Source organism: Chloroflexota bacterium (assembly GCA_013152435.1).
Classification (GTDB): domain Bacteria; phylum Chloroflexota; class Anaerolineae; order DUEN01; family DUEN01; genus DUEN01.
In genome coordinates this window covers 1-57,671 of the sequence record JAADGJ010000064.1, presented here as the reverse complement: position 1 = coordinate 57,671, position 57,671 = coordinate 1, and the positions used below count along the sequence as shown (strand labels likewise).

General features: G+C 64.7%; 44 protein-coding genes (1 of these 44 running past the window's edge). 30 read left to right on the top strand and 14 right to left on the bottom strand.

Translation table 11 applies throughout. The features are described 5' to 3' along the window. Window positions 1-369, bottom strand: the 5' portion of a protein-coding gene (locus GXP39_09450; protein ID NOZ28262.1) for a DJ-1/PfpI family protein. It extends 138 nt beyond the left edge of the window; only the first 369 of its 507 coding nucleotides appear in the window; the start codon lies at window positions 367-369; the stop codon falls past the left edge of the window. 413 nt (window positions 370-782) lie between these two features. Continuing rightward, window positions 783-2,234 carry a 4Fe-4S dicluster domain-containing protein gene (locus GXP39_09445; protein NOZ28261.1) on the bottom strand — a complete coding sequence of 484 codons (1,452 nt, stop codon included), beginning with the start codon at window positions 2,232-2,234 and terminating at the stop codon, window positions 783-785. A gap of 144 nt (window positions 2,235-2,378) precedes the next feature. Between GXP39_09445 and GXP39_09440 the strand changes: the two genes are divergently transcribed. From GXP39_09440 to GXP39_09425, 4 genes are all read left to right on the top strand, one after another. Continuing rightward, the gene (locus GXP39_09440; protein ID NOZ28260.1) at window positions 2,379-3,161 is read left to right on the top strand and encodes a trehalose utilization protein ThuA; all 783 of its coding nucleotides are present in this window, start codon (window positions 2,379-2,381) and stop codon (window positions 3,159-3,161) included. Between the two features lie 411 nt (window positions 3,162-3,572). Then, on the top strand, window positions 3,573-5,651 hold the full coding sequence (locus GXP39_09435) for a putative cobaltochelatase (protein NOZ28259.1): 2,079 nt from the start codon (window positions 3,573-3,575) through the stop codon (window positions 5,649-5,651). A 15-nt stretch (window positions 5,652-5,666) separates the two neighbouring features. Next, window positions 5,667-6,587, top strand: coding sequence for a DMT family transporter (locus GXP39_09430; protein ID NOZ28258.1), 921 nt, complete (start codon window positions 5,667-5,669; stop codon window positions 6,585-6,587). 29 nt (window positions 6,588-6,616) lie between these two features. Next, complete coding sequence (locus GXP39_09425; protein NOZ28257.1) at window positions 6,617-7,858, top strand: hypothetical protein; 1,242 nt, start codon at window positions 6,617-6,619, stop codon at window positions 7,856-7,858. Window positions 7,859-7,958: 100 nt separating this feature from the next. Here the strand turns inward: GXP39_09425 and GXP39_09420 are convergent, their stop codons facing one another. From GXP39_09420 to GXP39_09385, 8 genes are all read right to left on the bottom strand, one after another. Further along, the gene (locus tag GXP39_09420) at window positions 7,959-8,561 is read right to left on the bottom strand and encodes a hypothetical protein (protein NOZ28256.1); all 603 of its coding nucleotides are present in this window, start codon (window positions 8,559-8,561) and stop codon (window positions 7,959-7,961) included. Between the two features lie 23 nt (window positions 8,562-8,584). Continuing rightward, entirely contained in the window at window positions 8,585-9,046 is a 462-nt protein-coding gene (locus GXP39_09415; protein ID NOZ28255.1) for a D-tyrosyl-tRNA(Tyr) deacylase, read from the bottom strand. A 6-nt stretch (window positions 9,047-9,052) separates the two neighbouring features. Beyond that, window positions 9,053-9,910, bottom strand: a complete 858-nt coding sequence (locus GXP39_09410) for a hypothetical protein (GenBank protein NOZ28254.1) — start codon at window positions 9,908-9,910, stop codon at window positions 9,053-9,055. Between the two features lie 7 nt (window positions 9,911-9,917). Beyond that, on the bottom strand, window positions 9,918-10,700 hold the full coding sequence (locus GXP39_09405; protein NOZ28253.1) for a hypothetical protein: 783 nt from the start codon (window positions 10,698-10,700) through the stop codon (window positions 9,918-9,920). A gap of 9 nt (window positions 10,701-10,709) precedes the next feature. Beyond that, on the bottom strand, window positions 10,710-11,318 hold the full coding sequence (locus GXP39_09400) for a Crp/Fnr family transcriptional regulator (GenBank protein ID NOZ28252.1): 609 nt from the start codon (window positions 11,316-11,318) through the stop codon (window positions 10,710-10,712). A 279-nt stretch (window positions 11,319-11,597) separates the two neighbouring features. Then, window positions 11,598-14,732: a hypothetical protein gene (locus tag GXP39_09395; protein NOZ28251.1), complete on the bottom strand. Its 3,135-nt coding sequence runs from the start codon at window positions 14,730-14,732 to the stop codon at window positions 11,598-11,600. Window positions 14,733-14,749: 17 nt separating this feature from the next. Beyond that, complete coding sequence (locus tag GXP39_09390) at window positions 14,750-17,335, bottom strand: hypothetical protein (protein NOZ28250.1); 2,586 nt, start codon at window positions 17,333-17,335, stop codon at window positions 14,750-14,752. A gap of 27 nt (window positions 17,336-17,362) precedes the next feature. Continuing rightward, window positions 17,363-20,635 carry a VWA domain-containing protein gene (locus tag GXP39_09385; protein NOZ28249.1) on the bottom strand — a complete coding sequence of 1,091 codons (3,273 nt, stop codon included), beginning with the start codon at window positions 20,633-20,635 and terminating at the stop codon, window positions 17,363-17,365. Window positions 20,636-21,074: 439 nt separating this feature from the next. Between GXP39_09385 and GXP39_09380 the strand changes: the two genes are divergently transcribed. Next, window positions 21,075-21,839 carry a hypothetical protein gene (locus tag GXP39_09380; protein NOZ28248.1) on the top strand — a complete coding sequence of 255 codons (765 nt, stop codon included), beginning with the start codon at window positions 21,075-21,077 and terminating at the stop codon, window positions 21,837-21,839. Between the two features lie 117 nt (window positions 21,840-21,956). Continuing rightward, window positions 21,957-22,721 (top strand): MBL fold metallo-hydrolase, encoded by a 765-nt coding sequence (locus tag GXP39_09375; GenBank protein ID NOZ28247.1) that lies wholly within the window; start codon window positions 21,957-21,959, stop codon window positions 22,719-22,721. Window positions 22,722-22,737: 16 nt separating this feature from the next. On the opposite strand, the gene sppA is transcribed toward GXP39_09375, so the two are convergent. Continuing rightward, window positions 22,738-23,700, bottom strand: coding sequence for a signal peptide peptidase SppA (sppA, locus tag GXP39_09370; protein NOZ28246.1), 963 nt, complete (start codon window positions 23,698-23,700; stop codon window positions 22,738-22,740). A 108-nt stretch (window positions 23,701-23,808) separates the two neighbouring features. Further along, a complete protein-coding gene (locus tag GXP39_09365; protein ID NOZ28245.1) occupies window positions 23,809-25,035 on the bottom strand; it encodes a tyrosine--tRNA ligase in 1,227 nt (408 codons plus the stop codon). Window positions 25,036-25,557: 522 nt separating this feature from the next. On the opposite strand from GXP39_09365, the gene GXP39_09360 reads away from it, so the two are divergent. The 15 genes from GXP39_09360 to GXP39_09290 all read left to right on the top strand — a co-directional run bounded on the left by GXP39_09360 (window position 25,558) and on the right by GXP39_09290 (window position 46,098). Then, the gene (locus GXP39_09360) at window positions 25,558-27,024 is read left to right on the top strand and encodes an MFS transporter (protein ID NOZ28244.1); all 1,467 of its coding nucleotides are present in this window, start codon (window positions 25,558-25,560) and stop codon (window positions 27,022-27,024) included. An 85-nt stretch (window positions 27,025-27,109) separates the two neighbouring features. Next, window positions 27,110-28,357, top strand: a complete 1,248-nt coding sequence (locus tag GXP39_09355) for a hypothetical protein (GenBank protein ID NOZ28243.1) — start codon at window positions 27,110-27,112, stop codon at window positions 28,355-28,357. Window positions 28,358-28,397: 40 nt separating this feature from the next. Further along, window positions 28,398-30,131: a DNRLRE domain-containing protein gene (locus GXP39_09350; protein ID NOZ28242.1), complete on the top strand. Its 1,734-nt coding sequence runs from the start codon at window positions 28,398-28,400 to the stop codon at window positions 30,129-30,131. A 423-nt stretch (window positions 30,132-30,554) separates the two neighbouring features. Then, on the top strand, window positions 30,555-32,795 hold the full coding sequence (locus GXP39_09345) for a 6-phosphofructokinase (protein ID NOZ28241.1): 2,241 nt from the start codon (window positions 30,555-30,557) through the stop codon (window positions 32,793-32,795). Window positions 32,796-32,864: 69 nt separating this feature from the next. Next, entirely contained in the window at window positions 32,865-34,130 is a 1,266-nt protein-coding gene (locus tag GXP39_09340) for a hypothetical protein (protein ID NOZ28240.1), read from the top strand. 835 nt (window positions 34,131-34,965) lie between these two features. Beyond that, window positions 34,966-36,930, top strand: a complete 1,965-nt coding sequence (locus GXP39_09335; GenBank protein NOZ28239.1) for an ABC transporter substrate-binding protein — start codon at window positions 34,966-34,968, stop codon at window positions 36,928-36,930. A gap of 155 nt (window positions 36,931-37,085) precedes the next feature. Next, window positions 37,086-38,084 (top strand): ABC transporter permease, encoded by a 999-nt coding sequence (locus tag GXP39_09330; protein ID NOZ28238.1) that lies wholly within the window; start codon window positions 37,086-37,088, stop codon window positions 38,082-38,084. A gap of 16 nt (window positions 38,085-38,100) precedes the next feature. Next, complete coding sequence (locus tag GXP39_09325) at window positions 38,101-39,264, top strand: ABC transporter permease (GenBank protein NOZ28237.1); 1,164 nt, start codon at window positions 38,101-38,103, stop codon at window positions 39,262-39,264. Between the two features lie 5 nt (window positions 39,265-39,269). Continuing rightward, window positions 39,270-40,295 carry an ABC transporter ATP-binding protein gene (locus GXP39_09320; protein ID NOZ28236.1) on the top strand — a complete coding sequence of 342 codons (1,026 nt, stop codon included), beginning with the start codon at window positions 39,270-39,272 and terminating at the stop codon, window positions 40,293-40,295. Between the two features lie 8 nt (window positions 40,296-40,303). Beyond that, the gene (locus GXP39_09315) at window positions 40,304-41,332 is read left to right on the top strand and encodes a dipeptide ABC transporter ATP-binding protein (protein ID NOZ28235.1); all 1,029 of its coding nucleotides are present in this window, start codon (window positions 40,304-40,306) and stop codon (window positions 41,330-41,332) included. 1 nt (window position 41,333) lies between these two features. After that, window positions 41,334-41,678, top strand: a complete 345-nt coding sequence (locus tag GXP39_09310; protein ID NOZ28234.1) for a hypothetical protein — start codon at window positions 41,334-41,336, stop codon at window positions 41,676-41,678. A gap of 88 nt (window positions 41,679-41,766) precedes the next feature. Continuing rightward, window positions 41,767-43,440, top strand: a complete 1,674-nt coding sequence (locus GXP39_09305) for a hypothetical protein (GenBank protein NOZ28233.1) — start codon at window positions 41,767-41,769, stop codon at window positions 43,438-43,440. Between the two features lie 142 nt (window positions 43,441-43,582). After that, window positions 43,583-43,858, top strand: coding sequence for a ferredoxin family protein (locus tag GXP39_09300; protein NOZ28232.1), 276 nt, complete (start codon window positions 43,583-43,585; stop codon window positions 43,856-43,858). A gap of 759 nt (window positions 43,859-44,617) precedes the next feature. Beyond that, the gene (locus GXP39_09295) at window positions 44,618-44,998 is read left to right on the top strand and encodes a DNA-3-methyladenine glycosylase I (GenBank protein ID NOZ28231.1); all 381 of its coding nucleotides are present in this window, start codon (window positions 44,618-44,620) and stop codon (window positions 44,996-44,998) included. Window positions 44,999-45,012: 14 nt separating this feature from the next. Next, window positions 45,013-46,098 carry a glycerol-3-phosphate dehydrogenase gene (locus GXP39_09290; GenBank protein ID NOZ28230.1) on the top strand — a complete coding sequence of 362 codons (1,086 nt, stop codon included), beginning with the start codon at window positions 45,013-45,015 and terminating at the stop codon, window positions 46,096-46,098. Between the two features lie 16 nt (window positions 46,099-46,114). On the opposite strand, the gene GXP39_09285 is transcribed toward GXP39_09290, so the two are convergent. After that, window positions 46,115-47,443 carry an anaerobic sulfatase-maturation protein gene (locus GXP39_09285; GenBank protein ID NOZ28229.1) on the bottom strand — a complete coding sequence of 443 codons (1,329 nt, stop codon included), beginning with the start codon at window positions 47,441-47,443 and terminating at the stop codon, window positions 46,115-46,117. 550 nt (window positions 47,444-47,993) lie between these two features. Here GXP39_09285 and GXP39_09280 point away from each other — a divergent pair. The 9 genes from GXP39_09280 (at window position 47,994) to GXP39_09240 (ending at window position 56,937) form a co-directional block, all read left to right on the top strand. Further along, complete coding sequence (locus tag GXP39_09280; protein NOZ28228.1) at window positions 47,994-48,875, top strand: tetratricopeptide repeat protein; 882 nt, start codon at window positions 47,994-47,996, stop codon at window positions 48,873-48,875. A 34-nt stretch (window positions 48,876-48,909) separates the two neighbouring features. Further along, window positions 48,910-49,806: a dihydrodipicolinate synthase family protein gene (locus GXP39_09275; protein ID NOZ28227.1), complete on the top strand. Its 897-nt coding sequence runs from the start codon at window positions 48,910-48,912 to the stop codon at window positions 49,804-49,806. A 14-nt stretch (window positions 49,807-49,820) separates the two neighbouring features. Then, entirely contained in the window at window positions 49,821-50,345 is a 525-nt protein-coding gene (locus GXP39_09270; GenBank protein ID NOZ28226.1) for a phosphoribosyltransferase, read from the top strand. A 126-nt stretch (window positions 50,346-50,471) separates the two neighbouring features. Further along, window positions 50,472-51,605, top strand: a complete 1,134-nt coding sequence (locus tag GXP39_09265) for a response regulator (GenBank protein NOZ28225.1) — start codon at window positions 50,472-50,474, stop codon at window positions 51,603-51,605. 94 nt (window positions 51,606-51,699) lie between these two features. Beyond that, complete coding sequence (locus tag GXP39_09260) at window positions 51,700-52,548, top strand: hypothetical protein (GenBank protein ID NOZ28224.1); 849 nt, start codon at window positions 51,700-51,702, stop codon at window positions 52,546-52,548. Window positions 52,549-52,612: 64 nt separating this feature from the next. Further along, window positions 52,613-53,290 carry a hypothetical protein gene (locus GXP39_09255; protein ID NOZ28223.1) on the top strand — a complete coding sequence of 226 codons (678 nt, stop codon included), beginning with the start codon at window positions 52,613-52,615 and terminating at the stop codon, window positions 53,288-53,290. 567 nt (window positions 53,291-53,857) lie between these two features. Continuing rightward, on the top strand, window positions 53,858-54,991 hold the full coding sequence (locus GXP39_09250) for an ABC transporter substrate-binding protein (protein ID NOZ28222.1): 1,134 nt from the start codon (window positions 53,858-53,860) through the stop codon (window positions 54,989-54,991). 114 nt (window positions 54,992-55,105) lie between these two features. After that, window positions 55,106-55,900, top strand: a complete 795-nt coding sequence (locus tag GXP39_09245; GenBank protein ID NOZ28221.1) for an ABC transporter ATP-binding protein — start codon at window positions 55,106-55,108, stop codon at window positions 55,898-55,900. Between the two features lie 5 nt (window positions 55,901-55,905). Next, window positions 55,906-56,937, top strand: coding sequence for an ABC transporter permease (locus GXP39_09240; GenBank protein ID NOZ28220.1), 1,032 nt, complete (start codon window positions 55,906-55,908; stop codon window positions 56,935-56,937). Between the two features lie 130 nt (window positions 56,938-57,067). On the opposite strand, the gene GXP39_09235 is transcribed toward GXP39_09240, so the two are convergent. Next, window positions 57,068-57,671 (bottom strand): SH3 domain-containing protein (locus GXP39_09235; GenBank protein NOZ28219.1); only part of this gene is annotated, 604 nt, incomplete at its 5' end.

Here is a 57,671-nt window from a genome sequence, read left to right as displayed (position 1 = left end):
ATAGGGAGCGGTCACCTTCTTCTTCTCCAAAACGCCGGCCTGGGAGAGCAGCACGGCCGCGTTGCCCGTGGCGCCAATGGTCTTGTACTTGACGTCAGAGGCCAGCTTGCGCGCCTGGGGATCGTCGAAGTAGATATGGGCGCCCTCACCTCCCAGGAAGACGACGGCGTCGTACTGATACGTCTTCACCTCGTGCAACCTGACATCCACCGGCACCGAAAAGCCACTGCTGGACTCCACCTTGCCAGAGGCAATGGAAGCCACGAACACCTTGTGCCCCCGTCCCTCACATGTGCGCTTCAGGGTGAAGTACTCGTTCTCATCGAAGCCTCGAGGGGGCAGCACGACCAGGATCTTCTTGGACGCCATGGTAGAACCACCTCCCAAACGAGATTGGCTGGAAAAGAGCGATCGGGGCCGAACAGGACGAAGCCCGCTCCTGAGATCACATCTTCTATTGTACTTAAGGTGAGAGGTTTGCCAAGCGAGCAGGAAGGGCAATCTCAATGATAGGGTTACCCGATGAGAATGTGTCTGAAACACACACCACGAAGCCACCAAGAGCGTGTCTGAGGGGCTCCCTCAGTTACCAGCTCCACAGGGAGAGGTGTGGAGGGGAAGTCCCCTCCACGGGAAACCCGCTTTTCCGTCCTGCACCTGCCTTTCTCGGCTCTTTCCACAGAGACCTGGGCTGAGGCCGGGCAGGTCGAAGGCGGAAGAAGGGCTTTTTCCAGAGAGGCTCCCCACAGCAGAAGCAATGGCATTTCTCAAGCCACCGCCGCTTAACGGCCCTTCGCCGACGGATGGGCGGGCAGCCAGTCGGGCGGGCCGTGCGGCGGCGGACGCCGCCCATAGAAGAAGTCATCCAGCGCCAGGGCCACGATCCGGGCCGGCCGGGACCATCGGAGGCTCATGCGCACTAAGCTGTGGGCGAAGGTATCCGGGTGAGAGTACGGACAGACCCGCATGCAGACGGCGCAGTCGGTGCCCACCGTCGCCCAATAGCGGAAGCAGGCCACGGGGTCGATCTTCCAACGCTCCAGGTCCCCCTCCGGTATCGGATCCCCCATGGGGATCGCTCGACTGGGGCAGTTCTCCGCGCACTTCCGGCATTGCGCACAGAAATCCAACACCGTCGGATCCCTTCGTCGGGCGTCAGGGATCAGGGGCAGGTCCGTAGTGACCACGTTCACGCGCACACGCGGCCCCAGGTCCGGCGTCATCAGCAACCCCATGCGGCCGATCTCGCCCAACCCCGCGTCCCACGCCACCAGCGGCGCGATGACCCGATAGTTCCCATCGATATGCGCCCGCGCTGGATATCCGAGCGCACGGATGTACGCGGCTAGCTGCAAAGCCACTCGCGCCGCCTCCAGATACTGCCGGGCCGACTCCATGGTGGTGGCCGCCGTGGGGGCCGCGCTCACCATCCGATGATCCATCTCCACCGTGAAGGCGATGGCATACCGATGATCGAGCTCGATGGGAGCGCCATAAGGCCCCTCGCCGCGTCCGATATGCGTATACACGTGGTAATCCCGTAGCTCCGCGATCCCCACGCTGTGGGCTCCCCAGTATCGGGTCAGCCCTTTGATGAGGGGGGTCATCTCCTCCGCGGAGACGGGCAGACGCTCCTCCGTCACCAGGCCGTCCGCGCACGAGCGCAGATGATCGATCACCTGAAAGCTGGCCCCGGCAGCAGGCATCGCCAACGGATCATAGAGGCGAGAGCCCGGCGAGAGGAGCCCGGGCCGAGCGCGCAGCTGATCGTCCACGCGTTGGTTCTCCGGGCGCATGGCGTAGTAGGCCCTGTACTCCGAGGTGTCGGGGCGCAGCCGCATGCGGGCGAAGATGATGTCCCGCTCATCCACGCGAGCAGCCGGCTCCCCGGATTCAGGGTGCGGGTTGCCCAGCGGGATCAGGAGGAACCCCAAGCCGCCGTAGCACAGCGCCAGCAGGGCGATCTGCACCCAACGTTGCGCCGCAAAGGGAAAGAAGGCGGCCAAAAGATAGGGCAGGGGAAGCAGAAGGGCCAGCCACGCCGCCCGGCGGGCAGCGCGTCGTTCGCCCTCTCGCCACGAGGTGATGGCGAAAAAGGCCAGGCCGAGGAAGAGCCCCCCGGCCGTAACCAGGGTCAGGATGTCGAGCCAGTGCATGTCGTCCTCGATAGGGTGATGTCCGCTGTCCACAAGCGCCGGGGGCGTCCCCGCGATGAACGGGCGTAGCGATCGCACAACACCATGCGGCGGCACCCGTATTTTACCACAAAGAGGGCGATTTCCCATCCAAGACAGCGCTTCCGGTCGTGCTTCTGGCGGCGTGCCACGGCTATGGATTGGTGGTATACTGCGAGGCGAGGGGGCATTCCCACCGAATCCATGTGCCCCGGTTTCCTACGATCATCAAGCGATCATCAAGTCAGGGAGGGGTATTCCGTGGAACACACCATTCGCGTCACCGTCTGGAACGAGTATCGCCACGAGCGCAAGAGCGAGGAGATCGCCCGGATCTATCCCCAGGGCATCCACGGGGCCATCGCCGCCCACCTGCGCACCCTGCCCGGCATCGAGGTGCGGACGGCCACGCTGGACGAGCCGGAACACGGGCTAACGGAGGAGGTGTTGGCTGCCACCGATGTGCTCATCTGGTGGGGGCACATGGCCCATCGGGAGGTCAGCGACGCCGTGGTCGACCGGGTGCACGCTCGCGTCCTGGACGGCATGGGCCTGATCGTGCTGCACTCCGCCCATTTCTCCAAGATCTTCAAGCGGCTGATGGGGACGACGTGCAACCTCCGATGGCGGGAGGCGAACGAGCGCGAGCGTATATGGGTGGTCGATCCCAGTCACCCCATCGCGGAGGGGCTAGGAGAGTATATCGAGATCCCCCAGACGGAGATGTATGGCGAGCGCTTTGACATCCCACAACCCGACCAGCTGGTGTTCATCAGCTGGTTCCAGGGCGGTGAAGTATTCCGAAGCGGCTGCTGCTTCCACCGCGGCCGGGGGAAGATCTTCTACTTCCGCCCGGGACATGAGACCCTGCCCATCTATCATCAGCCGGAAGTCCAGCGGGTGATCGGAAACGCCGTTCGCTGGGCGGCCTCGCCGCGCGGCCCCGCGCCCACCTTCGGCAACGTCAAACCGTTGGAGCAGATCTGAGAGCGTATCTGAAAAATTCACCGGCAAGGGATCTGGGGGGAGCCCTCAGCGGCATGCTCCATAGGGGGAGATGTGAGGGAATCCTTCTCCACGGAAACCCCACTCTCCCAGGCTGTACCTGTCCTCTCGGCCCTCCCCGCAGGGACCTGGGCCGAGGCCGGGCAGTCCAGAGGCGAAAGAAAGGCTTCTTCCGATCCGGGTCTCCCCGTAGCAGGAGCAACGGGATCTCTCAGGCACGCTCTGATCCTCCCGTTTCGGGCGCAATCACCCTTGGAAGGAAGAGAAGACTTTGCACCTTTGCGCATGTAGGGTATAATCGACCGAGTCATTCAGAAAGGGATGAGTGGCCCAGGCAGAGAAGCGGCCGAGACGGCCGCTTTTGATCGTATGTTGGTGTGAGGCGTGAGAGAGATGGCGTCTATCTTCCCATTTACAGCGATTGTCGGCCAGGAGCGCATGAAGCGTGCGCTCATCCTGAACGCGATCCACCCCCAAATCGGGGGCGTGCTGATCCGGGGCGAGCGCGGCACGGCCAAGTCCACGGCCGCCCGCGCGCTGGCGGCCCTGCTACCCGAGATCGAGGTGGTGGCGGATTGCCGCTTCCAATGCGATCCCAACCGACCGGACACCTTCTGCGACGAATGCAGGGCCCGCCTGGAGCGCGGGGAGGAGCTCCCCGTGGCCCGGCGGCGCACCCGTTTCGTCGATCTGCCGGTCAGCGCGACGGAGGACCGCGTCGTCGGCACGCTGGACATCGAGAAAGCGATCCAACGAGGGGAACGCCACTTCGAGCCCGGCGTGCTGGCCGCGGCCAACCGAGGCGTCCTGTACGTGGACGAGGTCAACCTGTTGGATGACCACGTGGTGGATCTGCTGCTGGACTCGGCCGCCATGGGTGTCAACGTGGTCGAGCGAGAGGGGATCAGCTTCTCCCACCCGGCGCGCTTCGTCCTGGTGGGGAGCATGAATCCGGAAGAGGGCGATCTGCGGCCGCAGCTACTGGATCGCTTCGCCCTCTCCGTGGATATCCACGGGCTGATGGACGCGGAGCAGCGCGTCCAGATCCTGGAGCGCCGCATCCAGTTTGAGCAGGACCCGGAGGGCTTCCGGGAGGCGTGGCGCGCGGAGGAGGAGAAGCTCTCTCGGGAGATCGCTCGCGCTCGCGAACGGCTGGACATGGTCACCTACACCAAGCGAGATCTGTACACCATCGCCCAGCTCACCGCCGAGCTGCATGTGGACGGCCACCGGGCGGATATCGTCATCCTGAAGACGGCGCGGGCCCACGCCGCGTTCGAGGGACGGCTGGCCATCACGGATCGCGATATCCTGCTGGCCGCCGAGCTGGCGCTGCCGCACCGCCTGAAACGACAGCCGTTCGAGGAGACATCCCTGGAGTTTCACCAGCTCCACCAAAGGTTGGAGGAGGCGCGCGCCCGCGCCGAGCAACATGAGGGCGATACAAGCGAGGCGGAATCGACCGCCGCAGATGTAAAAAAAAATGAGATGAGCGGTGAGGCGCAGGAAGGCGACGCGGAGGATATCCCCTCCTCGCCGTCTCCCGTCCACGACGCCAGCCAGAACGCCGCCTCCTCAGGCAGCGACCGGGGCATCCAGCGCCCGGTTCAGATCGGCCCAACCTTTCAGCCTCAGCGCCTGGACACCCCGCTCGACCGTCTGACGCGCCGCAAGGCGGGCAAGCGCTCGATCACCCGCACGGAGCGCAAGCGCGGGCGCTATGTGCGCGCCAGGCCGGCGGGCGATCGCGTGGACGACATCGCCTTTGACGCGACGCTCCGTCAAGCAGCTCCCTTCCAGAAGCGCCGCCGCGAGATCGAGGACAGCGACCTTGCGCTGCTGGTGCACAAGGAGGACCTGCAGCGCAAGATCCGGGTCCGCAGGGCGGCGAACCTGATCCTTTTCGTCGTGGACGCGTCGTGGTCCATGGCGGCGGCCGAGCGCATGGAGGCCACCAAAGGGGCGATCATGTCGCTGCTCATGGACGCCTACCAGCGGCGCGATCAGGTAGGCCTGATCGTGTTCCAGCGGGACCGGGCGCGCATCGTGCTGCCGCCGACATCCAGCGTGGAGCTCGCCCAACGCGCCCTGCGAGACATCCCCGTCGGCGGGAAGACGCCCCTGTCCAGCGGGCTGCTGCTGGCCTACCGGGTGTGCATGGCCGCCAAGCGTCGCGACACCGAGATCGTGCCGTTGATCATCCTGCTCACCGACGGCGCCGGGAACGTCTCGATCGCCGGCCTCCCCGCGCAGGAGGAAGCGCTGCGCGTGGCAGACCTGCTGCGCCAGGCCCACCTGCGCAGCGTGGTCATCAACATGGAACACGTAGCCTTTGACCGGGGCCTGGCTCAGAAGCTGGCCGACGCCATGGGCGCCCCCTGCTACACCCTACCCGAACTAGGAGCGGAATCCTTGGTCCGGACCGTCCGTGATGAGTTGTTCTCCTGGCCCGATCTCGGCCATCAGGACTGACCCATGATGGCCTCCATGGTCTCCCGCGCCGCATCGCGCCGCCAGCTCGCGGCCGATCTGACCCTGCTGGTCGTGGTCGCCATCTGGGGCGCGACGTTTGTGCTGGTCAAGGACGCCGTCACCGACTTCCCGGTCTTCGCCTTCCTGAGCCTGCGTTTCGGCCTGGCGGCGGTGGTCCTGCTGCCGCTGGCCTGGAGGGAAGCCCCCCACCGGCGACCTGACCGGCGGCTGATCCTGCAGGGCAGCCTGATGGGATTGGCCCTCTTCGCCGGATATGGCCTTCAAACGCTGGGGTTGCGCCTCACCACCCCAGCCAGGGCCGGATTCATCACCGGGCTCTCCGTAGTGCTGGTGCCCATAGGGTCCGCCTGGTTCCTGCGACGCCCACCCTCGCGCACCGCCATCGCCGGGGTCTCTCTGGCGACCATCGGGCTGGCTCTACTCTCCTTTGACGGGGATGCGAGCACCGGCCTAGGCGACCTGCTCGTGTTGGGGTGCGCGGTGAGCTTCGCCGCCCAGGTGATCCTGACGGCCGCTTTCGCGCCGGGCCAGCCGGCGATGCGCCTGGCGCTGGTGCAGATCGCCACCGTCGCCGTGCTGAGCCTGATCGTCTCCCTCCTGTGGGAGCGCCCCTGGCCAGCCATAGGGGGGCAGACCATTTTCGCCTTCGCGTTCACCGGCGTGCTGGCGACGTCATTCGCCTTCGCGGCCCAAACCTTCGCCCAGCGCTTTACCAGCCCAACGCATACGGCACTCATCTTCTCCCTGGAACCCGTCTTCGCGGTCGTGTCCAGCCGCATCCTCATCGGCGAGAGGCTGACGGGACAGGCCCTCGTGGGCAGCGCGCTGATCCTGTTGGGCATGCTGGCGGCCGAATTGGGGGATCTGTTCTGGAGGGGCATGAGCGGACGGCGCCGACTGGCGCAGGAGCTGTAGGACATCAGGAGACCACCGAGGAGCGACCGATGAAGATGCGCATTCAAGGAAGCTATGAGGATCTGCTGGAGAAGGCCCGCCAGGCCCGGTCGATGGGCCAGGCAGATCTCGCCGTCTGGCTGTACAGCCGGATCATCGAGCGGATCAACATGGTGCTATCCGGGACGGAAACACGAGACGAACAACTGCTGGACTACCTGATCACCGCCGCCGACGAGCTCCATATGGTGTTGGACTGGATGGGGGATCACACTTACGCCTGGGCCATATGTCAACAGGTGGCCGAATTGGATCCGGATGAGCCCGAGGTCTGGCGGCGGCGGGCGGCCACGGAGCGCATCTACGCCGGGGAGATCGAGGAGGGGTTGGAGGAGTTGCGCCAGATGGCGAAGGAGGCCCCGGAGGACTTCTGGCCCCAGGTGGAGCTGTCCGCGCGGCTCCTGGAATTAGGCCGTCTGGATGAGGCGGAGTCCGCCCTGGATGAGGCCTCCCGCCGAGCGCGCAACGAGGAAGAGCGGGGACTGGCGCACTGGATCCGCTTCCGCCTGCTGCGCGAGCGTGGCGAGTACCTGGAGGCGGCGCAAGCCTGGAAGGAAGCGCGAGAGCACGATCCCTACTACCGGTACACCGTGGAGTCGGTGTACCGAATGTTCATCACCGCCGGGGACTACTCCAATGCGCTGGCGTACCTCGAACAGGAGGAGAACCCGCTGCTGAAAGGCTATTACCATGGCCTGGTATCCCACCGCCAGGGGCGTGAGGCCCGGGCAAGGCGATCCTGGCAGCGCGTGGCGCAGGAGTCGCCCCATGAATATCAGGTCGGCAGGGAGGCGTGGGCGCTGGCGCAGATCCGGCTCGGCAACGCCCGGACGGCGCTGAATTTCCTCAACGACCTGACCCAGCAGGGATATGCCACGGACTGGGTGTATGCCGTAGCCGCGCTGGCCTGGGCCATCTCCGACAGCCTGGGGGGCGCCCAGGCGAACCTGGACCTGGCGCTGCGCACGCATCGACAGACGTTCGGCCCCTGGGCCCGGCTGCCTGTCGACCTGTGGGATGAGTTCGACGAGCTCGTATCCAACGAGGACCTGAAGCGAGAGCTGCGGAAGTTCTTCGCGGTGGAGGGAGAGCCGGCGCCCGCCGGCGAGGCAGAGGCGGCAGAGGAGCCGGAGGCCTCCCCCGACCAAACAGCGGAGGAGACCGCCCCTTCCCCTGATGAGGAGCCAGAGGGCCCAGAACCCTCCTCCGACGAGGGCGACGAGGCGGAATAGAATCCCAACGCATCTCATCTCCGGACGGCAAAAGGGCCCGGACGTTATCAGTCCGGGCCCTTTTGCTGTCCCTTACAGGCGAGTTCGCCCCTTCCCCGCCTCACATCGCCGGGGTGCCGTAGAGCCACCAGAACCGGTCCTTGGGAAATACGGCGGCCAGCTCGGCGGGCCAGATGAAGTCCCCCTCCCGAAATCGCCTGCGCAGGCGATCGTCCAGAGCCCACACCTGATCCAATAGCTCCGCAGGCACTTGATCGCTCCCGATGTGATCGATGAGCAATTGGATCGTCGTGCGGGTGCGCGCCTCCGCGGGATATGTGTCGGCGCACTTCTCGATATCCGTCTGACAGTCGTCCAGGAACCACCGCCAGGAATTGACCAGGCTGGAGATCTCCCGGATCGCGTGGGCTCGATAGGCCTCCGGATACCAGCGCCGCGCCCGTTCCATTTCGCTCTCCACCTGCTCCCGGATGCGCCGCTGCTCCGGCGTCAGACGATCGTCCAGGGCATGCAGGCGGCTCAGGCGAGCCAACATCGCCCCGATGGACATGGTGGGCCACTGCGTGCCCCTGGAGGTCTCCACGGCGATAGGCTGATAAACCTTATCCCGGGAGAGATAGTCGTCCAACCGCTTCGCCATGGCTTGCAGGACGACCAGATCGACGTTCTCCTGTCCCGGCTGAATTGAGGTATATCCGTTCATAAGCCCGTCAATCCCCTCTCGCATCATGAAGACGAAGGGCGCATCTGCGCCGTATCCAGAATTAACGTGACCGGCCCATCATTACACAGATGAACGGCCATGTGGGCCTGGAATCGCCCCGTCTGCGTGGGAACCCCGGCTGCCTGCAGATGCTCCACAAAGCGCCGCACCAGCGGCTCCGCGTGCTCCGGCCGGGCTGCGGCGGTGAAGCTGGGCCGACGCCCCTTGCGAGCATCACCGTACAGCGTGAACTGAGAGACCACCAGCGCCTCGCCGCCGACGTCGATCAGGGACAGATTCATCTTCCCCTGCGCGTCCTCAAAGAGCCGCAACCCGGCGATCTTGCGGGCGAGATAGGCAGCCTCCTCCTCGCCATCGCTATGGGTGATCCCCAGCAGGATCAGGAAGCCACACCCAATGGAGCTGATGACCTCCCCATCCACCACAACGGACGCCTCACTGACTCGCTGTACAACGGCTCTCATCTCCCCTCACCCAATGTCCTCCAAAGCTTTGCCGATCCGCTCCAACAGGGTCGGATCCACCCAGACGGCCGTGTCGATCTGAACGGCCATCGCGCCCAACCGCAGGAAAGCGTGCACATCGCTCACGTGGTGAACGCCCCCTGAGCCGACCAGGGGCACTCCCAGATCGGCCAGGGCGACCGCCTCCAGCGCGGCCATGGATAACGCGGCCACCGCCGGGCCGTACAGTCGGCCGCGCACCGGCTGCGCATCCCGGGCGATCCCCAACGCTCGCGGCGCCCTCCCCACGACCAGGGCATCCGCGCCGGCCTCGACACAGGCGACGGCCCAATCGACCACGTTGGAAGCCAAGGGCAGGACGGCCAGCAGAGGGATCTCGCAGGCCCCGCGCACGGCCTCCACCAGATCGGCGGCGGCCTCAGGACCCAGGCGATCATCCGGTGCCAGCTCCAACGCGGCCACACCTCCCGCCCCCTCTAGCCGCTGCGCAACGGCTGCCTGCTCCTCCGGAGCGCCCCAGAGCCGGGCGATGACGGGAACCTCCCACCGCTCCCATGCGGCGCTGTGGCGGCGGATCACCTGATCCACGCCCGGGTTCTGCCCCGTCTCCGCCAGCACGACGCCGCCGCGCACCTCGGCCAAGCGCGGCGGAGGGACGCCGCCGCGCACCTCGGCCAAGCGCGGCGGAGGGACCCCCCCGCGCGATCTCAGCCCAATGGGCCCGGTCACCCAGGCCCCACAGCAGCCCAGATCCAGCGCACGCGGGACCGCATCCCCATAGCCGATCATCCCCACGGCCAGGATCAACGGGGATCGCAGCGCCAGGCCCATCTTGTGATGGGGAGCCAGTTCAATCATCGCCATTCCCGCCTCAGGCCAGGTCGATCAGGTCCATGACCGGGCCGTGTACGCACGCCCGTGTGAGCCGCCCATCGCGTCGCTCGACCACGCAGGCCAGGCAGGCGCCAGTGCCGCAAAAGATATCCGGTTCGGCCAGCACCTGGACGAAGCCAGGCTGCAAAGCGGGATGCCATCCCTCGATCCAGGAGCGCAATCGCGACCATTGCGCTCGCGGCAGCGCGGCGCAGATATGATCCGGCCATCCCTCCAGGCCCCCCAGCAAGGCGAGGACATCGCCGCGCCGTCCCACCGAGCCATCCAGGGTGGCCAGCCGATATTCGATCTCCACTGGTAGCAGATCGGGGGGGATCACACGATCCTTCTGCGTCACGCCCAACGCCAGCGCCACTTGATGTCCCGCCGATAGCGCCCGCGTGATGAGCGGCCACACCGGCCCGATCCCCTCATCCTGCGCCAGGATCAGCACTCGCCCGGGCGAGGGAGGCAGCGAAAACCCATGGCCGCCAGGCCCCAGCAGATCCAGCCGCGCGCCCTCCGGCCGCGCCACCAGCCATGCCACCCCGCGATCCTTCGCGTCCGCCAACCACAAAGCCAAACGCCCGGGCTCGATCAGGACGGGGAACAAGGCGCGACGCAGATAGGGATCCCACACATCAGGAAGGGGAGTACATCGCACCAGGAAGAACTGGCCGGGGGAGCCAAGGTCATGAGGGAGTGTAGGACATCGGAGGTGAAGCAGAAAGCCGGGGCCGAGCGCCTGCAACCCCTCCACGAAGCACTGCCAGGTCTTCACCACGCGGCCTCAGCGCTCCTCGGCGACCGCACGCAATCCTTCCGGGTCGAGGACGACCACGCGGCCGCGCTCAGTGGTGATGAGCCCCTCCTTGCGGAACCGGCTCATCACGCGAATCGCCGTCTCCACGGTGGTTCCGGTCATGTCGGCGATGTCCTGACGTGTGAGGGGAAGATCGATCACCAGGCCGTTGTCCTTGTATCGGGCGCTGGAGGCCGCCAGCTTGAGCAACATGCGGGCGATACGACGCTCCACCCGCTCCACAGCCAGGCTGTGCACCAGATCGCTGGCGTTGCGCAGGCGGCGGCTGAGCTCGCTGATCACGGCCAGGGACACGCCCGGGTACTGCTCCAACAGGCGGAAGAAGTCAGGGCGAGAGATGGAGACGACGGCCACATCCTCCATGGCCTGGGCACTGGCGCTGTACGGCATCCCATCGAAGACGGCCATCTCGCCGAACATGTGCCCCGGCCCGATCACGTCCAGGACGATGTCCCGTCCCTCCTCGGAGTGGCGCAAGATCTTGACCTGGCCGATCCAAACGATATACAGAGCGTCCGGGGGGTCGCCTGCGTGGATGATGTAGGCGTCTTTCGGGTAGCATCGACCGACCAGCATATGCGCAACATCTTCCCAATCCCTTTCGGTCAGCGACAGAAATAATGGTACAGATTTCACGATCTGTACCATGTTGAACTGAAGCTTATCCATTCCCTCCCCCGGTCGCGAGCGCAAATGGGATTGGCGCCGCTAGGTCGGCCTAATCGGGGGGGATTATACCATGGCGGTTGGCCCGGAGCAACTTAATGCCCCATCCCATGACTTTTTCGCCATTTGTGTTTGGGTACTCCACCAGGGGGAAAGCAGAAAAGGAAGAAACAGACGGGGATCCGGGCCTCACGCGTGCGAGGAGGAGGTGGGCTCCGGCTCGGCTTCGCTCGCCGCCCGGCCTGGCTCCGTGGGTTCCTCCTCGCTGGCCTCCGCGGAGGTGGGCTCCTCATCCGTCATCACAGGCTCAGCCTCGTCGGCCGCCTGGTCCATCTCCGAGGAGTCCTCCCCATCCGTCGCATCCCCTTCAGGGGAGGGTTCCCCCTCGCCGGCCGGTGCGGGCTCGACTTCCTCATCTACCAGGACCTCTTGTCCCTCATCTTCCGGCGCGGGGGGCTCGCCCGCCAGGATGGGGCTGACGATCAACCGGCTGCGTTCCTCGGCGTTGAGCCCCTGGAAGGCCGTCGCATAACGCCGCAGTTGAGGCAGGTGATCCCGCAACAGGCCATGCAACGTGCGCACCACAATGATGGAGAAGGGGTCCGAGGAGGGAACGGGATGCACGTGCAGCGCGGCCCCCGTCTCCCGGCCGAGCCACTGGCTCATGGTATACGGCACGGCAGCCAGATCGATGCTCACCACCGCACCGATGTCATGCTCCGTCTCCTCCAGCCCGATGAAGGGGCGGGCCCGGACGCAAAGGTCATCCAGCTGCCATCCAGCGTCGACGTGCTTCCCCTCACCATCATGCGGCCCTGCCAAGCGCATCAGGGAAGACTCCACACTGGCACCTGGGGGCAGATAGGGCTGAGAGACCATGGCCGCGTAGCGAGCCACCGCCCCCGAGATCGCCTCCGCGAGCGGTGTTCGAGCCCCCGTCTCGTCCGTATAACTCAACGCCGGCCGCTGGCCCAGCTGCGCCAGCGTGGGCTCGGCGGCCACTCCCTCCAGCGTATCCCGCCAGGCAGCCAGCAGTTCGTCGGGCGGCCCGTTGCCGTTGGTCCACAGCCGCGGGGCGATATCGCCGCTGATCCAGCGCTGCGCCCTGGCCCAGATGCCATCGTAGATGGCGCTATCGAGGATGGCTGAGCGCACGAAGGAGGACTCCGCCGTCATCGGGCGGGCGAGCGCGGCGGCCAGTTGCGCCTGCTCCCGTTCCAACTCGGCCAGTGTACGTTGTAGATAGCCCACGCGCGCCAGGATCTGCTCGTGCAAGGCGGCGTGCGCGTTCACGGTCAGCTCATATACCAGGTCGTTCAGCTGGCGGTTGATAACGGCGGCCTTGGCCCGCATGAGCCGATTCGTCAGCCGATCCAGCTGATTCCGAGCCAACACCAGGACGCTGGCCCCCACGATCACGCCCAAGACCACGGCGCTGACAACCAGCCACACCAGGCCCGCCGCCTGCAGCTCTCCGGGCCCCATGCCGTTGGCCCGCGCGGCGGCCGTGCCCGCCACCAGGCTGAGGACCAACGAGATCAGGAAGACCCACCCCGGGTGGCTCTGAACCTGACTCCAGCTCTCCATCAGGCGGGTCAATCGGTTGACCTCGGTCGAGGTGCTCAGGTTGCGCAGCGCGGGCGGGATAGCCATCTGACTGCGCTGCGCCGAAAGCCCCACGCTGTCCTGTTGGACCAGCTCGGCGACCCGCTCCGCACAGTGGATCGCCATGCGCAGCCCACCACGCCCTCCCTCTCGCACAAGCCCCAGCAGGAAGCGATCCACCTGATCCAGCAGATGGTGGACCGCCGTCTGTCCGGGAGACGGCGCCTCAGCGAAGGATTCCGACGCATCCGCCTGGGCCTCCGACGGCTGCTCGGGTTCCTCCCGGGCGTCCGCCAGATCCTCGGCGTCCGGCGTTGGGATCACCCCGGCTCGCACCAGGAGCTCCTGCCGCCAACGTGGCAGGCGAGCCCCCTCCAGCTGATCGAAGTGCTGCTGGATGAACTCCAACCGGGCGACGGGGCCCAGCCCCTCCGTTCCGCTGAGGGGCGGCTGCAACTCACTCTCTCGCAGGCGCACGGGCACGAAGGGCCCCACGTCATCGGAAAGCGGATGCCACGTGTCCTTATCCAGCTCAATGGGGCCGCTGCCGATCAAAGCCTGCTCCAGCCGCACAACGGAGAGCAGGTCACGCCCCAGGGTATGGGCCAGCTCCTCCACCTGCCGCGCCTGCTCGGGCACCAGAGGGGTCAGGAAGTGATCGCGTAATACCCGCAGGCGCACCTGATCCCGGCTGCGGGCGCGCATCTGGTCCACCGGCACGTAGACGGAGGCGGCACCCAGGCTGCTATAACCGTTCCGCTCGTGCAGCGCAGGCAGATCCGGCGCCAACCGCTCGCTGAGGCAGCGATCGACATCGGAGAGCAGGAAGGCCTCCAGGGCATTCCCGATCATGGTGATGATCTCGCCCTCGCCCTCGGCCGTGGTGCCCCCGATCTTCTCACGGCTGATCAGATATCGATAATCCAGAGGGTGCGTCCCCAACGCCTCCAGCCATTGACCGCGCGGCAGGGACGCCCGCACCGCATCCTGCTGTTCAGGGTCGGAGGATTCCAGGACGGCCATCTCGTGCAGGGCCAAGTGCACGCCGGCCAACTCATAGAAGCGCTCCGGTGACGAGGCGAAGGAGTCCGCCTGGAGGAGCCCGACCACCTCGATGGGGGTATAGGTGCCCACCGCCTGACGGATCATCGCCGCCAGCGGCCAGATCAGCACGGAGGCGATGTCCTCAGCCAACGAGGCCAGGATGTAGATCGTGAGCTTGGCGATCTCGGCCGTGGGCTCACCCCGATCGATACGCGCCTGGTCCATGATCCAGACCAGCTGCTGGGCGATGGCCGACTCGTGGGCGATCAGGGTGCGGAGCATGGCCATCCGGCCGACGCCGGCGTTCCCCTCCGGCGGAAGGTGCGCCTCCAACACATCAATGGCGTCCTGAAGCCGCCGATACGTCTCCTCACGCCAGGCGCGGCTATGCCGCTGACCGCCGCGCGAGAGGTCGGACAGGGCGTGCCAGGGCGTCTCGGAGAACTCGGGGGTATCCCAACGGCCCGGGCGAGGCCGGGCGATGGTAAGCTGATGGTCATCATCCGGCATCACGAGGGCGAAGCTCACCGTGTAGTGGATCGGGGTGAGATTCGATGTCACCAGCGCCCGACGCTCGTCCGCCTGGCGCAAACGAGGCCAGAGATGCGCCAACACGCGACATCCCCATCCCCCCAGGCCGATGAGCGCTGCCCGGTTGCTTCCAGCCGCCCCCATGGTCTCTCCCCCTTGACCTACGCCAGCCTCGAACGGCGCCCAGAAGCCTCGCGCGCCGGATGGGTCACGGCATCGGCCAAGACGATCTCGGGCAGGTTCTGCCAGTCCATCTGGAGATGGACCGGGCTGCGTGTGATGAACTCCTGGTAGTGGCGCTGCAACGTCTCGATGTTCTCGACGTACATGATCGGCAGGCCGTGGCTGATCTTACACGCCTCGATACGGAGGGGATCGCCGGTAGATACGCGCTCGTACTCGCTGTAATCCCGGAGCAGATCGTCATACAGCTTCATGTGACGGATGGCGTCATCCACGCCCACCAGGATAGTGTGCTCCAGATCCTGCTCATCCAGCCCGCCGCGATCCAGATCGTAACGCCAGAAGGGATGACAACGAGCGAATAGCTGTTTGACCCGCTCCTGGAGCAGTGATCGATTCGTGGCCAGGATGCGGGCGAAGTGGAACTCCTCATCCTGGATCGATACGTCCACCACCTCGTAGCGGCTGTGGCGCAGAAGCCGATCGCGGATATCAAACCAGGTCAGCGGCTGATCCTCATTGTCGGGCAGGTGCGAGAGCAGCTTGAGCGACTTGGCATACACCGTCTCCCCGAACATCCGCTGCTCGCTGATCTCCACCTCCACCCGGAAGAGGACCGGATCCTCCGCCAGGTGATTCAGCGAATCGCTGAGGCGATGGCGCAGGACGCGATCCCAGTTGCGCCGCTCGAACTCGTTGGCGATGTAGCGATCGTCCACGGCCTCGCTGGTCAACGCGTACGCGTTCTCCCACGTGGCGCGGCCGCCCAGCCGGAAGAAGAGCCCTAGGGGCTCGACGATCCCTTTCTCCCGCGCGGCCTCCACATCGCCGATCCGATTCTCGACCTCCCAGCGCAGCTCCTCCAGGACGGGGATGAGCTGATCCCACACGCCGTGCATCGCCTGCACCCGGCTGCGAGCCCGGGTGAGGCGCGTCATCTGCTCGCCCAGCACGGCGCGCTCCCGGCGGGTCGCCCGCTTGAGGTTGTCCACGAAGAGCATGTCAAAGGGCCAGAAGTTGAGGAGGTTGACGATGAAGGGATCACGCACCCGGGCCAGGTTCACCTCCAGGGCCTCGATACGGCGGGTCAGGTTGTCCTCGTCCTCACGCGCCTGCTCACGCTGGGCCACCAGCGACTGATGCAGCGTGTCCACGAAGAAATGAACCCCTCGCAGCCCGTAGTGCCGGACGATCTGGTGCAGCAGGTCACGCAGGTCCTGCAGCAGCCGATCGTAGGCGGCCTCATTCCACAGCGTCGGCGCCGGCCGCCCCTCGTGCTCCCACTCCTCCTCTTCCTCTTCCTCCTCCTCAAAGGACTCGAAGTCGTCCTCCTCCTCGAAGACCTCCTCCTCCACATCGGACGCCGCGGGGGCGGTCGTGGTGGCCGGCCGCTGCTTGCGCCCCATGATCGTATCCTGCACGAAGGTGATCACGGACTGGGCTTCGGCCATCAGGGCATTCTTGTCCTCGGGCTCCAACTCCCGCAGCAGGCCGAGGTCCAGCAAGCGCTCCGCGTACTTCAGCGCGCAATACTCCAACATGCGCTCCTTGGGCACCACCAGAGCGGAGGTGGCGAAGGAGCTGTAGGCCAACATGCTGGTCCCGTCACGGTGGCGCTCCTGGGAGATGTTCACATCGTAGGACCAGATCCGAGACCCGATGTGGGAGACCGTCTCCAGGAAGATCTGGTGGGCCATCATCTGCTTGACGTCGTCCAGGGTGTCCAGGACCTCACCCGCGATGTTCCGCCGCTCAATCAGGTAGATGCGATCGAAGGGGCGGCTGACCGTGATCGGGTCCTCGCCGGGATACTGGACGGTGAAGTCGTGGCCACTCTGGAAGGCGTCCAGCTCCTTCAAGGCGGCGTAGGCGTTGGCCTGGATCCGACGCTTCTGCAAATCGCTGTCCAGTTCCTCAATGAAGATCGACGGCATGCCCAGGATGCCCGTGATGATGGCCTGCTCGCCGAACAGGTGACGGATCTTGTGGGCGACGTCCAGGAAGATGCCGCTTCCGGTGCCGCCGCAGAGGGAGGTCACGATGTAGATGTGGCGAATCCCGCCCTCCCGGATGACCGGATAGCCCCGGTTCTCCGTCTCCTCGATGGTGGCCACGGCGGCCATGCGGCTCAGCTTGGGCTCCAGATGGCTCCAGAAGGTGCGATAGCGGCGGAAGAAGGATAGCCGCCCGACGCAGCGGATCTGCCGGGCGCCGCTGTGGATCTGCCCCAGCGGCACCATCTCCGGCGGCCAGTTCCACCACGCCTTGATGGCGGGATGGTTGTCCAGATGACGCAGGACCTGAGTGGCATTGTAACCGCCGATATAGGCGTACTCGTGGCGATGGAGGTACTCCTGGCCGGGCAGATTCGCCCAGGGCATGGTATCGACGCCCAAAAGCTGGATGATGCCCGGGATCTCCTCCGCCGGCCCGAGCCCCCACGCCTCACGCAGGCGTCGCTTGAAGAAGCGCAACACGTCGACGCCCGTGCCCCCTAACCCCAGCACCAACGTGGGGCGAAGCGTGGGTTTGGAGGATCGATCACCGTTTGATGAAATGCGCATAAGTCCTGCCATAGGACACTCCCCTACTCATCCCTCATCCATGTAACGGAAATAGAACTTATCGCCGCTCTCGACCAGCCGGATGCGGAAGCGGGTGCCGGGATTCAGCACACGCCCCTGCTCACCGACCAGGCGCCAACGCCCGGTCTCCGGGCGCCAATAGGCCACGCGAACCTGAGTGGGGGCGGTTGGGTTCGCGCGTAGCACGGCCCGCCAATTCGCTCTCGTGGACTGCCCGGTCACCCGTTGCTCCAGGTCCACGATCGCCAGAGCCCGCGTCCGATCCGCCTGCTTGGTGCTGAAGCCCACGCCATCCCGCCCCATCACCAGATACAGCGGGCGATTGCGCGGGACGGTGACCGTCTCCCCGGTGGCGTCGGCGATGACCACGCCGCCCTCCCGGGGCGCCGCAGGGCGCAGCCGCAGCCCGGTGTTGATGAGCACCAACAACACCAGCCAGCCCACGAACCCGGTGAGCCGGATCGGCGGCAGCGGCCAGAACCAGGTGCGCAGGAACGTCCCAATGGGGGCCAGCCGACGCCCCAACGCCTGCAAGGTGGTCAGCTGGCGCACAGTGAAGCTGATCTTGGACGGCCGGACGGCAACCCCCTCGCCGGCCTGCAAGACGATCGTGCCCTGATACAGGCCGGGGGGTACCTTCCCCTCGGCGCTCAGGAGCAGCGGCACGCGATAGCCCTCGCCGTCCTGCTGGATCACGCCCGTCCGGACGGTCAGGGCGCTGGCCGCCTGCACGCTGCCGCCGGAATGCCGCACGTCGGACAGGGTTGCCTCGATCCGAGGCGGGCTGTCGATGTACCGCAGCTCCATGTAAACCGGCACGCTGGTCGGCCGCGTGAGATCGGCCACGTCGCCGAAGTCCAGCACATCGCCGCTGAGGGTCAGGATCACCTCCGGCTGCGGGACGTTGAAGACGACTTGCACTTGGCGCGGCTCAATGGAGAGCCCGGACGGCGACGAGAAGACGATCTCGCCGCGATAGACGCCGGCCGGCGGCCGGGCGATGGCGGAGAGCCGCACCGGGATCGTGTAGATGTGGCTGTCATCCCCCTGCGGAACGGGCTGTCCGACCAGCACGGTGAAGTGATCGGCATCTACGGGCTGCCCATCCCGGGTCAGATTGGCCAACACCCCCTCCAGCTCCGAGACTGTGCCCTCGGTGAACTCCGCCTTGATCTTGAACTCACGCGGCTCACGCGGCCGCTGGATCTCGCCCAGATCGACGGAGCCGGGCATCGTCAGCCGGATCTCCGGCTCCGGGATGCTGAACTTGAGCGGCACGCTGGACGGCTGCACATCCAGATCGCCCCCGGCATGGAAGGTGATGGTGCCCGTGTACTGTCCCGGGGCCAGCTGATCGAAGCCGCTGAGCGTGAGCAGCGTCTTGTAGCGGTTTCCCCCCTCATGGGTGGGACGGGCCAGGCTGACCGTCAACTGGCCCGGCCGCATGCCCGATGTGGCCGATTGCAACTCCACGCTGGCCTTCAGCTGGAAGGGCTGCTCCGTATAGGCGGAGAACGTCAACTCCCGCTCCACGGAGTCCTGATAGAGAGGCACACGCCCCAGATCCAGGATCGAGGGCAATGACTCCAGGCGCAACGCATCGCGCATGGTCAGGCTGCCCTCGGCGAAATCGTTGTACACCACCCCGTCCGCTGTCGTAGCGGTGGCGAGGAACAGCACCTGGTAATGTCGCCCTTGAGTCGGCGTGAAGCTCTTATCCTCGCACACCCCCTCCGAGCAGGCGAGGAGGATGCGGGCGACGTCCCCCGTGTTCGTGTCCTGGATGAAGGCCTCCACCCGGGCCTCCGTGGGCGGCGGCGATCCCTCGAAATGGACACGCAGATGCAGCTTGCCCTCCTCCAGGATCCCGTCCGAGCGCTCGGTGGGGCTGTCCGCGATCAAGGGCGGGAACTCGCCCGCCTCCAGGACGAACTCCTTCCGCAACCGCAGCGGGGTCACCTGATCGCCGATCTGAATCTGGATCCGGGTCCGCTGCCCAGGTTGGATGCCCGGCTGCGCGGGCACGATCGCCCAGTACAGCGATCCATCCTTCATCAGCCCCTCGGTGGACATCGGGTACTGCACCCCTTCCACGCGGGCGAAGAGCGGGAGATCGGTCATCAGGGCACCTCCACTCTGCACGGTGGCGCCCAGGAAGATCGGCTTCCCCACCGGATAGTAGCGCGGCGTGGCGGTGGAGTCCGCCCCCGGAGCCGGATGCGGATAGACCAGATTGATGGTGGTGACGGACTCGGCGACGACCAGCCCGCTGGCCCCGACGGCCTGCAGGGCGTGCGCGATCCATTCGCCCGTGAGCGGGCTGTTGTGGGAGATGGTGACCATCTCGTAATGCTGATCGGTGACCCGGCTGATCGTCGCCCCGTTATCGAGGCGATCCAGGCCGAGGATCGATGTGCCGTCATGGGTGAGATCGGCGAACGCGGCGGCGGCATCCCGCGCCTTGGGCAGGACGATGTTGAGCTCCGTTACCCCCTGTTCCTCGCTGGTCTTCACGGTCCCAATCTGGCCGCCGACCAGGTCCAGGATGTCCACGTATCGATTCGGCTGGATATACGAATAAATCGTGGCATACGCGCGCAGCAGATCGGACGGGCTATCGATCTCCTGCACCACGCTCTGGGTATCCAGGGCCATCCGCTCCGCCACCTTGGGGTCGGCGTCCTTACCCAGCAGGATGGGGAAGATGGGCACGTGGGCCTGGCCCAGCTCGGAGATGACCTGGAACAACTCCGGTCGCTGCTCGGTGGGATAGGGGCGACCATCCGTCAGGAAGACGATAAACTGACGATTGCCCGACTGGTTCCGTCGCAGGATGTCCTGGGCCATGCGCAGGGCGAGCCGCATATCGGTCAGCCGCTCCATGGGATCTTCAGGCTCCGTGGGCTGCACGATCGCGGCCTTCAGCCGATCTCGGGAAGCCTGGTCGGAGATGACGTCGAATCCACCCTCCGCGGCCGCCCCGTAGCCGGTCGGCGTCGTGTGGAACGAGATGACCGCGATGCGATCTCCCGGGCGGGCCAGATCGACGAACAGCCGGGCGGCGCTGTGACGCAGCCCCTCAGGATCGTTCGGAGGGCGCCGCCCATCGGCCCACCAATCGCTCATGCTGCCCGAGTCATCGATGAGAAGCACCACATCGATCGGGGCATAAGGATCGGCCGTCTGCGCGGCCGGCTGGGCGGACACGTGCACGCCCGGCAACAGGATGGCCAAAGCCAGAAGCGCCGCGACCCACACGCGAGAGTAAGCTGACGTCATTTCCTCCGTCCCTCGACCAAGCCTAGAACCGATGACATCGCACGCACGCGAGCCCACGCTCGCAAACGCCGAGCCACCGGAACACCTGCTTGAGCCCATAAAGAATATGTCTACAAGGCATTATAGCAGTGCGGGAGAGACGACGCCCGCTGGAAATCGGCCGAAAGGGGTACGGCTCTCGGGCGTGGGGTGGGCGTCAGCCCTGAGCGGGCGAACGGGGAAGATCGCAAAAGATGCGCCAGATCGTATCTGAGGATACATACGGCGGCGTCCCCACCTGAGTAACATGTGGGAAGGTCCAGACAGGCGAGATTCCCTCGAAAGGATGCGCTACCGGGAACACAGAACCGTTGACAGGGACGAAATCCCTTCGTATACTGGGGACATATAGAATCACAGGGGCGTATGGCGACGCCCTGGAGTTCAGGATGGGACAAGGATGAAGATCACCTTTCTTGGCACCGGCGCCGCGGAAGGGATTCCGGCCATCAATTGTCAGTGTGATCACTGTCGGCGGGCACGCAGGGAAGGCCCGCCGTTAACGCGAGAGCGCAACGCGATCCTGTTTGAGCTTCCCGGCTACAACCTGCTGGTGGACACCCCACCGGATGTGCGCAACATGATCAACCGATACAACGTCCACCAGCTGGAGGGCATCTGGATCACCCACGCAGCCTACGAGCACGTCGGCGGCATCAAGGAGTTCGAATACTGGCAGGAACGTCTGGATCTCCTGGCCGAGGAGCGGCTCTTCAAGATCGTGAAGCGCGAGCACTGGACCCAGCGGCTGGAGCAGGTGATGTTCTACATCCCTTACTATCCCGGCGCTGCGCTCTACTTCGGCGACTTCTCTATCCTCCCATTCGCCGTCCGACGTAACCTCCCCATCTTCGGATTCTCGTTGAAGGAGGGGGGGCGCCGCGTGGTGTACACGTCGGACACGCCGGCGCGTCTGACCAACTACGCCCGTTGTCTCATGCGGCACGTGGATCTGCTGATCGTGAATACGCCGGTCTTCCAGCCCCCCAAGGAAGACCACATCACGGTGGTAGAAGCCATCGCGCTGAAGGAAGAGGTCCAGGCGGGCGAGTTGATCCTGACCTACATCAACCACCACAACAAGCCACATGACGAACTCGTGGCCTATGCCCAGGAATTTGAGGGAGTACGAGTGGCCTATGATGGCATGACCGTTGAGGTCTAGCGATCCGCCCGGATCATGCCGGGGATGGGCTCCGAACAGGCGGCACACGCCCCCTGCCATCACGTCCTCTTCGCTCGCGATGACACCGCCCCTGAGACGAACAGGGGGATCACGACCATGTACATTCGGTTTCTGGGAACAGGAGCCGCCGAGGGTATCCCGGCCATCAACTGCCGATGCGAGCACTGCACGCGCGCTCGCACGCGCGGCGGGAAACTGGCCCGTGAGCGTAGCGCGGTCCTCTTTTCACTGCCGGATTACGAGCTGCTGGTGGATACGCCGCCCCACATCGGCGATCTGCTGGCCAAGCATGGCGTGGAGCGCATCGATGGCATCTTCCTGACCCACGAGCACTATGACCACGCGAGCGGGCTGGCAGACTTCGCCTACTGGAGCGACCGGGTTGACCTGCTGGTGGAGAAGGACCTCTACCGGCGCCTGGAACACCAGGGGCTGTTAAGCGGCCTGAAAAAGGTGGGGTTCCACGTGGTCTGTCGCCAGGGGGTGGCGATCCGATTCGATGGCTTCTTCCTCACCCCGTTCGCCGTGCTACACAGCGTCCCCTGTTTCGGCCTGGTCATCTATCACGAGGGACGAAAGATCGTACACGCCGCCGACAGCAGCGGCCAGCTCACGAACTACGCGCGCCGCCTGATCCGGGGCGCCGATCTGCTCATCGCGAGCACCCCCTTCTTCGAGAGCGATGGGAATCACCACCTGGATGTGCTAGGGGCCCTCCGGTGGAAGGAGGAGTTGGGGATCAGGAACCTCATCCTGACGCACATCAACCACCACAATCTGCCACACGACGAGCTGGTCGCCTATGTGGGTGAGTATGAAGACGTAAGCATCGCCTACGATGGCATGCTAATCAAGATCTGAGCAGAGCGGCTCCCCCTCACGGCGCCACGTACCGATACTCCAGCACGGGACCGTTGGGCACCGACAACGCCTCGGTCCACGGGTTCTGCAGCCGGGGCACGAAGCCGAGGCCGGACAGCAACGCCTCCCACAGGCTGGGCGGCCGGCGATACTCCAGGACGCGAGGCTTGCCGCGAATCCCTCCCATCTCCCCAGCCTTCTGGATGGCCGCGTCCAGATCCCCTAGCGCGTCGATCAGGCCGAGCTCCAACGCCTGCCGGCCGTTGTACACCCGGCCGTCTGCCAGGGCCCGCACCTCTTCCTCCTCCATGCCACGCCCCTCGGCTACCACCTTCACGAACGTGCCGAACGCGTCGTCGATCAGGCGCTGTAAGATCTCCCGGGCCTCCGGGCTCAGCTTCTCGAAGATGTTCCCCTCCGCCTTGCGCGGCCCGCTACGAAGGATCACCGCCTCAATCCCCAGCTTCTCGAACAGATCGGCCGCGTTCGGGATGGTCGCGATAACGCCGATGCTCCCGGTGAACGTGTTGGGATTCGCGTAGATGTAATCCGCCCCGCAGGCGATGTAGTACCCGCCGGATGCCGCCATCTCGCTCATGGAGGCCACAACCGGCTTGTGCACCCGGCGCAGCGCCCTATAGATCTCATCGGAGCCCACCACGCTGCCGCCCGGGCTGTTGATATACAACACGATCGCCTTCACGTTATCGTCCTGGTCGGCCTCCTTCAACTGCTGGATCACGCGCTCGCTGTACGCCCCCTGCGCCCACGCGTTGGGGGCGGGACCGCTGGCGATAACCCCCTCGACACGGATCAGGGCAACGGCGGGCCCCAACGTCACCGTCTGGCCCGTCGCCGCCAGGACAAGGCCGACCATCACGCACAGGCCACACAACAGGATGAGGACGAAGCCGGCCCCGGCCACCCACGGCCAGCGCTTTCGTCGTCTTGGTTGAACCTGAGCCTCGGTCGCGGTCATAGCCCTCCCCCTCCCAATTTGAGCCGCCCGACGCATCGCCCCCCCAGGCACGTCCCCGCCGCACGAGTCCAGATCACGACGAGGACCGGCGCGCGGCGCATGCCGAGATCAGGAGCTGACGATACGCACGAACCGGCGACGGCCGACCTGGAGCACTCGCTCCCCGTTCGGGGTGATGGGCATGTCGATCTGCTGGACTACCTGCCCATCCAGGCGAACGCCCCCCTGTCGGATCAGACGGCGACCTTCGCTGCGCGAGGACACCAACCCGGCCCCGACCAGCACGTCCAGCACGCTTTGGGGCTGAGCCAATCGATACTCGGGCATGTCCTCCGGCAACTTGCGCTGCTGGAACACCCGCTTGAAGTGCTCCTCGGCCGGGCCAACGGCCTCATCGCCGTGGTAGATGCTCACGATCTCCCGGGCCAGTTCCATCTTCACATCGCGAGGGTGCAACTTCCCGCTGCGCAACCCCTCCTCGATCTCGCGGATGCGCGATGGCGGGTAGCGGGTGAGCAGATTGAAGTAGTTGAGCATCGCCGAATCCGGAATGCTCATGATCTTGCCGTACATCTCCTCGGGCGGCTCGTTGATGCCGATGGCGTTGCCCGTGGTCTTGGACATGCGGAGCGTGCCATCGGTGCCCACCAGAATGGGCAACGTGATGATCACCTGGGGGCGCTGCCCGAAGTACTCCTGGAGCTTGCGGCCGGCCAGCAGGTTGAACAGCTGATCCACGCCTCCGATCTGGACATCGGTCTTCAGCGCGACCGCGTCATACCCCTGCATCAGGCCGTACATGAACTCGTGCAGCCAGATGGGATCCCCCCGCTCCATGCGCTTGGCGAAGTTCTCCCGGGCCAGGAACTGCTGCACCGTGAAGTTGGACGCCAGCTTGATGATATCGGCGAAGGTCAACGACGCCAGCCACTCCGCGTTGTATCGGATGATGGTCCGTTCCGGGTCCAGGATGCGGAACGCCTGCTCCGTATACGTGCGGGCGTTCGCCTCCACCTCCTCAGGCGTCATCTGACGGCGAGCGCTGTCCTTGTCGCTGGGATCACCGATCAGGCTGGTGAAGTTGCCGATCAGGAAGATACACTCATGCCCCAGGTCCTGAAACTGCCGCAGCTTCCGCATCGGAACGGTGTGCCCCAGATGCAGATCCGGGGCTGTGGGGTCCACTCCCAGGTAAACGCGCAGCGGACGTCCGGTCTTCTGTGACTCGATCAGCCGCTCGCGTAGCTCCTCCTCCATGCGCTCCTTGATCTGCGGGTCGCCATAATCGACGCCGCGCATCAAGATCTCCATTTGCTCATCGATGGTAAGTCCCATGAACCACCTCATGCCAGTAGGGGTCTTGCTCCGCAGCAAGTAGACGAGCGTTATTGTAACCGCGTTGGATGGGGGTGTCAATCGATTTCACAGAGGGTAGTAGGGCCTTTTCAAAGTCCAACGTCCATATTGGCATACATGGCGCCTGCAGGGACGAGGCAAGGTGTTGTGTCTGTATACGCATCTTCTCGGCTTCCCCCAGCACACGACGTGGCCAGACGTACCCCACCCCCCTGTCGTCCCCCCTCCCCAATTCGCTTCGCTGGGAGGGGGGCTCGGGAGAAGGGGGTTTGGGGGATGAGGGCCGTTTTCCCTCGGCCGATGATCAGGGGAATGTCTTGCGTCGGGCGACACGCGGGGTGTTCCTACCACCCCGATTTCCATCACTGACTTTGAAAAAGCCCTGCCACCCCCTTCAACGGGCTCTTGCGCTTTGCTCCAGGGCGTGTATGATGGGGGAAGTTTGAATTCGCTGTGTGTGGCTGTGTCGCCATCCCATCCTTCGGTGAGGAGTCGTCATCCGTGAAACCTTCGTCACCTGCCCGATGTGCTTCCTCGTCCCGCTGGTCGCAGGGCTCCCTCTCGTCCGGGGGATCGACGGGTGGCGTCGGCGCCATCGCCCGGGGGACGTGGATGGTCCTCCCGGCGCTGATGATGTCCAGCCTCATGGTGCTGGCCAACCAATCGATGATCGGCGTCGCCCTCCCGACGATCCGCACGGCCCTGAATGCCCCGATCGACCTGGTGGCGTGGGTGATCATCATCTACACCCTGCCGTATGTGACGTTGATGCCGCTGTACGGGCGGCTGGGTGATGGCCTGGGCAAGCGGCGATTGTATCTGATCGGGATCCTGATCTTCCTGTCAGGGACGGTCGTCTGCGCTCTGGCGGATAGGATGGGCCTTTTGATGGTGGGACGTGCCATCCAGGGGGTGGGAGCCGCCGGCATTGTGCCCCTCTCGATGGCCATCATCTCGGAGATATTCCCGGCTGATGAGCGAGGAAGGGCGCTGGGGACATGGAACTCCATCGGGCCGGCTACGGGGATGATCGGTCCCCTCCTGGGCGGGTTGATCGTCGATCATCTGAGCTGGCAGACGATCTTTCTCCCCGTGTTGCTCGTCGGGCTCTTCGCCCCGTTGGCCGTGCGGAGGTGGGTGCCGGTCACGCGGGGGCGTGCGCGGCCGCGTTTCCTGCACACCTTTGATTGGGGAGGCGTCGCGCTGCTCAGCATGATCGTGGCGATGCTGCTCTTTTACATCTCCAGCAAGCCCATCACCGGCCGGGAGCCGTTGCGTGATTGGCGGCTGTTGGTGGTGACTTTGCTGTCGCTGGGGGCGTTTATCCTATGGGAGAAGCGGCTGGCTGATCCGTTCGTGACGCTGGATCTCTTTTCCCATCGCACGTTTATCCTGGCGTCGTTCTGCTCCGGCGTGCGCATGTTCACGATGAGCGGGATCATCTTCCTCATGCCGCTTTACCTGGCCGATGTGCAGGGGCTCCGGGGCGTGTCTACCGGGTTCATGTTGATGATCCACGCCGGCGCATTGTTGGTCACCATGCGGCTGGGGGGACAGCTGGCGGATCGGTGGGGAAGCCGTCGCCCGGTCGTGTACGGCCTGTCCGCGCAGGCGGGGGTGATGGTCTATCTGGGATTGCTGCCGGGCGACGCCTCCCTGGCGGCCGTCGTGCCGGGGCTGGTGGTGCATGGGCTGGGGGCCGGACTGGCGTTGGCGCCGCTGCATCGCGCGGCCATGGGGGATGTCCCCTCGGCGCAGCTCGGGGTGGCCGCCGGGCTCTATAGCATGATCCGTTTCGGCGGCATGGTGTTGGGGACGGCCCTGGGCAGCGTCCTCCTTCAGGAGGCGTTGAACCGTGGCCTGGCGTCGGCGGCCGCCTACCGCTTGGTCTTCTGGTTCATCGCGGGGGTGGCGTTATGGGGCAGCCTGATGGGGTCGATGCTGCGGGAGCCGGAGCCTCGAGGATAAGGGCGTGCCCGTCGCCGACGGCCGCTCGATCTGCTCGCCGGCGGTCGTGCGGGCCCACAGCCGATGGTTTGAAGGGGGGAGTTCCATGAGTGCTCGGGTGTTGTCCCTGGCGTTGGCCCTCTCCTGGATCCTGAGCTTGTCCCCGTTCATGCCCCAGGTCTCGGCAGGCGGCTTCTGCCCGCCGCTGCCTCCACCCACCGGGAAGGTCATCACCGTCTCCACGGAGGCCGAGCTGCGCAGCCAGGCCTATCAGGCGGCGTCCGGCACCACGATCCTGGTCGCCGCCGGCGTGTATCCCATGCAGGACTTCCTGTACGTGGTCCACGATGGCGTGACGATTCGTGGCGCCACCGGGGATCGGGACGACGTGATCCTGGACTTCGGGGGCATGGAGAGCGGCCATTTCGGCATCCTCGTCGAGGCGGATGACGTGACGATCGCCGATCTCACCATCCGCAACGCCCGCGATCACGGCGTGTCCATTCAGGGACGCGATCGTCCCCTGCTCTATAACCTGCATATCCAGGATATCGGGGATCAGTTGGTCAAGGTCAACCCGCCTACCGACGGGAGCAACGGGAGCGAGGACGGGGTGTTGGCGTGCTCCCGTCTGGAATACACGACCCATGCGCCCGATGATTATACCAACGGCATCAGCGCCCATCGCGCTCATCGCTGGGTGATTCGAGATAACGAGTGGTATCGCATTCGGGGGCCTGCGGGGTATACCGGCCCCACGATCCTGTTCTGGAGCGGCTCCTCGGATACGGTCGTGGAGCGCAACCTGCTCGTGGACTGTTACCGGGGGATCGCCTTCGGCAATCCGAGCCAGGGCGGCGTAAACCATACCGGCGGGGTCGTGCGCAATAACTTCATCTATAGCAGCCTGCGGCACGATGTCGCCGTTGAGATGACCCGGGCTCAGGGTTGGCTGGTGGCCCACAATACGGCGTTGCTCCTCAATCCTGCTTCCGGCCTGACCTGGGGGATGGAGGCTCGCTACCCGGAGAGTCAGGGGACGTTTGCCTATAACCTGACTAACATGGAGATCTGGCGAGATCGGGATGGCGCCCGGGGAATCCTGACGGGAAACGTGACGAACGCCCGGAGCGACTGGTTCGTGGACGCCTCCTCGGGCGATCTGCATCTGCTTCCCACAGCCACCTCTGCGATCGATCGGGCGGCCGCGCTGGCGGCAGTACGGGATGATTTCGACGGCGATGCTCGCCCCCTCGGCCCGGCCCCCGACGTGGGCGCCGATGAGTACCGCGCTCACCCTCGGCCGTATCTTGACATCTATCTGCCGCTCATCCTGCGCCCTTCTCGCTTGTGAGCGTATTCGATCGCATCTATCCTGCAACAGGAGTACGGTGATGACAGCTCGATGGTTGATGGTCATCTCTCTGGTCGTGTCCTATCTTCTCGGTGCGCATCCCCTTGCGGAGGCTTCCGCCTCCGTTCCTCGTCGCGTCAATGCCCCTTATTTCGAAGGGAATGTGCGCTTCTCGGAGACGGCCATCTTCTGGTTCGGGCGGGTCAACTATATGGAGAACTATGCGGACGTCCGGGTGGGCTACAACGGCGATCATCTCTACCTTCGCCTGGCCGCCTTCGATCGGCGGCTGTGGTACGATCCCTCCCCCTCCCCGGATGATCTGACCGACTGGGATGCGGTCACCCTCTATCTGAACGTGGGCGGCAGTGCGGGGGACGCCCCCGGCGCCAACGCCTATCGCTTCGACGCCCAGCTCAACTGGTGGGAGCCGCGCGATGGCTTCCAGGCCGCCTACCGGGGGAATGGCTCCGGCTGGGTGAGCGCTGCCATCCCCTTCACCGCTGATTCCGGCTGGCGGGGGAACGCTCCCAATGATGATACCGACGATCGAGGATGGGCCATGGCCTTCCGCATCCCGTTCTCCAGCCTGGGGCTCTCCGGCCCTCCGTCTAAAGGGACGATCTGGAGGATGGCGGTCGTGCTGCACGATCGGGACGATCGTGAGGGTACGCCGATAGCCGATCAGACCTGGCCCGAGGGGGCCGATGGCATGCGGCCGAGCACCTGGGGGCAGTTGGTCTTCGGCTTGCCGGGATATACCCCACCGCCTGCCATCGCCAGGGATGTCGTCACCATCCGCCACAAGTTGAACGGCGCGACGGTGGTGGACGGGGCCGTGGGCGGAGGGACGACCTGCGGACAGGGGCTGAATTATTGGACCCAGTGGGGGGATGCCAACTACGCTGGCCTGGACTACTTCAACATCCAGAACCAGGCCGACGTGGCCGATTGGCCCTGTTTTTCCAAATACTACGTCACCTTCCCGTTGGATGCCATCCCGTCCGGCAAGGTCATCATCTCGGCTACCCTCACGCTGCACAAGTTCGGGCATGCTGGGGAGTCGGCGCAGCCTCAGCCTTCCCTCATCCAGGTGCTCCGGGTGGCCGACGACTGGGACGAGTCCACGCTGACCTGGAATAATGCCCCTCTGGCGTTGGAGAACGTCTCCGCCACCTGGGTGGATCCCGTTGCATTTTCCGGGTGGCCTGGCACGCCCTTTACCTGGGATGTGAGCCGGGCGGTGGCGCTGGCGTACGCGGCGGGTGCCCCGTTGCGCCTGGCCCTCTATGAGGCCGACGCCGCCTATCACAGCGGGAAGTATTTCGTGTCCTCGGACGCCGGGGACTGGAACGCGGAGGGGAGGCCCACGTTGCGGGTGCGCTGGGGGGATCGTGTGGGCGGATTGAGGAAAAGCGTCTCGTCGTCTGTGGCGGCACCGGGAGAGGCGCTCACTTACACGCTGACCGTGGAGGGCAATGGCCGTTCTCTCTCGTTAGTTGATGAGCTTCCGGAGGGTGTGAGCCGTCCCTTCTCGTCCAGCTCCGGGTTGACCTACACGCCGCATCGTCTGACCTGGAGTGGCCGGCCGGCTCTGGGGGAGCGGATCGTTCTGACCTATGCCGTCACGGTCACCGCCTCCTCCGATACCACCCTGTGGAATCGGGCCGTCCTCACTCAGGGGAGCGACGTCATCGGGACGGCGGCTGCGAAGGTGACGGTGGTGGCGGCGAGCCCGAGCCAGACCTTTCTGCCCGTGATCCTGAGGAGATAGATTGGGCTGAGTTTTCCCCTCTCTTCTACTGAGCGGCCTTCTCCCGGGCTCGGGGGAAGTGGGGATGGGGGCCGCTAGAGGGCGCTCGTAGTCAGAGGAAGGGAGTCGTGCTATAATCTGGCGGAGGGAAAGGCGAAGCTGAGAGCGTGCCCGAAGATTCACTGGTCGGGTGTCTTGGGGCCTCTCTCAGCGACACGCTCCACAGGGGGAGGTATGGAGGGGATTTCCCCTCCACAGGAATCTTACTTTTCCAGCTCGCACTTGCCTCTCTCGGCCCTTTTCGCAGAGACTGGGATCGAGATGGGCAGGGCAGAGGCGGAAGGAGGGTTTCGTCCAGAGGGGCGAAGCTCCTCGGGCCTTCCCATGGCAGGAGCAACAGGATTGCTCAGACACGCTCTGAGATAGCGGGAGGGGGATAACGTCATGGTCAAACGTCTCGGAGTGCTGACAAGCGGCGGGGATGCGCCCGGCATGAACGCGGCCGTGCGCGCGGTCGTGCGCGTCGCCCTGGATCGGGGCATGGAGGTCTATGCGATTTACGAGGGATACCAGGGCATGGTGGATGGCGGCGATCGCATCCGTCGCATGGATTGGAACTCGGTGGGGGGGATCCTTCAGCGAGGGGGCACCATCATCGGCACGGCCCGATGCGCCGCCTTTCGCACGCGGGAGGGGCGGCGGCAGGCGGTGTACAACCTGCTGGAGTGCGGCATCGACCATCTGATCGTTATCGGCGGCGATGGCAGCCTGACGGGGGCCAATATCCTGCGGGAGGAGTGGCCGGAGCTGGTGGCGGAGCTGGTCCAGGAAGGGCGGATCAGCGCAGAGATGGCGAAACATCATCCCTATCTGGCCATCGTTGGGCTGGTGGGCTCCATTGACAATGACATGTTTGGGACGGATATGACCATCGGCGCCGATACCGCTCTGCACCGGATCACGGAGGCGGTGGACGCGATCGGGAGCACGGCGGCCAGCCATCAGCGCACCTTCGTGATCGAGGTCATGGGGCGGCGCTGTGGCTACCTGGCGCTCATGGGGGCGCTGGCCACCGGCGCCGACTGGGTCTTGATCCCCGAGAGCCCGCCGGACCTGGAGAACTGGGAGGACCGGATGTGTGAGGTGCTGCGAGCCGGGCGGGAGGCCGGCCGGCGCGACAGCATCGTCATTGTGGCGGAGGGTGCGCAGGATCGTCACGGCAACCCGATCACGTCCGAGTACGTGCGGCAGGCGCTGGAGGAGCGCATGGGGGAGGAGGTCCGGGTGACGATCCTGGGACATGTGCAGCGGGGCGGGTCGCCCAGCGCCTTCGATCGTAACCTGAGCACGCTGTTGGGGGCGGCTGCCGTGGAGGAGATCCTAGCGGCCACCCCGGATAGCCCGGCCTATCTGGTGGGTTTGCGTGGGAACCGAGTCGTGCGGGAGCCGCTCATGGAGTGCGTGGCGAAGACGCACGCGGTCAACGAGGCGCTCAAGTCGGGCGATTACGATACAGCGATGGCGCTGCGGGGCCGAGGGTTCCAGGATGCATTCCGCACCCTGCGCACGCTCCTGCGGGCCGTGCCGCATCCGCCGCCCCCGGACCAGCGGCGATTGCAATTGGCGGTGCTGACGGCCGGGGCGCCGGCGGCCGGGATGAACACCGCCGTGCGTGCTGCGGTGCGCCTCGGACTGGATCGGGGGCACACCGTGCTGGGCGTCTACAACGGGTTCCGTGGCCTGGTGGAGGGCACCGTCGGGGAGATGGAGTGGATGAGCGTCAGCGGCTGGGTGCGTCGCGGGGGATCCGAATTGGGGACCAGCCGCATGATCCCGAGCGGAAGGGACCTGTACGCCATCGCTCGCAACATCGAGGACCTGGCCATCGATGGCCTGTTGGTGATCGGTGGCTGGGCCGGGTATATGGCCGCCCTGCGATTGTACCAGGAGCGAGGAAACTTTCCCTCCTTCAACATCCCGATCGTGTGTCTCCCGGCCAGCATCAACAACAATCTGCCCGGCTCCGAGCTCAGCGTGGGGGCGGACACCGCCCTGAACAACATCATGGACGCCGTGGACAAGATCAAGCAATCGGCGGTGGCGTCGCGGCGCTGCTTCGTGGTAGAGGTCATGGGGCGTTACTGTGGGTATCTGGCTTTGATGAGCGCCCTGGCCACCGGAGCGGAGCGGGTCTATCTGCATGAGGAGGGGATCACGCTCCGTGATTTGGAGAAGGACTTGGAGTTGCTGGTCTCCGGGTTCCGGGAGGGGAAGCGGTTGGGGTTGATGATCCGCAACGAGCGGGCCAACCCGTTGTATACGACCGATTTCATCCGGGCGCTGTTCGAGGAGGAGGGCGGCGATCTGTTCGAGGTGCGCCAGGCCGTGTTGGGGCATCTGCAGCAAGGTGGGGATCCGACGCCTTTCGATCGGATCCTGGCCACCCGGCTGGCGGTGCACTGTATGGAGTTCCTGCACGAGGAGGCGATGCGGACCGAGCCGGGGGCGGTCTGCATCGGGCTGATGGGCGGGGAGATCCGGTTCACCAGCCTGGAGGATATCCCCCGTCTGGTGGACATGGAGTATCAGCGCCCCAAGCAGCAGTGGTGGATGAATTTGCGATCTCTCGCACGCACGCTAGCCCAGCCTTATCCCGGCTTCCTGCGGGAGACAGGCTCCGGGTGACGGGCCCGGAGCGCCTGGCATGGCTCTCGGGGCGCGCCTGCCCCGGGAGCGGGGGGGAGGAGGAGAGCGATGGCGGGACGGGATCGAAGGGCTCAACTGGCCATTCACGGCGGGGAGAAGGTACGTACCGATCCCTGGCCGCCGCGCCGGCTGATCGGCCCGGAAGAGAAGGCCGCCGTGGACGCCCTGTTCGACGAGGCGATCGCCAGCGGCCAGGCCTTCGGCTATGGTGGCCCGGAGGAGACCGCTTATTGCGAGGAGTTCGCCGAGTTCATGGGCGGTGGCTATGTGGATGCGGTCAGCTCAGGCACCGCAGGGATCTATGTCGCTTTGAAGGCCCTGGAGGTGGAGCCGTTTACCGAGGTGATCGTGGGCGCCGTGACCGATCCGGGCGGGATGATGCCCATCCCGCTCTTGAACTGTATCCCGATCGTCGCCGATTCGGCTCCCGGCTCCTACAATACCGGCCCCGATCAGGTGCGGGCCCTCATCTCCCCGCTCACCAGCGCCATCGTGGTCGCGCATATCGGCGGCGAGCCGACGGATATCGAGGGGATCGTGGCCGTCGCCCGGGAGCGCGGCATCCCCGTGATCGAGGATTGCGCCCAGGCGCACGGTGCCATGCTTCACGGCCGCCCGGTGGGCACCTTTGGGGACATCGCGGTGTTCTCCACCATGTTTGGCAAACATCACTGCTCTGGCGGCCAGGGAGGGCTCGTCTATACCCGGAGCGAGGATTTGTATGATGCGGTGCGGCGGGCATCAGATCGAGGGAAGCCCTTTGGCCTTCCCCCCGGCGCGACCAATTGCGTCGCCTCACTGAATTTCAACCTCAATGAATTGGCCGCGGCCATCGGGCGGGTGCAATTAAGGAAGTTGCCCGGGATCGTCGAGCGGCGGCGCGCCGTTGTGGCGAGGCTGATAGACGGCCTCCGGGATCTGCAGACCGTCTCCGTCCCCTCGCCCATCGAGGGCGCTGAGCCGAGCTACTGGTTCCTGCGGATGCGCTTCCATGCCGACCGGGCGACCTGCGATAAGGAGACGTTCTGTCAGGCCCTCCAGGCTGAGGGGCTCCCCGTCGTCCCGCATTATCGGGCCGCCCTTCCCCACACGATGGACTGGTTCGTCCATCGCCGCGTGTTCGGCCGCAGCCGTCTCCCCTGGTCGAGCCCTCTGTATCACGGGGACCCCGATCGACAGTTCCCCTGTCCCAATGCGGAGGCGGCCATGGAGGCCCACTTCAACCTCTCCTGCCATGAGAATTGGGGGGACCGGGAGATCGCCGACGCCATCGCCATCTTCCGGAAGGTGGAGGCGGCTTATCTTCGATCCTGACCGTGGGGGGCGGCCTGCCGCGCCCAGACCCACGAAGATTCAGGCCGGGGCCAGGAGGACGAGGATTGCCTGCCCCTGCGGGTAGGGCGATTCACGCATTGCCCTACTTGCCCCTCCAAGCCTCCCGTGGGGTACACCCATGACGGCCGTTGCGCCCTCTTCCACGTCTCACGTTCCCATGCAGCGCTACTCGCCATCCCTTCGTGGGCGGAGAATGAGCTGAAAACCTATCGGCTGTTGACTTTCCACAACCTCTATGCTATATTGGATACGAGCTCGCCTTTTTTGTCGCTCAGCTTTAGGCGTTCTCTTCGTTTTGAGGGGGATACACTTCCTGACACCACCACGGCATCCGACAAACGGATGCCCTCCTCGATCAGCCGCTAAAGCCATACACTCCACGCCGTAAGACGAAGAGAGCTCTCGCCGATGTCACTCCGGGCGAGCAGGGTTCGTCGGCATCGGTGACTCCCTTGCGCAACAGAGGCATATCCTTCTGTCTGTCGGTTCAGGCGGCTGTACGCGTCGTTGCATCGGAAACCCCATAGCCAGATTAGACAAGCGATCCTGTTCCAGGGTCTTTCCTCCCCGTTCTTGTGCCGGGGAAGGGACGGCCAGAGAGCTCTCCCCCTGTTTCGTGTCCGCAATTCCGTGCTGCGCTGTATCCCTGGGGCATCCCGCCCGCGGGAGATGGTGGGGATGTGGAGCACCTCGAGCCGGGGATTGCATCATGGCGCTGGCGAGAGGAGGTGATGGGATAAGGTGTGACCCTAGCGGCTGTCCGATCCGAGGAGGGCATCGCTCTCCCGGTTGTCAGGAGGTCAGGAGGTGAATTATGCCGAAGCGAGAGCTTAGCCGTAGGGAGTTCCTTCGCCTGTCCGCGGTGGTGACGGCGGGAATGGTATCGGCGGCGTGTGCCCCCTCAACCCCGGCTCCGGAACCTACTCCCACACCGACCCCTGAGGCGCCGGCTGCCCCGGCTGCCCCGGCCATGCCCACGACGCAATACAACGAGGCGCCGATGCTGGCCGAGCTGGTGAAGGCGGGCCAGTTGCCATCGGTGGATGAGCGCCTGCCCAATGATCCGGTCGTCGTCCAGGTCATCGAGGAGATCGGCCAGTATGGCGGCATCTGGGATCAGGCGGTGACCGGCCAGGCGGACGTCAACGGCGCCATGAGCTATGACAACGAGCTGTGGATCACGTTCGACGAGGCCTGTCAGACCTATCGACCCAATGTGGCGAAGAAGGTGGAGGTCTCCGAGGATGGCACGGAGTTCACCTTCTATCTCCGTGAGGGCCATCGGTGGTCTGACGGCGAACCCTTCACCGCAGACGATATCCTCTTCTGGTATGAGGATGTGGTCCTGAACGATGATCTCTCCCCAGCCAAGCCTTCCTGGATGCAGTCCGGCGATGAGCTGGGCGTGGTGGAGAAGATCGATGACTATACCGTCAAGTACAAGTTCGCCAAGCCTCACGGCCTGCTGTTGCTCTATATGGCCTATGTGTGGGGCGGCCGCGGCGGCCTGGAGTATCCGGCGCATTACCTGAAGCAGTTCCACGCCAAGTATGCGGATCAGGGCAAGCTGGATCAGATGGTCAAGGACGCCGGGTTTGAGACGTGGGACCAGTTGTTCTGGGACAAGATGAGCCCCACCACCAACCCGGATCTGCCCGTGCTGCGGGCGTGGCAGCTGAAGGAGTTGGGGCCGCCCTGGATCTTCGAGCGCAACCCCTACTTCTTCAAGATCGACCCGGAGGGCAACCAGCTACCCTACATCGATCGCGTCCGCCTGCAGGCCGTGGAGGACAAGCAGATGATCACCCTCAAGGTGATCGCGGGCGAGTTGAGCGCGCAGTGGCGTAATCTGTCGTTCAGCGATCTGCCGCTCTTCATGGAGAACCGTGAGAAGGGCGACTATCGGGTCATCAAGGCGCTGGCGGAGCATCCCATGGCCTTCACCATCTTCCCCAACCAGACCCTGGTCGGGGATGATGTGATGCTGTCGATCATTCAGGACATCCGCTTCCGCAAGGCGCTCAACCTGGCCATCGACCGGGATGAGGTGAATGACCTGATCTACCTCGGCGAGCGGGCTCCCGTGCAGGCCGCCTTCCCCAACATCCGGGACGAGTCCGAACTCTTCGCCCACCTGACCTATGACCCCGAGCAGGCCAAGGCGCTCCTGGACGAGATGGGGCTGGAGATGGGCTCGGATGGCTATCGCCTGCGCCCGGATGGGGAGCAGCTGGTCGCCAAGGTCGACGTGTTCTCCAACAAGACCCTCATGGACGCGGCGGAGCTCGTCGCCAGCTACTGGGAGGCCATCGGGATCAGAACCTCCCTGGAGGAGATCAGCTACGATCTGTGGTGGCCGCGCATCTTCTCCCACGAGTATGCCTTCTGCGCCTACGTGAAGGACAGCATCGGCGGCCTGGCCCGCTTCGTGTACCTGCGATCCTATGCTCCGGTGGCCCACAGCACGTACTGGGCGCCGGCGTGGGGGCTGTGGTACCAGAGCGGCGGGACCCAGGGCGTGGAGCCCACGGGGGATGCCCGGCGCGCTCAGGAACTGTTCGATCAGGCGAAGGTCACCGTGGATACGGCGAAGCAGGTGGAGCTGCTGTCCGAGATCGAGCGCCTGGACCTCAAGAACGTGTGGGAGGTCCTGACCCTTGGCCCCGGTCCGAATATCCGCATCGTGAAGAACAACTTCCGCAACGTGCCCGAGGTGAACTACTGCGTGCTGCATGACTCGGATGCGTGGGCGGAGCAGTACTTCATCCGACAGGCCTGAGTCCGCCCTGGGGCGATGGCCGTATGCGCCTGGGGGCTTCCGTTCTCCCCCTTCGATGAAAGTGGGGGGCGCATCCCGTTGGGGTTCATTGTGCCCTCCACTTTCCCACATAGTCGGGTGGGCGATCCACGAGGCCTCACCAGGAGGAAAGCGGTATGTTGGAATTCATCGTGCGTCGCATTATCTATGTGATCCCTACGCTCATCCTGATCTCCATCGTCTCGTATGCCATTATCGAGTTACCACCGGGCGACTATCTCAGCAGCTATGTGGCCCAGCTAGAGGAGCAGGGAGAGCAGTTGAACGAGGCGGAGTTGGCGGCCTTGCGACAGAAGTATGGCCTTGGGCAGCCCATCTACGTGCGTTACTGGAAGTGGATCAGCCGTTTCGTGCGCGGGGACTTCGGTGTCTCCTTCGAATGGAACCGGCCGGTGCGGGAGCTGGTCCTGGATCGTGTCGGGCTGACCGCTCTGATCTCGCTGTCCAGCACGCTTTTCATCTGGGCTGTGGCCATGCCCATCGGCATTTATTCGGCAACTCATCAGTATTCCCTCAGTGACTATATCTTCACCTTTATCGGCTTCTTGGGCATTGGTATTCCCGACTTCCTCCTGGCCCTGGTGATCCTGTGGTGGGTGTGGAGCTCTTTCGGTGTCAACGTCGGGGGGCTGTACAGCCCCGAATTCATCGGCCAGCCGTGGACCTGGGCCAAGATCGCGGATACCCTGAAGCACATCTGGGTGCCGATGATCATCATCGGCACCAGCGGCACGGCTGGCATGATCCGCACCATGCGCGCCAACCTCCTCGACGAGCTGCGGCAGCCCTACGTCATCACGGCCCGGGCCAACGGGCTCTCCGAGACCCGACTCCTCCTGAAGTATCCGGTGCGCCTGGCCCTGAACCCGTTCATCAGCACCATCGGCTGGATGCTGCCCGGCCTCATCTCCGGCACCACCATCGTCGCCATCGTGTTAAGCCTCCCCACCACCGGCCCGCTCCTGTTGAAGGCGCTGCTGTCGCAGGATATGTACCTGGCTGGATCTTTCGTGATGCTCCTGAGCGTGTTGACCGTCATCGGCACTTTGATCTCCGACATCCTGTTGGTGATCGTCGATCCGCGCATTCGTTTCGAGCATGTCGAGTCCAGATAAGGAGCTGTCGACGAAGATGCCACCTGCAGTCAGCGAGGTATTGAAAAAAGAGCCGATCTCCCCGGTCGGACCACGGGTGGAGGAAGAGGAGAGGATATTCGTCGCCTCCCAGTGGCAGCTTATGTGGTGGCGTTTCCGCAAGCATAAGCTGGCCAACGTGGGCACGGTCGTGATCCTGATCTTCTACCTCCTCGCCATCTTTTGCGAGTTTCTCTCCCCGTATGATCCGAACGATTACGCGAGGCGGTTCACGTTCGTGCCCCCTCAGCGAATCCACTTCGTCCATGAGGGCAAATTCCGCCTACGTCCGTTCGTGTACGGGCTTGAGCGCACTCGGGATCCCGAGACGTACGTGATCCGTTACGAGAGCGATCCGGAGCGGATATACCCGATCTACTTCTTCGTGCGCGGTGACCCGTACAAGATGTGGGGACTCTTTGAGACCGACGTGCATCTGTTCGGCCTGGGGCCGGATGTGAAGGACATGCGGATCCACCTGTTGGGCACGGATCGGCTGGGGCGGGACATGTTTTCCAGGATCCTCTACGGGGCGCGCATCTCCCTCTCCATCGGCCTGATCGGCGTGTTCCTCAGCTTCATCATCGGCATCCTGATGGGGGGGATCTCGGGCTATTGGGGAGGGATGCCGGACATCATCATTCAGCGGGTGATCGAATTCCTGCGGTCGATCCCCACCATCCCGCTGTGGATGGCGTTGAGCGCCTCCCTACCCCGCGAGTGGTCGTCCGTGCAGCGCTACTTCGCGATCGTCGTGCTCCTTTCGCTCATCGGTTGGACGGGACTGGCCCGCGTGGTGCGCGGGCGCTTCCTGGCCGTACGGGAGGAGGACTTCATCACGGCGGCGAGGATCGTGAACGCCAGCGAATTTCGCATCATCGTGCGGCACATGCTGCCCTCCTTCCTGAGCTACATCATCGCTTCGCTCACGCTCGCCATCCCGGGCATGATCCTGGGCGAGACCAGCCTCTCCTTTCTCGGCCTGGGCTTGCGGCCGCCGACGATCAGCTGGGGGGTTCTGTTGCAGGAAGCGCAGAATCTGCAGACCGTGGCCCTGGCGCCGTGGCTTCTCATCCCGGCCCTCTTCGTGGTGGTCGCCATTCTCGCCTTCAACTTCATGGGGGATGGCCTCCGTGATGCCGCTGATCCGTACGCGAGGTAGAGAAGATGGCTGATGGCGGCAAGGACCTCCTGTTGGAGGTGAAGGACCTCAAGACCTATTTCTTCCTCGATGAGGGGACGGTACGCGCCGTGGATGGGGTGACCTTCGACATCCAGCATGGTCAGACCCTGGGGGTCGTCGGGGAGAGCGGCTGCGGCAAGAGCGTGACCGGCCAGTCGATCCTGCGCATCGTGCCACCTCCCGGCCGCATCGTCGAGGGGCAGATCCTGTTCCACCGGCGCGTGAGGCGCAATGGCGGTAGCGAGGTGGATGTGGTGGTGGATCTGACCCAGCTTGACCCGCGTGGCAGGAAGATCCGCTCCATTCGAGGCGCTGAGATCGCTTTGATCTTCCAGGAGCCGATGACCTCCTTCTCACCCGTGCATACCATCGGCAATCAGATCATGGAGAGCATCCTCCTTCATCGGGACGTGACGAAAGAACAGGCAAAAGAGATCGCCATTGACATGTTATCCCGCTGTGGGCTGCCGCGAGCGGAGGACGTCCTGAGGCGGTATTCGTGGGAGCTTTCGGGGGGCATGCGCCAGCGGGCCATGATCGCCCGGGCGCTCGTCTGTCAGCCCAGCCTGCTCATCGCCGACGAGCCCACCACGGCTCTGGATGTGACGACCGAGGCCCAGATCCTGGACCTGATGCAGACGCTGCAGCGGGAGATGGGCATGGCCATCCTGTACATCACCCATGACCTGGGGGTGATCGCGGAGATGGCGCAAGAGGTCATCGTGATGTACCTGGGCAAGCTCATGGAGCGGGCGGATGTCTACTCGCTCTTCTACGATCCGAAGCATCCTTATACGCAGGCTCTCCTGCGCTCCATTCCCAAGCTGGGACGCAAGCGGAGGACCCGGCTGGATACGATCGAGGGGATGGTGCCGGACCCGTACAACATCCCGGCCGGATGCGCCTTTCACACCCGATGCCGCCGTTTCATGCCCGGCGTCTGCGACGTGGAGGACCCTCCGATGGTGGACGTGGGGGATGGGCATCTGGTGAAGTGTTTCCTGTATTAGGAGGGGGAATGGCTGAGTCTGGGGAGAGAAACCACAGGCCCATCCTGGAGGTTCGGAATCTGAAGAAGCATTTCCCGATCGTGCGCGGCTTTCTGCGCCGCGTCGTCGGTTACGTGAAGGCCGTGGACGGGGTGACGTTCATGGTGCCGGAGGGCCAGACCCTGGGCCTGGTAGGGGAGAGCGGGTGTGGGAAGACGACGACGGGGCGGTGCATTTTGCGGGCGGTCCAGCCGACGAGCGGGGAGATCATCTTTCATGATGAGCGGTTGGGCCCGGTGGATGTGGTGCAGGCGGATCCGGAGCAGCTTCGCTACCTGCGCCGCAACATGCAGATGATCTTCCAGGATCCCTATTCCTCCCTGAACCCCCGTATGACCTTGCTTGACATCGTGGGCGAGCCCCTGATCGTCAACAATGTGGCGCGAGGCAAGGAGGTGGAAGACCGGGTGGCGGAGTTGCTGCGCCTGGTGGGCCTTCGCCCCGAGTATATGCGCCGGTATCCGCACGCCTTCAGCGGCGGCCAGCGGCAGCGGATCGGGATCGCCCGGGCGCTCGCTCTCAACCCGCGGCTGATCGTGGCGGATGAGCCGGTGTCGGCCCTGGATGTGTCCATTCAGGCGCAGACGCTCAACTTGCTGCAGGACCTCCAGGAGCAGCTTCACCTGTCCTACATCTTCATCGCCCATGACCTGAGCGTGGTGGAGCATGTGAGCGACCACGTGGCCGTCATGTATGTGGGCAAGCTGGTGGAGACGGCGGAGACGGAGGAGTTGTTCTTCAGCCCCAAGCATCCATATACGGAGGCGTTGCTCTCCGCCGTGCGTCGTCCAGACCCCATGGCGAAGGGGGAGCGGATCATCCTCACCGGCGATGTGCCTGATCCCTCCAACCCTCCCGACGGCTGTTACTTCCACCCCCGCTGTCGGTACGCGCAGGAGGTGTGCTCGGTGGAGGAGCCGCCTCTGCGGGAGATCTCGCCCGATCATTTCGTCTCCTGCCACCTCGCCGATCAGCTGTCCCTGCGGGGCGTCGACTAGCGTGATATGGAGGGCGACGACGATTCGAACGGCAGCGCGATACGCGGCGATCTATCTGGCGTGGGGGATCACTGGCGCCCTGGGGATAGCCGACCTCATCGGCGCCCGAGAGGCCATCCTGCGATTGTACGTGATGTTGCGCCTCGGCAAGTGGGGCTATGGCGCTGCGGACAAGTGGTTGTTCGTGTTTTTCGGCCTGATCTGGCTGGTAGGGATCCTGTATATGGAGTCCTACTATCGTACCGGCGCCGCAAAGGGTGTGCTGGCCAGGCGATTCCTGCGCGTGACTCTGATCGAGTTGGCCATCCTGGCCGTGGCGTGGGGGGTTCACGTGCTGACACTGTAGTGCGGAGAGGGGTTCGGCCCCTGCCCGGAGGCTTTGGGACTCCGGGTTGTTTTTTGTGCCCGGTGAGATGTGAAAAGGAGGCGACCTCATGGACGTGCGGCGGGCGTACCTCCGTATCCTGACGCGGGACGTCGAGCGGAATCTGGAGCGTTTTGATGAGCGTACCGGCCGCTTTTTGACCGATGGCGGCTGGGCTGTGACCAACCAGGACATCGTCTATCCCCTGGCCTTGCTCTATCTCACCGATGACATAGGGAACCCCTATTATCGCGATGAGCGCATCTTGCGCTATGTCCTTCGGGGTGCGGACGCCTGGCGTGACTTTCAATACCCCGACGGCCGGGTGGAGTTCGTCAAGGTGGATGGGTCGAAGTGGGGCCCCACATATATGCCCTGGTCCATGTATCACTGGCTGGAGACGTATGCCCTGCTGCAGAATCTCCTGGACCCGCAGCGGCGCGCTCGTTGGGAGGATGGCCTGATCCTCGCCTATACGGGCATCGCCGGCGAGCTGGAGAAGGCCGCCGTACACAACATACCCACCTGGAATGGCATGGCGCTTTACCGGGCCGGGCAGGTCTTTGAGCGGCCTGCGTGGCAGGACCAGGGGCGGGAGGTGATCTACAGGGCGGTGCAGGAGCAGACGCCCCAGGGATATTGGCGTGAGCATCACGGCCCCACCACCACGTACAACTTCGTATATGTGCACGCCATTGGCCTGTACCACATCTTCTCCGGCGATGAGGGCGTCCTCCCCTGTCTGGAGCGGGCGACGGAGTTCCATATCCGCTATACCTATCCTGACGGCCGCGCCGTTGAGACCATCGATGGACGGGTCAAGTACCACGACCGGATCCCGGATACCGCTCAAGTGGCCTTCCGCCTCTTCCCTCGTGGCCGGCGGTATGTGCGCCTTCTGGTGGAGAACATGCTGCGGCGGAGAGAGGAGCAGCCGGGGCCACATGTGTCTTACGTGGTGACCCCGGGTGGCAAGCGGATCGTGAACGTCGACTACGGCCTCAGCCCCCGACTCGCATCCGCCTATGCCCATTATCGTGTGGGCCCGGAGGAGCCGATCCCACAGGATCGTCCTGAGTATCATATCCACGACGAAGGGCATGCGATCATCCGGCGCTCGCGTGGATGGTTCTACTGTCTGAGCGGCATCGTCACCCCGCCGGTGGACAACCGTTGGGGCCAGGATCGGCAGAACTTCATCAGCGTCTGGCACGAGCGCACCGGCCTCATCGTGGGGGGAGGCAATTCCAAGGGGCAGCCGGAGTGGAGCACGTTCGTGATCGGCGAGGGATCGAATGCGGTGTACCTGCCCAGCGCGGCCGCGCTGCATCCGGGGGATGCCGATGACGTTGTGATGCTCACGTACGCAGACCGACCCTGCTCCGTGAAGGCGAGCGTGGTGGATCAGGACCGCATCGAGGTGCGCCTGCATGGCGCTCCTGCGGGAGGTGCTCGCGGGCAGTTGCTGTTCAAACTGCACCCCGGGGAGGCGCTGCAGACAGGCGCTGGTGGGGAGTTCGTCCTGGGTAGCGAGCGCCTGGCTCTGAGCGCTGAGCGCGCGGGCGGTTGGGTGTCGCATCATGGCTGGCGGCTCCACATGCCGTCGGAGAGCACGTTCACCTGGCCCGTCCTGCCCTTTAATCCCTATGCCAAGGACGGAGCGGCCCCGCTCGACGAGGGTGTGGCCGTCCTAAGCGTGCCCTTGCGCGATGATCCGATCTCCGTGTCGATCGAGTTGGTCTGATCGGCCGCGCGGCGAGGTCTCTCGGATTCCTCGGGTGGGGGATGGGAACTCTCCGGAAGGTGCGCTAGATCATAGCTCACGTGGGGAGGCATCGATAGAATGTGCCGTGAAGACCACCAATCCCACCCAAGGAGTGTAGATCATGCCGCATGTCATCACCGATGCCTGCATTCGCGATGGAGCTTGTGCCGAGGTGTGTCCGGTGGATGGGATCGTCCCCGGGATGCCGGAGGACGAGTGGCCGACGTACTACATCGATCCGGAGTCGTGCATTGATTGCGGCGCCTGCGAGGCCGAGTGCGAGACCGGGGCCATCATGGCCATCGAGGACTTGCCGGAGGACATGCAGCACTTTGCTGAGATCAATGCCCGCTTCTTCTCGGAAGGACCGGGTTACGCAGCGCTGGATATGGTCTGATCTGTTCGTCCTCTTCGACCCCAGGCCCCTGTCCTATGGCAGGGGCCCTTTCATGTCGACGAGGGGGTGTATCCAACAAGGTTCCATTCGCATCAACTTGCGGGAAACCCACTTTTCCGGCCTGCATCTGCCTTTCTCGGCCCTTCCCGAAGGGCCCGGGCCGAGGCCAGGCAGGTCGAAGGCGGGAGAAGGGCTTTTTCCGGAGGGCTGGAGCCCCTCCAGGCCTCCCCGCAGCAGAAGCAACAGCATTTTCTAAGGGCGTGCCTGAAAATTTACCGACAAGGTGTCCGAGGGTCTTCCTCAGCTACCAGCTCTACGGGGGAGGTGTGGAGGGGGTCTCCCCTCCACGGAAATCCCACTTTTCCGGCCTGTACCTGCCTTTCTCGGCCCTTTCCGAAGGATCCAGGCCGAGGTCAGGCAGGTCGAAGGCGGGAGAAGGGCTTTTTCCGGAGGGCTGGAGCCCCTCTGGGCCTCCCCGCAGCAGAAGCAACGGCATTTTTCAGGCACACTCCAAGCTTCCGCCGGACAACAGTCCGGCGACACAGGGCGGACTGTTGTCCGCTTTGAGCGCGTATGGGTGGGTGTAAAGACTCGAGATATGACCCTCGCCTGTTTTCACCGAAAAAGATACACGACCGCCGACGAGGCAGCTTGCCGAAAGAGAGGCTCGGCGGGAACGGGAGGTGAGGTGTGGTGCCACGAAGCATTGAGATCCCGGAGCGAAAGCGGCCGGCCGACGACGCGGGCTATCTGGAGCAGATGACGAAGGCCATCTTCCAGGCCGGGTTCAGTTGGGATGTGATCCGGGCCAAGTGGCCCAACTTTCGCCGGGCGTTCGATGGATTTGACGTGGATCGCGTGGCCGCCTATGATGAGCGGGATCTGGATCGGCTCCTGGCCGACCCGGGGATCGTGCGCAACGGCCGGAAGATCATGGCCACCATCGAGAACGCCCGGATCATGCAGGAGCTGATCGCAAAACATGGCTCCTTTTACAACTACCTGCGCTCGCTGGACGGCCTGAGCTACGAGGAACGCAAGCGCATCCTGACCCGCCGGTTCCGCCACCTGGGGCGGACGGGATGCTACGTGTTCCTGTGGTGTGTGGATGAGGATGTGCCGAGCTGGGACGAGCGCTGATCGAGGAGGACATCGTGGCGAACGTGGCGATCGTCGGTGCGGGCCTGATGGGGACGGCCACCGCGTGGCCCCTCAGCGATAACGGACACGCCGTGCGGCTGGTCGGCACCCATCTGGACGGCGACATCATCAAGAGCTGTAAGGAGCGGCGCTTTCACCCCCGGCTGAGGCGTCCGCTTCCCGATGGCGTGCAGCCTTACTACGTCGAGGAGATCGCCCAGGCGCTGGACGGCGTGGACGTCATCGTCAGCGGCGTGAACTCCCAGGGCGTCCACTGGATCGGGCGGACCATCGGCCCCTACCTGCGGCCGGGGCAGCTGATCATCGCCGTGACCAAGGGGCTGGAGGCGGCCGAGAACGGGGACCCCATGATCCTGCCGGATGTGCTGGCCGGCGAGCTGCCGGATGGGATCCGGGACCAGGTGAAGCTGGCCGCCATCGGCGGGCCGTGCATCGCCGGAGAGCTGGCCGGCCGTCGCCAGACCTGTGTGATCTTCGGCTCCCGGGATCGTGAGGCCGTCGAGCGGCTGGCCGGGATCTTCCGCACCCCTTACTATCACGTGTGGACCACCACCGATCTGGTGGGATTGGAGGTGTGCGCGGCGCTGAAGAACGCGTACACGCTGGGCGTGGGGCTGGCCGCCGGGTTGTTGGAGCGGGAAGGGGGGCCGGATACGGCCGGCGCGCACATGTACAATCTGGCCGCGGCCACGTTTGCCCAGGGGTGCACGGAGATCGATCGCATGTTGCAGATCGTGGGGGGCACGCGGGCGTTCGCCTACGGACTGCCCGCTCCGGGCGATCTGTACGTGACGTGCATGGGCGGGCGGACGGTGCGGTTGGGCCGGCTGTTGGGCATGGGGCACACCTTCGCCGAGGCTCGGGAGATCATGGCGGGCGAGACGTTGGAGGCGGCGGAGATCATTCGTGAGATGGGGAAGGCGCTGCCGAAGCTCACGGAGCGCGGCGTCATCGGCCCGGAGGAGTTCCCGTTGTTGCGGGCGCTGGTGGATATCGTCGTGCACGGCCGGCCGGTAGACCTGCCGTTGGACGATTTCTTCCAGGGTACGGCGCCCTCGCTGTGGCATCGGCCGGCATGAGAAGCGGAGGGGCGATTCATGAGTTGCCCCTCCGTGCGCGCTTGCGGCCATGGCAGTATTTGAACTTCAGCCCGCTGCCGCAGGGGCAGGGATCGTTTCGGCGGGCGCGGGCGAATCGGCGCTGTAGCTCCGCCTCCTCTTCCGCCAGGATGCGCATGATGTTCGCCGGCGGGCGGCCGGCCCTCAGCTCGGCCGCCATGATCCGCATGGGCCGGTCGATGTGGGTGAAGAACGCCTTGTATCCCTCGCAGAGGTAGTTGAGCCCCGGCTCGCCGTCGGGCGTGCGCAGGAGGCGGTTTTTCGGACAGCCGCCGTTGCAGATGAAGCGGACCTCGCACTCCCGGCAGTAGTGAGGCAGCCTGTCCCTCTTGTCCAGCCCGAACGTTCGCTGCTTCTCCGAGCCCACCATCTCGATGAGCGGGATGTCCTGGATGTTGCCCAGCTTGTGTCGGGGCTCCACGAAGTGATCGCAGGTGAAGAGATCTCCGTTGTGCTCCATGACCAGGGCCGTTCCGCACGTCTCCTCGAAGACGCACAAGCCCGGGCGCATCCCGGCCCAGGCGGCCAATGATACGTCGAAGATCTGCACGAACATCCGGCCGACGTCCCGGCGCACCCACTCGTCGAAGATGGCGATGAGGAAATCCCCGTATTGTCTCCCGGTGACGGAGCGCTCGGTGACCTTGTCTCCCTCCTGAAAGCCGGTCTCGTTGTCCCGCTCCACGATGGGGATGAACTGGATGAACTGGGCGCCCACCTCATCCCGGAAGAAGCGGTAAACCTCCAGTGGGTGATCGGCGTTGGCGGCGTGCACGGTACACAGGATGTTGAACTCGACGCCGTGATTCTTCATCAACTCCACGCCACGCATCACCCGATCGAACGTGGGCTTGCCGCCCTTGTCGTGTCGATAGACATCGTGGATCTCACGCGGGCCGTCCAGGCTGATCCCGATGAGGAAGTTGTGCTCGTGGAAGAATCGGCACCACTCGTCGTCCAGGGTGGTGCCGTTGGTCTGGAGCGCGTTTAGGATACGCATGCCCGGCTTACGGTATTTCTGTTGGAGCTCCACGGCCAGCCGGAAGAAGTCCAGCCCCATGAGGGTCGGCTCGCCGCCCTGCCAGGCGAAGGTGACCTCGGGCACGCGCTGGGCCTCGATGTATTGGCGGGTGTAGCTCTCCAACAGCTCGGGGGACATGCGGAATGCGCTGTCGGGGTAGAGCCGCTCTTTGGAGAGGAAGTAGCAGTATTCACAGGCCAGGTTGCAGATGGCCCCTCGCGGCTTCACCATGACGTGGAAGGCCGGGGGGACGTGGGTCGATGCGCCGGTGATGGATGATGGCATCGCTTGTTTCATGTTCCATCGTGCCTTGGTGTGGGATGGATGGCGGGCCGATGGATCAGGCGCCGCCGGATGGGCGTATTATAGCACATGCGAAGCAGAGGCAATCTCCCTCATGGGTGTTGCCGGGGCAGGGGCGATTCATGAATCGCCCCATTGGTATCAAGGTAAGCGATATGGATGCGTGGCCCCGCATCTCTGGGGTAGCTCGGAGGGGCTTCCCCTCCGCACCTCCCCTTTCAGGTGCGACCGCTCGTGCAGCAGCAGACGAGGGCTGGTAAACGTAGCGCTACTCTGCGCGAAAATGGTGGGCATAAAATGTGTTTTGTGGTAGAATGCGTTTGGTAGGTACTTCTGCATCGCGTCGTGGTTGTCAGGAGGACAGCGTGCGGAGGTTTCTCTACAATATCTCGTGTGATTTGTATCGGATCACACGAGATATTGTGGATCGTTTCCCCGCTGGTGTTCCCCTCTTCCATGGACCGGTGTGTTACAGCTGCCGATAGCGCATCCTGGTTGGTGCGCGAATCACGTTTTGGGGGTGGTCGTTGCAATGGGGTTGAGTCAGGTTGCTCGGGATGACTGGCAGGGGCTTTTGGCGGTGGCGCAGGAGAGCCTGGCCTCCGGTGATCCCGTTACCGCCCGGCGCGCGACGATCCTGGCCTCCCGTGCTGCGCCGGATACCGCCGAGGCTCAGCGCGCACTGGGAGACGCCTGGAGCGCACTGGGGCGATATGTGGAGGCGGTGCGGGCGTATCGGTTGGCCGTGGAGGCGGACCCTCGCTCGGCGGACGCGCTGGGGGGCCTGATCCACGTGTTGCACGAGACGGGGCGAGATGCGGAGGCCCTGCCGTACTGTCAGCGGGCCGTGGAGATGGCTCCGGAGGATGCGCAGCTCTGGGGGCATCTTGGGGATGTGCTGATGTCGCTCGATCGCTACGATGAGGCGCTGGAGGCGTTCCAGAAGGCCATCGAGCTTGGGCTGGAGTCGGCCGATCTGTATACATCCCTGGGCTACCTGTATTATTATCGCCACGAGCTGGAGCGGTCCCGGGAGGCCTTCCGTCGGGCTATCGACCTGGCGCCGGATGAGGCGACTCCTCATAACAACCTCGGTTATCTCGAGATCCTGATGGGGGACCTGGAGGAGGCGGCAAGGCTGCTGGATCGGGCGCTGGAATTGCGCTCGGATTTCGTGCGGGCGCTTTACAATCGTGGGCTGTGTGCCTGGCTACAGGACGATCGCGAGCGGGCGCTGAACTTCTACGCCCGTGGGCGGGCGGTGGATGAGAACGAGGCGGAGCTGGCCGCCCATCGAGACGACCTGAGCGAGGTGCGTCGGCATCAGGAGGGATGGCGGAATAAGCTGCAGCGGCTCGCCATGCTGTTAAGCCAGCCGCTGGCCGGCGCTCGTCGCCGCCCGGCGCGCCGATGATTCTCATGGAAAGGACCTTTGGAGAGGGAGCATCATGCGAGATTTGGCCGGTGTTTTCTGCCCCACGGTGACCCCGTTTCGACCTGATGGCGAGGTGGACCTGGAGTGGGTGGGGCGCCATCTGGCGTTTCTGAGGGAGCGAGGCTGCGATGGCGTGGTGCCTGCCGGTACCACGGGCGAGGGCCCGTCGTTGGGGTTTGAGGAGCGGTGTCGGCTGATCGACTACGTCGTGTCCCATGCGGATGGGATGGCGGTGATCCCGGGCACGGGGACACCCAGCCTGGCGGATACCGTCGCCTTGACTCGGCACGCCCTGCAGGCGGGCGCCGATAGCGTGCTGGTCCTGCCGCCGTTCTACTATCGCAGCGCCCCGGTGGATGGGCTGATCGACTACTTCCGACGGCTTTGCGACCAGGCGTTGCAGCCCGGGCAGCAGATCTTCCTCTACCATATCCCACAGGTCAGCGGTGTGCCGGTGACGCATGAGCTGCTGGATGGCCTCATGGAGACGCATGCGGAGTGCGTGGGAGGGCTCAAGGACTCCAGCCGGGATCCGGAGGGCTTGCGAGCCTATATCCAGCGCTATCCATCGCTGCGGATCTTCTGCGGCAGCGATGATCTGGCCGCTTTTGCGTATTCGGAGGGGGCGGCCGGGACCATCACGGTGATGGCGAACCTGATGCCGGACCTCATCCAGTCGATCCGGCGGGCGGCGGGCACCGATGCGTCTGAATCTCTGCAGAAGCGCCTGTCGCGGTCTCGTGGCCTGTTGGCCGATTACCCGGTGCAGGCGGCGGTGAAGTACGCCTTGCATCGGATCGCTGGCCTGCCCGAGACGGCCACGCGTCCCCCAAACGTGGAACTGAGCCCGAGCCAGCGTGAGGCGCTGGGACAGGGGCTGGAGTGCCTGGGGCTTTTGGAAACTGCCTAAGCGAGTGTAGGGCCGTGGCGGAACAACCTGAGCATGTCGAGGTATTGACCTGGGAGGATGTGGACGGGCTGATCGACCATCTTCTGCCACAGCTGGCCGGTCCGTACGACGCGCTGGTCATGATCACACGTGGGGGGATCGTGCCCGGGGGGATCATCAGCGAGGCGTTGGACATTCGCGATGTGTTGACGGCGGCTGTGGCGTTTCCCCCAGCGGGGCAGCGGCCGGAAGCCCGTTTGGCCTGGCCCACTTTCCTCCAATTCCCGTCCGAGGAGCAGATCTTCGGGCGGCGCGTGCTCGTGGTGGACGACATCTGGGACAGCGGGCGCACCATTACCGCCGTGCGGGCGCGCATCGAGTCGCAGGGGGGATACCCGGAGCTGGCCGTGTTGCATTACAAGCCCGGCCGCTCGTTGTTGAGCTCGTCCGGCCCGGACTACTATGCGGCCGTCACCAACGCATGGATCGTGTATCCGTGGGAGATATGGCGGCGGGACGACCTGGTGCATTTGCCGCCTGCGCCTCCCCCGCCTGCGTGATCCTGCGGCCGGATGCACAGGGCGAGGCTCACGGGAGGCCGCTATCCACAGAGGAGGGGCTTTGCGGCCGTGGACGAGGGGGGCTTCACGGCGCGCCATGGGCCCTGAGAAATCGAGGAGGGTTGCTTGGCTAAGCGCAAGATCCTGGTTGTAGACGACGATCCCGATCTGCGGCGCTTGCTCGCCTTGACGCTTCAGGTGGCCGGTTTCGACGTCATCACGGTCGCCAGCGGGGCTGAGGCGTTGGAGAAGATCCGCACCGAGCGGCCTGATCTCGTCCTGTTGGACATCATGATGCCGGAGATGGACGGATTTGAGACGTGCCGCCGGCTGCGCAGGCTGCCGGAGGGGGCGGAGATCCCTGTAATCATGCTCTCCGCCGCCGACCAGGTGGCGGATAAAGTGAAGGGGTTGCGGGTTGGTGCGAATGATTACATCACCAAGCCCGCTGACTCCCGGGAGCTGTTGGCCCGTATCGAGACTCACCTCCGGCCGATCTACGCCCGGCCGGCGCGCATCATCGCCGTGCTGGGCAGCAAGAGCGGTGTTGGGGTCACGATGCTGGCGATCAACTTGGCGGTGGCCATTAAGCAGCAGGATGAGGGGGAGGTCGCCCTGCTGGATTGGCACCTGCCCATGGGGGATGTCCCCACCGCGTTGAACCTGACCCCCAAGCATACTCTGGAGGAGCTGGCCTCCACCATCGACGACCTGGATACGCAGATGCTGGAGCAGGTGGTCCTGAATCACGCCTCCGGTATCCGGGTGGTCCCGGGCGCGCAGTCGCTCGACGCGGCCGCCCTTTCCCCGTCCGCCCTGGAGCCGGTATTGGACATTGTGGGACGGACGGTGGACTACATCATCGTCGATGCCGGCTTCCGTGTGGACCGTGAGTGGCTGGAACCTTTGGAGATCGTGGATGAGCTCCTGTTCGTGGTGACGCCGGAGCTGCCGGTCCTGCGGCGGGCGGCCCTCTATCTGGAACAGGAGAGCCGCCGCGCGCTCTTCGGCGATCGCCTGCACCTGATCATCAATCGCGAGGGGATTCACGGGGGGATCGGGACGCGTGAGATCGAGGAGCTGCTGCGTACGAAGGCCCGCTCCCGCCTGCCTGATGAGCCGGAGCCGGTGGTCCTGTCCATTAACCAGGGGGTCCCGTTGGTGCAGAACTCCCCGCGGTCGGCCCTGGCGCGTCGCATCGTGAGCCTGGCCCGTGAGGTTGTGGCCTCGCCTGAGCGAGAGACACAGCGTGGTCCCTGACTTGCCTCTGGCGTTGCCCTCTGTGCGGGGGCTCGCATGGATATCCGCGTCCACTCTCGCCGCCAACCCGGCGTGTACATGATGAGATACGTGAATGTCGCTGCCCATCTACGTGTGTCGTAACGGCGAACTGATCCCCGCCGATCAAGCTCAGGTTTCGGTCTTCAACCCGGCGCTGTATACGGCCTTTGGCGTTTACGAGTCCATTCAGTGCGAGGAGGGGGTGATCTTCCACCTGGAGGATCATCTTCAACGCCTCGCCCATTCGGCTCATCTCCTGGATATGCCCCTCCCGGCCGGCCTGGAGGCGATCGCCTCCTGGATGCCGCCGCTGCTGCGAGCGAACCGCAGCCCTACCTGCCTGATCCGTTTGTATGTCCTCGGGCCCAACGGACAGGAGCCCGCTCTGGCCTTCATATGGCCCGAGGTCTCTCGCTCGTTCTCAAGGGCCCTGTATGAGGTCGGCGCCACCGCGATCGTTTTCCACGGCGCCCGGGCGTTGCCTCAGGCCAAGTCCCTCAACACGCTGGTGAACTTCCTGGCGCGCAGACAGGCGCAGATGGCCGGGGCGCACGAGGGGCTGCTGGCCCACGGCGGCCATATCTACGAAGGGGCCAGCAGCAACCTGTTCGCCGTGCGGGACGGGTGTATCCTGACCCCGCCGGAGGAGACGATCCTCTCCGGTGTTACCCGAGAGATCGTCCTGCGCCTGGCCGGGGAGCAGGGTATCCCTGTCTCATATGAGCTCCTTCCTGAGGACAATGTCTCCCGGTGGGATGAGGCGTTCATCACCTCCACCAGCCGCCACGTGATGCCGTTGGTGCGCATCAACGGACAGCCCATCGGCGCCGGCCGGGTGGGGCCCATCACCCGACGCCTCATGGAGGCGTTCGAGTCGTACTACCGGGATTACCTGGCGACGCATCGCCCCGTGATGACGTAGCAGGGCGTTGGGGGGCATCCTGGGAGGGGCTCCCGTCCGGCTGCCCTGCTGGAGCGTGCCGACCGTGTTCGCAAAGATCATCGCAGATGAGGATATGGGGCTCCCCCGAGCGCAATCATGGGAGCCGTGGGTGCGGCTGGCCTCCTTTCTGGTGACCCTGTGGCTGGCCACCCGGCAGCGCTGGTCGGCCCGGGAGCTGGCCTGGAGCTTCTGGATGGCGGGGCTCATGTTGGGCGGCATCTACCTCCTCGTCAATCAGGCGGCGGAGTCCCTTCGGCAGGAGGAGGCGTCCTGGCGATCCAGGATAACGAGCGCCTTGCAGTCCCTGGCAGGAGGGTTCTTCCTCCTCCTGTTCGCTTATGCGATCTTCGCTGGCTTTCTGGACGTCATCTTCACGATGATCGCGTGGGACCTGACGGGCGCGCCTCTGGAGCCCATCACCCGTTCCCTTCCGGCGACGCTATCCCGCACGTTGACCGAGCGCTGGCCGTTCCTGGTCACCAGCGGGCTCTCCCAGCTTCCGGCCTACGTCCGGGATGCTCTCTCCGTCGATTCCTCCGATTTCACCCGGTTCATCTTCGTCCGGGACCTGCTGCGCATGATCGTTTTGATCTTCATCCTGGTGCCCTTGGTGGTGTTCCAGCTGGGGTTTTTCGCCCTTTATCCCGTCTTGTTCGTCTACTTTCTCCCCCTGGATAGCCTCCGCCAGATCGGCGGTCAGATCGCAAGCCTCCTGCGGTGATCCTTTCCATTCGATCGCGCGCAGGCCGGGTTTGCGTGAAGGGCGCCAGCCCTCGGGGGGAGTGAGAGCGTGTCTGAAGGTCTCCCCCAACGACCAACTCCACAGGGGGAGGTGTGGAGGGGGCCTTCCCTCCACGGAAACCCCGCTTCTCCGGCCTGCACCTGCCTTTCTCGGCCCTTTCTGAAGGGCCCGGGCCGAGGCCGGGCAGGTCGAAGACAGAAGAAGGGCTTTTTCCGAAGGGGCTCCTCATGGCAGGAGCAACGGCATTTCTCAAACACACTTTGAGGGATACGTTACCCTGGCGGGGGGATGTTAGACAAATCCCACAACCGAGGGTAAAATAGCGGCATCGCGACAGCCTGACTGCGCGATGTCCTCTCCGCTGTAAGGACCTATCCAAACCTGTAAGCAACGACTGCTTCCTCTCGCTACGCCGCGAGATGCGCCCATTTCATCTCCCTGCATCACTCCTCGTCGGGGATAGCCCGTGATCCCCGAATGGGCTTTCTGTTCGGAACCACAGAGGGAATTCTCGTTCGCTCATATACAATTTAAGGAGGTGGCTGTATGTGTTGCAGGAAGCCTGTGTTGGTTCTGGTGAGTCTCACGCTGCTCTTGAGCCTCGCCCTGTCGGCCTGCGTCGTTCCGGCGGCGCCACCGGCGGCGGAGGAGCAGGCGCCCGCTGCGGCTGAGGAGGCCGCCGGCGCGGAGGAACAGCCGGCGGCTGAAGAGGCGGCGGAGACGGTCCTCCCACCCTTGGACCCGCCCGAGAAGGTCAAGGTGGCCTATGTGCCCATCATGAAGTTCGCCACCATGTACGTGGCGGCGGGGCGTGGCATCTTCGAGAAGTACGGGCTGGACGTGGAGATCGAGCGCGTCAAGTCCGGCACGGAGGCGATCGCCTTCCTCACCGAGGGCACCATCGATGTGGGCGGCATCGCCATCGTCACGTCGCTTTGGAACGGCTGGAATCAGGGCCTGGACATCCGGATCATCGCCCCTGGGGCCCTGGAGCCGTTCGAGAACAGCCCGACGAAGTTCCTGGTGCGCAAGGACCTGGTGGATGATGGCACGGTGAAGGACATCTCCGATCTCGCCGGTTTGCGGGTGGGGTTGGCCGGCGGCCCCGGGAGCGGCGGCGAGTACCTGGCGTCCAAGGCGCTGGAGCGAGGCGGCCTGACCATCCGGGACGTCGAGATCGTCCAGATCGGCAACGCGGACATGCCGGCGGCCTTCGAGAACGACGCCATCGACGCTGGCCTGCTGGGCTCCCCCTATGCGGATCAGGTGATCAAGGCCGGGCATGCCGTGCCCATCGCCGAGGACCTGGCTCCGGGGCTGATGACCGTGGCCTTCGTGGGGTCCGGCAACTTCGTCAAGAATCGGCCGGAGGTCGCCCAGCGCTTCGTCCTGGCCCTGATGGAGGCGGCGCGCATGATGCAGGGCGATGACTACCTCTCGGACGAGAACATGGCCGCCTACCTGAAGTTTGTCAACTCCACGGAGGAGGCCATCCGGACAGGCCGGCCCGTGATCTACGATCCGAACCTGCGGATTCCGGTCGAGGGACTGGCCGACGTCGAGAGGGTCCATCGCGAGAATGGGCGAACCAACTACACCGAGCCCATCGACCTGTCCAAGGTCGTGGACACCTCCTTCGTCGACAAGGCGCTGGAGCTGTTGGGCGAGTATCCGGAATGACGGAAGCGCGATGCGCTTCCGCAGGGCGGATGATCCGCCCTGATCGTGCGCAGCAGGGGCGGGCCTCCGGCTCGCCCCTGTCGGCGCGCATGGGGTGATGATTGGGGTGTGTGCATGGCGATCAAGATCCTGGCGCGTGGCGTGCATAAGACCTACGTGACGGCTCGCGGGCCGGTGACGGCGATCCAAGATTTCAACCTGACGGTGGAGGACGGCGAGTTCGTCTGCATCGTCGGGCCATCCGGCTGTGGCAAATCCACGTTCCTGCGCATCCTGGCCGGGCTGGAGCCCCTGACCTCGGGCGAGGTCAAGATCATCCCCGGCGATGATCCCAGCAAGCCGCTCAATAACGTGGTCTTCCAGGAGTACGCCATCTTTCCCTGGAAGACGGTGATCGACAACGTCGCCTTCGGCCTGGAGATGCGTGGGATCCCCAAGAAGGAGCGTTACGAGATCGCCAGGGATTGGCTGGAGCGGGTGGGGTTGCGCAAGTTCGCCGACTATTACCCGCATCAGATCTCCGGCGGCATGAAGCAACGGGTCAGCATCGCTCGGGCGTTGGCCAACGATCCGGAGGTGTTGCTGATGGACGAGCCGCTGGGCGCCCTCGATGCCCAGACGCGTATGGTGCTCCAGGAGGAGCTGTTGCGCATCTGGGAGGAGAATCGCAAGACGGTAGTTTACATAACTCACAGCATCGACGAGGCGGTCCTGCTGGGCGATCGGGTGGTGCTTATGACGGCCCATCCCGGCACCAACAAGGCCACCTTCGATGTGAACATCCCGCGGCCGCGCTCGGTCAAGACGATCGGCACGCCGGAGTTCAGCCGGTTGACCTACACCATCTGGGAAGCGCTCCATGAGGAAGTGATGCGCGCCATGTCCGAACAGTTGGCGGGAGAGCCATGAGAGCCGTGAGGGAATTTCGTCTGACTTCGACGCACAAGATTATCCTGGTCGTCCTCGCCCTGGTGTTCTGGAACCTGGCGACCCTCCTGATGCATCTGTGGGAGGAGCATTGGTGGCTGGGGCTGTCGGGCGATCTCGTCCTGGTCGTGGTGCTGGCGGACCTGGTGGGGCGGGAGATCCCGGCCCGATACGAGACGCTTTACGAGCGGGCGCTGGCTATCGGGTTCCCGATCCTGTTGTTGGTCGCGTGGGAGCTCATCGTGCGGGCGGAGTATCTGAGCCCTCGCTGGTTTCCACCGCCGACCCGGATCCTGGCGGCGCTGTGGGATCTGACGGTGAGCTACGACCGCTTCAACGAGACCAGCCTGTTCGGGCGCCCCTGGCTGGTGCCCCAGGCGTTGGTCAACGGGGGATGGGAGAGCGCCTGGCGGCTGTTCACGGAGAGCCATGTGCTCACGACGCTGGTGCGCGTCTTCGCCGGCTTCTTCCTGGGCACCGTGCCGGGGATCTTGCTCGGCATGATCATGGGGATGAACCGAACCGTGCGGGCCATGCTGGACACCGCCATGTCGGCGGTGTACGTCCTGCCCAAGATCGCCATCTTCCCCATCATGATGCTGATCTTCCCCAACCCCTTCGGCGAGGGGCCCAAGATCGCCGTCGTCGCCATTTCGGCGTTCTTCCTGGTGGCGATCAACACCATGGTCGGCGTGCGGGACATCGATCCCGTGTACATCCAGGCCGGCCGGAACTACGGCGCCAACCGCTGGCAGCTGTTCCGGCATGTGATCCTGCCCGGCGCGCTGCCGGTGATCTTCGCCGGGCTGCGGCTGGCCCTGGGCACGGCGTTGATCGTCATCGTGGCCATCGAGTTCGTGCGGGCCAAGAAGGGGGTGGGTTTCCTCACCTTCTACTACTGGGAGGTGCTCCTGACCGATAAGATGTACGCCGGATTGCTGGTGATCATGGGGCTGGGCGTCCTGCTGACCCAGGGGCTGCAGTGGGTCCAGCGCAAGGTCATGCCCTGGCAGCGATAGATCGCTCCGGCTCGCCACACACGCGGGTCGAGCTCCCACGCTCGACCATACGATGGCGCCAGCGTGGGAGCTGGCGCTGCTGCAACAAGCATTAGCGGGCCGGGCTTCCGCGCTCGGCCGCTTCCATGCATTACTCGATGGGCGTTAGCCAGCGGTTCTCCTCGTCCCCTTCGGCCGCCCAGCCCTGGCGACCGTTGGGATCGACCACCTGCCACCATCGGTAGCCATCCACGTCCACGGGACCGCCGATGACCTTGAGCCGGGTTCCGGGACGCAACCGGCGGGCTACCACGGAGTCCAGCCCCGCCTCGAACCGCATGGTGAGCACCTTGCCCTTCTGCGTGGTGACCACGACCTCATCGCCGCGGAGCACCGGGCGGTTCACCGGCCGTGGCTCGCCGATCTGCGGGCTCAGCCACTCGTCCTCCTCGTCGCCATCCGCCACCCAACCCTCCAGGCCGCGCTTGTCCCGCACCTTCCACCAGCGGTATTGTTCCCCCTGCACGGGGCCTTCCAACACCCGGACAAGGGCACCCGGCGCCAACCGTCCCACGCGTTGCTGATCGATCCCGGGTTCCTCCCGCACGTTGAGCCCGCCGGCCGCGACCACCCGCGCCGGGTGCCCCGGCATGAGCGCCGTCCCCGGCTCTGGCGTGGGGGTGAAGGTCGGCGTGGGGCCCGGGCGTGTCGTGGGCGTGGGGGTGGGGATCGGGGTGGGCGTCGCAGGCGGCAGG

Excerpts from the sequence above, each read along its gene's own strand:
- GXP39_09275 (NOZ28227.1), top strand. The coding sequence starts at position 48,910 with ATGCGAGATTTGGCCGGTGTTTTCTGCCCCACGGTGACCCCGTTTCGA.
- GXP39_09345 (NOZ28241.1), top strand. The coding sequence starts at position 30,555 with ATGGTCAAACGTCTCGGAGTGCTGACAAGCGGCGGGGATGCGCCCGGC.
- GXP39_09380 (NOZ28248.1), top strand. The coding sequence starts at position 21,075 with ATGAAGATCACCTTTCTTGGCACCGGCGCCGCGGAAGGGATTCCGGCC.
- GXP39_09335 (NOZ28239.1), top strand. The coding sequence starts at position 34,966 with ATGCCGAAGCGAGAGCTTAGCCGTAGGGAGTTCCTTCGCCTGTCCGCG.
- GXP39_09355 (NOZ28243.1), top strand. The coding sequence starts at position 27,110 with ATGAGTGCTCGGGTGTTGTCCCTGGCGTTGGCCCTCTCCTGGATCCTG.
- GXP39_09440 (NOZ28260.1), top strand. The coding sequence starts at position 2,379 with ATGTGCCCCGGTTTCCTACGATCATCAAGCGATCATCAAGTCAGGGAG.
- GXP39_09415 (NOZ28255.1), bottom strand. The coding sequence starts at position 9,046 with ATGAGAGCCGTTGTACAGCGAGTCAGTGAGGCGTCCGTTGTGGTGGAT.
- GXP39_09385 (NOZ28249.1), bottom strand. The coding sequence starts at position 20,635 with ATGACGTCAGCTTACTCTCGCGTGTGGGTCGCGGCGCTTCTGGCTTTG.
- GXP39_09375 (NOZ28247.1), top strand. The coding sequence starts at position 21,957 with ATGTACATTCGGTTTCTGGGAACAGGAGCCGCCGAGGGTATCCCGGCC.
- GXP39_09435 (NOZ28259.1), top strand. The coding sequence starts at position 3,573 with ATGGCGTCTATCTTCCCATTTACAGCGATTGTCGGCCAGGAGCGCATG.
- GXP39_09390 (NOZ28250.1), bottom strand. The coding sequence starts at position 17,335 with ATGCGCATTTCATCAAACGGTGATCGATCCTCCAAACCCACGCTTCGC.
- GXP39_09300 (NOZ28232.1), top strand. The coding sequence starts at position 43,583 with ATGCCGCATGTCATCACCGATGCCTGCATTCGCGATGGAGCTTGTGCC.
- GXP39_09315 (NOZ28235.1), top strand. The coding sequence starts at position 40,304 with ATGGCTGAGTCTGGGGAGAGAAACCACAGGCCCATCCTGGAGGTTCGG.
- GXP39_09330 (NOZ28238.1), top strand. The coding sequence starts at position 37,086 with ATGTTGGAATTCATCGTGCGTCGCATTATCTATGTGATCCCTACGCTC.
- GXP39_09400 (NOZ28252.1), bottom strand. The coding sequence starts at position 11,318 with ATGCTGGTCGGTCGATGCTACCCGAAAGACGCCTACATCATCCACGCA.
- GXP39_09430 (NOZ28258.1), top strand. The coding sequence starts at position 5,667 with ATGGTCTCCCGCGCCGCATCGCGCCGCCAGCTCGCGGCCGATCTGACC.
- GXP39_09410 (NOZ28254.1), bottom strand. The coding sequence starts at position 9,910 with ATGGCGATGATTGAACTGGCTCCCCATCACAAGATGGGCCTGGCGCTG.
- GXP39_09340 (NOZ28240.1), top strand. The coding sequence starts at position 32,865 with ATGGCGGGACGGGATCGAAGGGCTCAACTGGCCATTCACGGCGGGGAG.
- GXP39_09280 (NOZ28228.1), top strand. The coding sequence starts at position 47,994 with ATGGGGTTGAGTCAGGTTGCTCGGGATGACTGGCAGGGGCTTTTGGCG.
- sppA (NOZ28246.1), bottom strand. The coding sequence starts at position 23,700 with ATGACCGCGACCGAGGCTCAGGTTCAACCAAGACGACGAAAGCGCTGG.
- GXP39_09325 (NOZ28237.1), top strand. The coding sequence starts at position 38,101 with ATGCCACCTGCAGTCAGCGAGGTATTGAAAAAAGAGCCGATCTCCCCG.
- GXP39_09245 (NOZ28221.1), top strand. The coding sequence starts at position 55,106 with ATGGCGATCAAGATCCTGGCGCGTGGCGTGCATAAGACCTACGTGACG.
- GXP39_09320 (NOZ28236.1), top strand. The coding sequence starts at position 39,270 with ATGGCTGATGGCGGCAAGGACCTCCTGTTGGAGGTGAAGGACCTCAAG.
- GXP39_09295 (NOZ28231.1), top strand. The coding sequence starts at position 44,618 with ATGACGAAGGCCATCTTCCAGGCCGGGTTCAGTTGGGATGTGATCCGG.
- GXP39_09365 (NOZ28245.1), bottom strand. The coding sequence starts at position 25,035 with ATGGGACTTACCATCGATGAGCAAATGGAGATCTTGATGCGCGGCGTC.
- GXP39_09250 (NOZ28222.1), top strand. The coding sequence starts at position 53,858 with ATGTGTTGCAGGAAGCCTGTGTTGGTTCTGGTGAGTCTCACGCTGCTC.
- GXP39_09420 (NOZ28256.1), bottom strand. The coding sequence starts at position 8,561 with ATGAACGGATATACCTCAATTCAGCCGGGACAGGAGAACGTCGATCTG.
- GXP39_09285 (NOZ28229.1), bottom strand. The coding sequence starts at position 47,443 with ATGCCATCATCCATCACCGGCGCATCGACCCACGTCCCCCCGGCCTTC.
- GXP39_09260 (NOZ28224.1), top strand. The coding sequence starts at position 51,700 with ATGTCGCTGCCCATCTACGTGTGTCGTAACGGCGAACTGATCCCCGCC.
- GXP39_09395 (NOZ28251.1), bottom strand. The coding sequence starts at position 14,732 with ATGGGGGCGGCTGGAAGCAACCGGGCAGCGCTCATCGGCCTGGGGGGA.
- GXP39_09350 (NOZ28242.1), top strand. The coding sequence starts at position 28,398 with ATGACAGCTCGATGGTTGATGGTCATCTCTCTGGTCGTGTCCTATCTT.
- GXP39_09425 (NOZ28257.1), top strand. The coding sequence starts at position 6,617 with ATGAAGATGCGCATTCAAGGAAGCTATGAGGATCTGCTGGAGAAGGCC.
- GXP39_09305 (NOZ28233.1), top strand. The coding sequence starts at position 41,767 with ATGGACGTGCGGCGGGCGTACCTCCGTATCCTGACGCGGGACGTCGAG.